Annotated in this window: 41 protein-coding genes and 1 pseudogene (2 of these 42 running past the window's edge); 25 read left to right on the top strand and 17 right to left on the bottom strand. The window is 63.0% G+C overall.

Going from position 1 to position 57,671, the window contains the following annotated elements:
* Positions 1 to 1,380: the final stretch of an alpha-L-rhamnosidase gene (locus L21SP4_RS06670; protein WP_144413784.1), read on the top strand. Its footprint begins 1,650 nt before the window's first position; the window shows 1,380 of its 3,030 coding nt (coding positions 1,651–3,030); its start codon lies beyond the left edge, outside the window; its stop codon occupies positions 1,378 to 1,380.
* A gap of 31 nt (positions 1,381 to 1,411) precedes the next feature.
* On the opposite strand, the gene trpB is transcribed toward L21SP4_RS06670, so the two are convergent.
* Entirely contained in the window at positions 1,412 to 2,497 is a 1,086-nt protein-coding gene (gene trpB / locus L21SP4_RS06665) for a tryptophan synthase subunit beta (protein ID WP_082116592.1), read from the bottom strand.
* On the opposite strand from trpB, the gene L21SP4_RS12385 reads away from it, so the two are divergent.
* Together L21SP4_RS12385 and gmk are read left to right on the top strand one after the other, a co-directional pair.
* Positions 2,427 to 2,666, top strand: a complete 240-nt coding sequence (locus L21SP4_RS12385) for a DUF1732 domain-containing protein (RefSeq protein ID WP_074041405.1) — start codon at positions 2,427 to 2,429, stop codon at positions 2,664 to 2,666. The two genes, trpB and L21SP4_RS12385, sit on opposite strands and share 71 nt — an antisense overlap.
* Before the next feature lie 4 nt (positions 2,667 to 2,670).
* The gene (gene gmk / locus L21SP4_RS06660) at positions 2,671 to 3,321 is read left to right on the top strand and encodes a guanylate kinase (RefSeq protein WP_052881925.1); all 651 of its coding nucleotides are present in this window, start codon (positions 2,671 to 2,673) and stop codon (positions 3,319 to 3,321) included.
* Between the two features lie 300 nt (positions 3,322 to 3,621).
* Here gmk and L21SP4_RS06655 read toward each other — a convergent pair whose 3' ends face one another.
* Both L21SP4_RS06655 and L21SP4_RS06650 read right to left on the bottom strand, forming a co-directional pair.
* Entirely contained in the window at positions 3,622 to 4,671 is a 1,050-nt protein-coding gene (locus tag L21SP4_RS06655) for a LacI family DNA-binding transcriptional regulator (RefSeq protein WP_074041404.1), read from the bottom strand.
* Between the two features lie 306 nt (positions 4,672 to 4,977).
* On the bottom strand, positions 4,978 to 6,210 hold the full coding sequence (locus L21SP4_RS06650; protein WP_052881923.1) for an IS4 family transposase: 1,233 nt from the start codon (positions 6,208 to 6,210) through the stop codon (positions 4,978 to 4,980).
* A gap of 206 nt (positions 6,211 to 6,416) precedes the next feature.
* Here L21SP4_RS06650 and L21SP4_RS06645 point away from each other — a divergent pair, with 206 nt between their 5' ends.
* The 6 genes from L21SP4_RS06645 (at position 6,417) to L21SP4_RS06620 (ending at position 13,552) form a co-directional block, all read left to right on the top strand.
* Positions 6,417 to 7,376 carry a zinc-dependent alcohol dehydrogenase gene (locus tag L21SP4_RS06645; RefSeq protein WP_160300730.1) on the top strand — a complete coding sequence of 320 codons (960 nt, stop codon included), beginning with the start codon at positions 6,417 to 6,419 and terminating at the stop codon, positions 7,374 to 7,376.
* The gene (locus tag L21SP4_RS06640; RefSeq protein WP_052881921.1) at positions 7,376 to 8,380 is read left to right on the top strand and encodes a zinc-dependent alcohol dehydrogenase; all 1,005 of its coding nucleotides are present in this window, start codon (positions 7,376 to 7,378) and stop codon (positions 8,378 to 8,380) included. Before L21SP4_RS06645 ends, L21SP4_RS06640 begins: the two co-directional genes overlap by 1 nt.
* 5 nt (positions 8,381 to 8,385) lie before the next feature.
* Positions 8,386 to 10,716 (top strand): glycoside hydrolase family 65 protein, encoded by a 2,331-nt coding sequence (locus L21SP4_RS06635; RefSeq protein ID WP_052881920.1) that lies wholly within the window; start codon positions 8,386 to 8,388, stop codon positions 10,714 to 10,716.
* Positions 10,713 to 12,200: a sulfatase family protein gene (locus L21SP4_RS06630; RefSeq protein WP_052881919.1), complete on the top strand. Its 1,488-nt coding sequence runs from the start codon at positions 10,713 to 10,715 to the stop codon at positions 12,198 to 12,200. The genes L21SP4_RS06635 and L21SP4_RS06630 overlap by 4 nt, the downstream gene beginning before the upstream one ends.
* Positions 12,201 to 12,229: 29 nt before the next feature.
* Positions 12,230 to 12,727 (top strand): hypothetical protein, encoded by a 498-nt coding sequence (locus tag L21SP4_RS06625; protein ID WP_052881918.1) that lies wholly within the window; start codon positions 12,230 to 12,232, stop codon positions 12,725 to 12,727.
* An 87-nt stretch (positions 12,728 to 12,814) separates the two neighbouring features.
* Positions 12,815 to 13,552, top strand: a complete 738-nt coding sequence (locus L21SP4_RS06620; RefSeq protein WP_144413783.1) for a hypothetical protein — start codon at positions 12,815 to 12,817, stop codon at positions 13,550 to 13,552.
* A 197-nt stretch (positions 13,553 to 13,749) separates the two neighbouring features.
* Here the strand turns inward: L21SP4_RS06620 and tnpC (L21SP4_RS06615) are convergent, their stop codons facing one another.
* The 6 genes and pseudogenes from tnpC (L21SP4_RS06615) to L21SP4_RS06585 all read right to left on the bottom strand — a co-directional run bounded on the left by tnpC (L21SP4_RS06615) (position 13,750) and on the right by L21SP4_RS06585 (position 20,462).
* Positions 13,750 to 15,192: an IS66 family transposase gene (gene tnpC, locus L21SP4_RS06615; protein ID WP_417999896.1), complete on the bottom strand. Its 1,443-nt coding sequence runs from the start codon at positions 15,190 to 15,192 to the stop codon at positions 13,750 to 13,752.
* A 65-nt stretch (positions 15,193 to 15,257) separates the two neighbouring features.
* Positions 15,258 to 16,169, bottom strand: coding sequence for a Druantia anti-phage system protein DruA (locus L21SP4_RS06610; protein ID WP_201774601.1), 912 nt, complete (start codon positions 16,167 to 16,169; stop codon positions 15,258 to 15,260).
* A 409-nt stretch (positions 16,170 to 16,578) separates the two neighbouring features.
* The gene (locus L21SP4_RS06600) at positions 16,579 to 18,219 is read right to left on the bottom strand and encodes a GumC family protein (RefSeq protein WP_052881914.1); all 1,641 of its coding nucleotides are present in this window, start codon (positions 18,217 to 18,219) and stop codon (positions 16,579 to 16,581) included.
* A 58-nt stretch (positions 18,220 to 18,277) separates the two neighbouring features.
* On the bottom strand, positions 18,278 to 19,387 hold the full coding sequence (locus L21SP4_RS06595) for an SLBB domain-containing protein (RefSeq protein WP_052881913.1): 1,110 nt from the start codon (positions 19,385 to 19,387) through the stop codon (positions 18,278 to 18,280).
* Positions 19,388 to 19,394: 7 nt separating this feature from the next.
* Positions 19,395 to 20,045: pseudogene (locus L21SP4_RS06590) on the bottom strand (HD-GYP domain-containing protein); the annotation flags it as partial.
* Positions 20,046 to 20,063: 18 nt separating this feature from the next.
* On the bottom strand, positions 20,064 to 20,462 hold the full coding sequence (locus tag L21SP4_RS06585) for a hypothetical protein (RefSeq protein ID WP_144413782.1): 399 nt from the start codon (positions 20,460 to 20,462) through the stop codon (positions 20,064 to 20,066).
* 176 nt (positions 20,463 to 20,638) lie between these two features.
* Between L21SP4_RS06585 and L21SP4_RS06580 the strand changes: the two genes are divergently transcribed.
* Positions 20,639 to 21,697 carry an IS30 family transposase gene (locus tag L21SP4_RS06580; RefSeq protein WP_052880849.1) on the top strand — a complete coding sequence of 353 codons (1,059 nt, stop codon included), beginning with the start codon at positions 20,639 to 20,641 and terminating at the stop codon, positions 21,695 to 21,697.
* A 286-nt stretch (positions 21,698 to 21,983) separates the two neighbouring features.
* On the opposite strand, the gene L21SP4_RS06575 is transcribed toward L21SP4_RS06580, so the two are convergent.
* Entirely contained in the window at positions 21,984 to 24,392 is a 2,409-nt protein-coding gene (locus tag L21SP4_RS06575) for a hypothetical protein (RefSeq protein ID WP_052881910.1), read from the bottom strand.
* Between the two features lie 230 nt (positions 24,393 to 24,622).
* Between L21SP4_RS06575 and L21SP4_RS06570 the strand changes: the two genes are divergently transcribed.
* Complete coding sequence (locus L21SP4_RS06570; RefSeq protein ID WP_052881909.1) at positions 24,623 to 25,303, top strand: hypothetical protein; 681 nt, start codon at positions 24,623 to 24,625, stop codon at positions 25,301 to 25,303.
* A gap of 231 nt (positions 25,304 to 25,534) precedes the next feature.
* On the opposite strand, the gene tnpC (L21SP4_RS06565) is transcribed toward L21SP4_RS06570, so the two are convergent.
* Positions 25,535 to 26,977: an IS66 family transposase gene (gene tnpC, locus L21SP4_RS06565; protein ID WP_417999895.1), complete on the bottom strand. Its 1,443-nt coding sequence runs from the start codon at positions 26,975 to 26,977 to the stop codon at positions 25,535 to 25,537.
* 65 nt (positions 26,978 to 27,042) lie between these two features.
* Positions 27,043 to 27,954 carry a Druantia anti-phage system protein DruA gene (locus tag L21SP4_RS06560; protein ID WP_201774601.1) on the bottom strand — a complete coding sequence of 304 codons (912 nt, stop codon included), beginning with the start codon at positions 27,952 to 27,954 and terminating at the stop codon, positions 27,043 to 27,045.
* A gap of 140 nt (positions 27,955 to 28,094) precedes the next feature.
* On the opposite strand from L21SP4_RS06560, the gene L21SP4_RS06555 reads away from it, so the two are divergent.
* The 7 genes from L21SP4_RS06555 (at position 28,095) to L21SP4_RS06525 (ending at position 38,512) form a co-directional block, all read left to right on the top strand.
* A complete protein-coding gene (locus L21SP4_RS06555) occupies positions 28,095 to 28,292 on the top strand; it encodes a hypothetical protein (RefSeq protein WP_052881907.1) in 198 nt (65 codons plus the stop codon).
* A gap of 2 nt (positions 28,293 to 28,294) precedes the next feature.
* Positions 28,295 to 29,542, top strand: coding sequence for a sulfatase family protein (locus L21SP4_RS06550; RefSeq protein ID WP_052881906.1), 1,248 nt, complete (start codon positions 28,295 to 28,297; stop codon positions 29,540 to 29,542).
* Positions 29,543 to 29,565: 23 nt separating this feature from the next.
* Positions 29,566 to 31,431: a sulfatase gene (locus L21SP4_RS06545; protein ID WP_160300728.1), complete on the top strand. Its 1,866-nt coding sequence runs from the start codon at positions 29,566 to 29,568 to the stop codon at positions 31,429 to 31,431.
* On the top strand, positions 31,428 to 33,179 hold the full coding sequence (locus L21SP4_RS06540; protein WP_144413781.1) for a right-handed parallel beta-helix repeat-containing protein: 1,752 nt from the start codon (positions 31,428 to 31,430) through the stop codon (positions 33,177 to 33,179). The genes L21SP4_RS06545 and L21SP4_RS06540 overlap by 4 nt, the downstream gene beginning before the upstream one ends.
* A 62-nt stretch (positions 33,180 to 33,241) precedes the next feature.
* On the top strand, positions 33,242 to 34,696 hold the full coding sequence (locus L21SP4_RS06535; protein ID WP_052881903.1) for an MFS transporter: 1,455 nt from the start codon (positions 33,242 to 33,244) through the stop codon (positions 34,694 to 34,696).
* A 48-nt stretch (positions 34,697 to 34,744) separates the two neighbouring features.
* Complete coding sequence (locus tag L21SP4_RS06530) at positions 34,745 to 35,587, top strand: prepilin-type N-terminal cleavage/methylation domain-containing protein (protein WP_052881902.1); 843 nt, start codon at positions 34,745 to 34,747, stop codon at positions 35,585 to 35,587.
* A gap of 54 nt (positions 35,588 to 35,641) precedes the next feature.
* On the top strand, positions 35,642 to 38,512 hold the full coding sequence (locus tag L21SP4_RS06525; protein ID WP_052881901.1) for an FAD-dependent oxidoreductase: 2,871 nt from the start codon (positions 35,642 to 35,644) through the stop codon (positions 38,510 to 38,512).
* 218 nt (positions 38,513 to 38,730) lie between these two features.
* Here L21SP4_RS06525 and L21SP4_RS06520 read toward each other — a convergent pair whose 3' ends face one another.
* On the bottom strand, positions 38,731 to 39,891 hold the full coding sequence (locus tag L21SP4_RS06520; protein ID WP_052881900.1) for a PEP-CTERM sorting domain-containing protein: 1,161 nt from the start codon (positions 39,889 to 39,891) through the stop codon (positions 38,731 to 38,733).
* Positions 39,892 to 40,142: 251 nt separating this feature from the next.
* On the opposite strand from L21SP4_RS06520, the gene L21SP4_RS06515 reads away from it, so the two are divergent.
* Both L21SP4_RS06515 and L21SP4_RS06510 read left to right on the top strand, forming a co-directional pair.
* A complete protein-coding gene (locus tag L21SP4_RS06515; protein WP_052881899.1) occupies positions 40,143 to 41,525 on the top strand; it encodes a sugar porter family MFS transporter in 1,383 nt (460 codons plus the stop codon).
* A 39-nt stretch (positions 41,526 to 41,564) separates the two neighbouring features.
* Positions 41,565 to 43,043, top strand: a complete 1,479-nt coding sequence (locus tag L21SP4_RS06510; protein ID WP_096335066.1) for a sulfatase family protein — start codon at positions 41,565 to 41,567, stop codon at positions 43,041 to 43,043.
* A 183-nt stretch (positions 43,044 to 43,226) separates the two neighbouring features.
* Here the strand turns inward: L21SP4_RS06510 and L21SP4_RS06505 are convergent, their stop codons facing one another.
* From L21SP4_RS06505 to L21SP4_RS13100, 3 genes are all read right to left on the bottom strand, one after another.
* Positions 43,227 to 45,371, bottom strand: coding sequence for a hypothetical protein (locus tag L21SP4_RS06505; protein WP_052881898.1), 2,145 nt, complete (start codon positions 45,369 to 45,371; stop codon positions 43,227 to 43,229).
* Positions 45,372 to 45,579: 208 nt separating this feature from the next.
* Positions 45,580 to 46,494 carry a metallophosphoesterase family protein gene (locus L21SP4_RS06500; protein WP_052881897.1) on the bottom strand — a complete coding sequence of 305 codons (915 nt, stop codon included), beginning with the start codon at positions 46,492 to 46,494 and terminating at the stop codon, positions 45,580 to 45,582.
* Positions 46,495 to 46,544: 50 nt separating this feature from the next.
* Complete coding sequence (locus L21SP4_RS13100; protein WP_160300724.1) at positions 46,545 to 46,682, bottom strand: hypothetical protein; 138 nt, start codon at positions 46,680 to 46,682, stop codon at positions 46,545 to 46,547.
* 268 nt (positions 46,683 to 46,950) lie between these two features.
* On the opposite strand from L21SP4_RS13100, the gene L21SP4_RS06495 reads away from it, so the two are divergent.
* A complete protein-coding gene (locus L21SP4_RS06495; RefSeq protein WP_144413780.1) occupies positions 46,951 to 49,431 on the top strand; it encodes a hypothetical protein in 2,481 nt (826 codons plus the stop codon).
* Positions 49,432 to 49,650: 219 nt separating this feature from the next.
* Entirely contained in the window at positions 49,651 to 50,055 is a 405-nt protein-coding gene (locus L21SP4_RS06490; RefSeq protein ID WP_201774600.1) for a GxxExxY protein, read from the top strand.
* Between the two features lie 138 nt (positions 50,056 to 50,193).
* On the opposite strand, the gene L21SP4_RS06485 is transcribed toward L21SP4_RS06490, so the two are convergent.
* Complete coding sequence (locus tag L21SP4_RS06485; RefSeq protein WP_052881894.1) at positions 50,194 to 52,494, bottom strand: FAD-dependent oxidoreductase; 2,301 nt, start codon at positions 52,492 to 52,494, stop codon at positions 50,194 to 50,196.
* Between the two features lie 195 nt (positions 52,495 to 52,689).
* Between L21SP4_RS06485 and hflK the strand changes: the two genes are divergently transcribed.
* From hflK to L21SP4_RS06470, 3 genes are all read left to right on the top strand, one after another.
* Positions 52,690 to 53,700, top strand: coding sequence for an FtsH protease activity modulator HflK (hflK, locus tag L21SP4_RS06480; RefSeq protein ID WP_082116587.1), 1,011 nt, complete (start codon positions 52,690 to 52,692; stop codon positions 53,698 to 53,700).
* On the top strand, positions 53,700 to 54,683 hold the full coding sequence (gene hflC / locus L21SP4_RS06475) for a protease modulator HflC (RefSeq protein ID WP_052881893.1): 984 nt from the start codon (positions 53,700 to 53,702) through the stop codon (positions 54,681 to 54,683). Before hflK ends, hflC begins: the two co-directional genes overlap by 1 nt.
* A 206-nt stretch (positions 54,684 to 54,889) precedes the next feature.
* Positions 54,890 to 57,671, top strand: the 5' portion of a protein-coding gene (locus tag L21SP4_RS06470) for a DUF3857 domain-containing protein (protein ID WP_082116586.1). Its footprint extends 389 nt past the window's final position; 2,782 of the gene's 3,171 nt are visible here — the first part of the coding sequence; its start codon is at positions 54,890 to 54,892; its stop codon lies off the right edge, out of view.

The following is a 57,671-nucleotide window of genomic DNA, read 5'->3' as shown; positions in this document are numbered from 1 at the left end:
AGGGGCGAGGGCGATGAGCTGTACGAGCCCCGCTTCACCTACCACGGATTCCAGTGTATCGAACTGAGCGGATTTCCCGGCGAGCCCGCGGAAGACAGCCTGACTGCGGTAGTGGTGCACACCGATCTCGAATCCGCGGGTTCGTTCGAGTGCTCCTCGGACCTGCTGAACCGCATTCAGAAGGCCACCCGCGCCTCGTTTCTGAATAATTATCACGGATTCCCGACCGACTGCCCCACGCGCGAGAAGGCGGGGTGGACGGCGGACGCCTACCTCGCCGCTGAGACGGGGCTGATGAATTTCGATGCAGCCGCCGTCTATTCCAAGTGGATTGACGATCTTCTCGACTGCCGGCATGAGGACGGCAGGATCCCGGACATCGTGCCCACCGACACCTGGGGGTATAACGGGTTCTTCGACTGGGACTGCGTGATCATCTGCATGCCCTGGCAGCTCTACCTGTACACGGGTGACGAAGAAATCCTGCGGCGGACCTTTGAGGCGATGAGGTCCTGCCACGACTGTTATTACTCGAAAGCCGCGGACGGGATCCTCGATGCCGGACGCGGCGACTGGTGTCCGGAAACGAGCATCACCGCGAAGGCCGTCACCGTAACCGCGCTGCTGGCCGACAGTGCGAGGATTATCGCGAGAGCGGCGGCACGTCTGCAGATGGAGCGGGAAGCTGCGCGGTACGCCGCGCGCGCCCGGGAGATCGCCGCCTCATTCCGGCGTGAGTTCCTGCACGAGGACGGCACCGTGGCGAACGGCACCCAGACGGCCCAGGCATGCGCCCTCTACCACGAACTGGTCCCGGAGGAAAACCGCGCAGCCGTGGTCGAAAAGCTCGTCGACGCCGTCGAGGCGGCGGACGGACACCCGGACACGGGCATTTTCGGCGCCCGGTACCTGCTTCGGGTGCTCAGCGCCCACGGCCGCCACGAACTGGCCTGCCGCCTCGTCCTTCAGAAGACCTACCCGGGGTACGGCTGGTGGATGGAGCAGGGCTATACGACGCTGCCCGAATCATGGTCGGTGGACCGCTCCGCGAATCACATCATGTTCGGCGACGTAAGCGCCTGGTTCTATGCCCACATCGCCGGCATACGGCCGCTGGAGGAGGCCCCGGGGTTTGCCCGTTTTCGGCTGGAGCCGAAGGCGTGCGAGGCGCTGACCCGCGCGAAGGCGGCGTACCTATGCCCGTACGGGGAAATCGTAAGCGACTGGTCCCGCCGCGGGGACGAGGTCGAATACCGCTTTGTGATCCCGCCCGGGACCTCCGCAGAACTGGTGCTGGAAACCGAAGGGGGTCGGGTGTCGGAGACGCTGACTCCCGGCACGCACCGCAGAACCGCGCCGATGCTCCGGGGCCGGTCCTGAGCCGGGCGAGACCGGATCCCGGAACCGCGGGTTACCCGTCCCCGGCACCGTACTGTTCGAGTACGTAGTCGAGATCCTTGTCCCCGCGTCCGCTGAGGTTCACCAGGATCGCGTCGTGGCGCCTTTCGCGCGCCAGTTCGATAGCGTAGGACACGGCATGCGCGCTCTCCAGCGCCGGAATAATCCCCTCAAGGCGGCACAGCCGGTGGAAGGCGTCCATCGCCTGCCGGTCGTCCGCGGTGACGTACCGGACGCGGCCCTCGTCCTTGAGAAAACTGTGCTCCGGGCCGACGCCGGGATAATCCAGTCCGCTCGCGCAGGAGTAGACCGGTGCGGGATTGCCTTCTTCATCCTGCAGCAGGTAGCACTTGAAGCCGTGAATGATCCCTTCGCGCCCGTAACTCATGGTGGCGGCGTGGTTGCCCGTTCCGTCGCCGCGCCCGAGGGGCTCGACCCCGTAAAGCCTCGCCGCGGTGTCGAGGAATCCCGAGAAGATGCCCATCGCATTGCTTCCCCCGCCCACACACGCGCATACGGCGTGCGGATCGGTCCCGGTCATCTCGCGGAACTGCTCGCGGGCCTCGACCCCCACGACGTGCTGAAAGTCGCGCACCATGAGGGGGAAGGGGTGCGGCCCCACCACCGACCCGATGCAGTAGATCGAGTTGCGGTAGTCCGCGAGATACGCCTGAAAGGCGGAATCCACCGCCTCCTTGAGCGTCCTGAGCCCGAAGGTCACCGGCACGACGCTCGCGCCGAGCAGCTTCATCCGGCTGACATTCGGGGCCTCCTTCACGATGTCGACCTCGCCCATGTGGATCTCGCACTCGAGACCGAAGCAGGCCGCCGCGGTCGCCAGCGCCACGCCGTGCTGGCCGGCGCCGGTCTCGGCGATCAGCTTTTTCTTGCCCATGTGTCGCGCGAGCAGCGCCTCGCCCATGCAGTGGTTGAGCTTGTGGGCTCCGGTGTGATTGAGGTCCTCCCGCTTGAGGTAGATCTGAGCGCCGCCCGCGTACTCCGAGAGCCGCGCGGCGTGGTAGACCGGCGTGGACCGGGTCGATATCAGCGAAGAGCGCACCCGGCTGCGAAGCCACGTGCGACAGTTCCGCCGGAGCATGACCGGGAACGAACCCGCGGGCAGGACGCTGGATTTTCTCGCGCAGGAAATGCTGCGCGAAATCAACACGATCGGGGCCAAGGCGGGCGATCTCGAGATCGCCCGCGCGGGAGTCGCCGTCAAAACCGAGCTCGAGCGCATTCGCGAACAGAGCCAGAACGTGGAGTAGCCGCATGCATCCGCCCGACGTATCGTTCCCCGAACCCGTCCCGCCCCGACGTCCGCTCCTGGTGGTGGTCTCCGCCCCCTCGGGATCCGGCAAGAGCACGCTCGCCCAAAAACTGCTCGACCACTTCCCCGGCCTCGTTTTCTCCATCTCCTGCACCACCCGCAAGCCGCGTCCGGGTGAGGTCGACGGCCGCGATTACCACTTCCTGTCCGAGGAGGAGTTCGAACGCCGCGTCAGGGAGGACGCCTTTATCGAACACGCGGTCGTCCACGGCCGTCGTTACGGGACGCTGCGCGAGTCCGTGCGCGAGACCATGGGACAGGGCTCGGACGCGCTGCTGGATATCGACCCGCAGGGCGCGGAACAGGTGCGCGCGATCGTGCAGAAGGCCTCGCCCGACGATCCGGTCCGCCGCGGGTTCGTGGATATCTTTATCGTCCCGCCCTCCCGCGAAGAACTTCGCCGCAGGCTGGAGGCGAGGGGAACGGAAACGCCCGAGGATATCGCGCGGCGCCTCTCCGTCGCCGCCGCGGAGATGCGGTACCGCCCAACCTACCGGTATACGGTCGTCAACGACCGCCTGGACGAGGCCTTCGATCGCCTGAAGGCGATCGTCCTCGCGGAACATTGCCGGAATATGTCCCCGCAGGGATAGGGATGGGTAGAGGGAGGGAGAGGGAAAGAAGAGTTGTTGGGTTGTTGGGGGAGAGGGGGGAAGATGCCTTTTGCGTGCGCCGATGGAAAAAACCTTTTCTGGAGGGCCCCCGCTTTGTCGGGGCCGTAAATACGGACGCGACAGAGCGCGTCCCTCCACGGGGAAAATGAACGGACGCGACAGAGCGCGTCCCTCCACGGGGAAAATGAACGGACGCGACAGAGCGCGTCCCTCCACGGGGAAAATGAACGGACGCGACAGAGCGCGTCCGTCCAACGCGGAAAACGCGTTCTTTTGGGATCAGGCGTTCCCGACTGTTTCGCCGGGGATTCTGCGTCCGGTAAACTGAAGCTGTCCCACGGCGCGGGCAGGTTCGTTGATCCGACGGATCAGCATGCCGACGCCCGCCGCCGCGATATCCTCGATCGGCCAGTCGATCGTACGCATCGGCTTCATGCCCTCGGGAACCGGAAGGGCGTCGAACCCGCAGATCGAGATGTCGTCCGGGACGTTTATCCCGGTGGAGGACAGGTGATGGATCATTTCATAGCCCAGGTCGTCATGAGCGCAGATCCATGCGGTCACCCCTTCCTCAATGGCGCGATCCACCCGGTTCCAGGCCGGGCCGTCGGCATGGTCCCAGATATTTACGGACCAGTCGGGGCGGTATTCCATATTGAAGAGCGCCAGCGCCTCGACATAGGCCGCGAACCGGGAGAGGGCGTAAGAGGCCGTAGACTTCCGGCAGTAGTACCCGATTTTCCGGTGTCCCCGTTCCCTCAGATCGAGGATATGATGACGCACCGCGGTTCGGTCGTCCTGTCCCACCACGTCCATCTCAATGCCGGGGTCGTGGTAGTTCAGGCGCACGCAGGTCTTCCTTCCGGAGATCGCGTCCACCGTTTCGGCGGGGAGGAAGCCGGTCAGCACCAGTCCTGACAGATTTCTGTTCCGCAGAGAAGAGGGGACGTCGTCGATGGAGCGAATATCCGCCGCCTCGCTTTCGGAAATATACTCGACGTGCAGTAGCACGTTGCGTTCATTGGACGCATCCGTCGCTCCGTGAAGGATCCGCATCGGCACGACGGAACTGGAGGATGTGCTCTCATCGGGCGTGCACAGCAGCAGGCCGGCCACCAGGGATTTCTGGCGGCCCGTGCCCTTGCGTGTCGGCGTCTTCGCCGTAGCCGGGAGGCGGTACCCCATCTCGCGCGCCGTGTCGATGATCCGCGCCGCCGTGCTTGACTTCGGCCCTGTAACATTTCGCAGCACCCGGCTCACCGTCGCCCGCGACAACCCCACGCGCTCGGCGATCTCCTGCTGTGTAACCTTCTCTCTTTTTCTGTTCATGAACGCGTATTTAGCACAGTGGAAGCGATTTGCACCACAAAAAATTACAGCCTTGTTCGGGTTGGAACGCCGTACGCAATCGAATCGGAGGTTCGTACGCGATCACGGGTTATCTTTGTCGCTGAAACGCCGGAAAACATAATGCAATTTCAGTAGCATCCCATAAGGCCCCATATCGGGGCACAGGACTTACGTAACCCCTTGCCCTGCAAGGGTCGCACTTTTTCTCCGAGCTATGTTTCATTTGATAATTTTCGCGATCAAGGATGCCCCTGTTTTTAAATGCGCCCGATGCTGTCCCACATCTCAGAGAGGGGACAACCCTAATCCGGGCAAATAGGCTTGTTGTGGGGCCCATTGCATCCGGAAGCTGCCCTGTGCTGTCCCATAGGATTTCAAATAAGCGAGCAGATGAAGCCGTTGCCACAGAACCGCGCGCAGGCAGGTAAACAACCGCGTAAAGCTGTGCGCCCAATCGCTGCAGGTATGCAGAAAGCGGAGCAACACGTACATCAGCAGCGCCGTCCAGAGCTGCCACTCAATCGCCTTGCGGTTGTGCCCGAGGAAGTCGCCCAGGTGCAGCGTCTGCTTGATCTGTTTGAAGAAGGTTTCGATGTTCCATCGCGCCTTGTACAGATCACAGATGCTCGAGGCCGCCCACTCGAAGTTGTTCGTAAAGAAGGTCATTATCCGATCCTCGCCGTTGATCTCGATGCGGGCCACGATCCGGCGCATGCGCTTCGGATAGTCCTTTCGCTTACCGGGATTCTGAACGAGCACGAGATCGTCACGCAGGATGCGCCCCGCGGGCTTCTTCACCAGCCGCTTCACGCAGCGCAAGTTCATGCTTTCTTTCACGCGGCTCACCCAGAAGATACCCCGCTCGGCCAGTCTGAACAGATGCGTATAGTCGATGTAGGCCATGTCAAACACGGCGATTTCACCCGCCTTGAGGCCTGCGCACAACTCGTGCGCCTTGGTGCTGTCGTGCCCCCTGGCCGAGTCGACAATCGCGAAGGCCGGCAGGAAGCTCTCCAGGTTCAGCCGCAGGTGCAGCTTCGCGGCCGCCTTGCGCCGCCGGTGCTTCGCCCAGTCCATGCAGTTGGCGAACAGCTTGATCGTCGTGGAGTCCAGGGCATACACCGTTCGTTTGAAGCGCCTCGGCAGTCGGCGGAACTTCACGCCACCGAACCCCGGTCGCAACGTCTCGAAGTACTCGAGCACCGACCAGAAAAGCTCCTCGGCCATTTTCGGATCGCGGGTCTTGTTCGCGTGCGAGAGCCCGTTGCGGCTCGGTGGCTTGGCGCCACGGATGCTGGCCATCGGCGCCCGATGGGCGCGCAGCACGTCCACCACGTCGTTCAGCCCGATCGCATGGGTGAACTGCGCATAGAGCATGCTCACCAGATGGCTCCAGGGCGTGATGCCCCTCGACTTGATCCCGTGCTTGCGCGCAAGTTTCGGCACAAGGTGCGGCGGAATGAGTTCACAGACCTGGCGAAAAATGGCACGCTTACTCCCGGCTCGACTGGCTGGCATCACGCAATCTCCTTTGGGTTAGACTCTGAAGAAGATTGTAGCCAGTCAGTCAGCCATTACAATTTTCGTCCTTCGCGAATGGGATGCTAGTGATGCAATTATTTTATCCATTCTCTTGATCGCACCGCGCCTTTACGGAATAATGCCCTTACCTGACCGTTAAAAGATACGGAAAAGAGCTGAACACTATGACGGAAGAACGAACCATGACGGCCGCTGTTCTTCGTGAGCCGGGACGACTCTCGATAGAACGGGTCCCTGTTCCGGAGCCGGCGGAGAACGAGGTCCTGATCCGGGTGCGGATCAACACGCTGTGCAGTGCGACGGACAGCGAGGTGATCGCCGGCATCCGGAAAGAGGGGATGAACAGCATCCTCGGCCACGAGATGGCGGGGACGGTTGAGCGCACGGGTTCGCGCGTCACGCGGTTCGCGCCGGGTGACCGGGTGACGATCGATGCCTGGGGGTCGTATGCGGGATACGTCTGCGTGCCGGAGGATCGTGTGCTTCCGGTGCCGGAGGCACTGACCTGGGAAGAGGCCTCGCTGGGCGAACTGACCTACAAGGTGACGCACATGGCGCTCGGGCGCATCGTTCCCGGCGACACAGCCGTCGTTCTCGGGCAGGGACCGGCCGGTCTCCTCTATACCCAGTTCTGCCGGCTCTCCGGCGCGTCACGGGTCGTCGTGACGGACCCCAGCCCGATGAAGCGGAAGCTCGCCCTGGAGCTGGGGGCCGACGAGGCCCTGGATCCCGCCTGCGAGGATCTGCCCGGGCAGGTGATGGCGGCGACGGGCGGGCGTGGCGGGGATGTGGTGATCGAGGCTTCGGGCCGGGCCGCGGCCGCGGAGCTGGCCCCGCGGGTGACGCGGCCTTACGGGGCCACGATCATCCAGTTCGGCGTGGTGGCCGAGCCGGTCCGGTACGTATTCATGCGGATGCACGACAAGGGGCACACCCTGCTCTCGTACGGGAGCTTCAAGGACCGCACGGACCGTTTTTCGTTCGAACGCGCCCTGCAGCTGCTGGCCGAACGCCGCATCCGCGTCGACCGGTTCATCACTCACACCTATCCGCTTTCGGAGATCAACGAGGCGTTTGAGACCTACGCCCGGGATATCAATCACGTAATCAAGGTCAGAATTACCAGCGAGGAGGAAGGATAATGCAAATTCCCGAAACGATGAAGGCCGCGATGGTTACCGCCCCGGGTCAGCTGGAGGTGCGCAAGGTTCCGGTGCCCGAGTTCTGGAGCGAAAAGTGCATTCTTCTCAAAAATGAGGCCACCTCTATATGCAATCTCACGGATAAGCATCTGATGGACGGCGCCGAGGTCCATAACGGCCCGCCGGGCACGAACACCTCGACCGACCCCTACATCCTCGGTCACGAGATCTGCGGTTCGGTGGTGCGCAAGGGAAGCGAGGTCGACGACGTGGATATCGGCGACCGGCTTTCCGTGCGCGGATGGTTCGCCTCCGGGGGGTTCGCCGACTACGTGGTCATCGACCGCGACTACCTGAAAATCCCGCCGGCGATGTCCGTGGAAGACGGTGCGCTGCTCGAGATGGCCGCCGCCGTGTGGCTGATGGTCGAGCAGGTGGTCCGTCTCGGCGATACCGTGTGTCTGCTCGGTCACGGCGGTGCCGGAAATTATTTCCGCAGGATGATCCGCGCCGCCGGCGCGGCCCGGCTGTTCGTGGTCGAACCGATCGCCGACCGGCGGCAGTACGCCCTGGAGCAGGGCGCGGACGCCGTGATCGACCCGTACGGCGAAGATCCCGTGGCGCGCATCGAAAGCCTGACGGACGGCGAGGGCGTGGATGTCTGCATCGATGCCTGCGGGGAGCCGGACACGATCAATCTCATGAGCCGCCTCCCCCGCCGGCTCGGCAGGGTGGGGATGTTCGGCGTACCCACCGAACCGGTCCCGGACGGCAACTTTTTCTGGATCCATGAGAAGGCGCTGGCGGTCTATTCGGCGGGCCACCATTACGACTACACCGAATGGGCGCACATCAAGTCGCTCGCCCTCGTGGAAAACGGCATAATCGACTTCGACGATCTGATTACCCACCGCATCAGGCTCGACGACGTACCCGATATGATCGAGCGCATCCGCGCCCGGAAGGAACACATCCGCAAGGTGCTTGTGGAATTCGGAACCTGAAGGCCATGAGTGAGTGGACCGTTAACGCAGGGGGGTATGATCCCGACGCCGCAGCCTTCCGCGCCTCGCTTTTCACGCTCAGCAACACCCGCATGGGACTGCGGGGCGCAGAGGACGAGGGAGCTGCGGAGGCGAATCCCGGGCTGTATATCGCCGGACTCTTCGACCGGTCCGAGGCCCTGGCCCCGGAGATCGTCACCTTTCCCGACCCCCTGACGCTTCGGCTCGCCTGCGGGGATACCCGATTCGGACCGCACACCTGCACCGTGCACGATTACCGGCGGGAGCTGGATATGCGGGGCGGACTGCTGCGGCGCAGCTGCATCCTCAAGTCGCCCGACGGGGTGCGGGTCGCGCTCGAAAGCCGGCGTTTCCTCAGCTTCGACGATCCCCGCGCCGCCGCGGCCGAACTGACGTTCACCTTTGAGAACTATTCGGGGCCGGTGCGCGTGGAGACCGTTTTTGACGCGTATCTTCCCAGCCGCGAAGGCGGATACCGGTACGACGAACAGATCCGGCACTTCAACCTCGTCGGCTTCAACGATCCGTACGAGGAGGACTTTCACGCCCGCCTCGCGCTTCGCGACCGCGGGACGCATGTTGAGTTCGCGACCTTCCTCGGCGCTGAAACCCCGGTCCTCCGACGCGAACGAAAGATTTTCTGTGAAAAGGTGGCGGAGTCGGTCGAGCTGGACGTCACCGCCGGCCGGCCGGCCACGGTCGTCAAATACGCGGTGGTCGACGACGCCCGGCGGAAGGATCCGGAGCTGCTGGCTGAAGATGCGGATCTCGTCCTGGCGCGTATGAAGCACGCCGGATTCGACGGAGAACTCGCGCGGTCCGCATCCGCCCTCGGCCAAAAGTGGGCGTCGGCGGATGTGACGATCGAGGGCGATGAGGACGCGCAGCGATTGATCCGCTATAATATCTTCCAGCTTCTCGGGCTCGGGGCCGAAGACCGGGACGACTTTTCGATCGGGGCCAAGGGGCTTTCGACCGAGCACTACGGGGGCCATTATTTCTGGGACACCGAGATCTTTCTGCTGCCGTTCTATCTCAATACCGCCCCCGCCGTCGCCCGCAATATCCTCTCATTCCGGGCGCGCACGCTCGATGCGGCGTGCCGCCGGGCGCGGGAACAGGGGTTCGAGGGGTGCCTCTGGCCATGGCAGTCCGATGAACTCGGGAATGAGGGCATCCGCCAGATCGTAACCGACGACGGACGCGCCCTGCGTCGCGATATCCTGGATCAGCGCCATATCGTCTCGGACGTCGCCTGGGCCTGCTTCCGCTATGCGGAGCAGACGGGAGACGAGGCCTTTCTGCGCACGCGGCTCATGCCGCTGATTGTCGAGTCGCTGCGTTTCTGGAAGAGCTTCCTGTCCCGGCGGCAGGGACCCGACGCGGGAGCGTATCACATCCGGAACGTGATGGGACCCGATGAGTATCACACCGGGGTGGACGACAACTTTCACACGAACTTTCTCACGAAGAGGGTCTTCGAACGCTTCTTCTCGTGGTGGGACGGCGCGCCGCCGAAACATCGCGACGAGGTTCGGGACGCGTCCGGACTCGGGGATGACGAACTGGATACGTTTCGCGACATCGCATCCGGACTCCATGTCCCCCGCGCGAAGGACGGCGTGATCGAGCAGTTTGCGGGCTATTTCAACCTCGAAGACCTCCCGCTGAAGGAGTACAGCGAAGCGGGTCTGCCCCGCTACCCCGACCCCTCGGTCGGCCGGGGGCTTCCGGACGCCGAGCGACAGGATGCGCTTCAGGCGCATGCCACCCGGACCCGGCTCATCAAGCAGGCCGACGCGATCCTGCCGATGCTCCTCGAGCCGGATGCCTTCGACGGGGACACGGTTCGCGCGACGTTTGACTATTACGACCTCCGCACGCTCCAGTTTTCTTCGCTCTCCCCCGGGGTATGCGCCGCGGTCGCCGTCCGCGCCGGCCGGCTCAAACGCGCGAAGGCCCTGTTCCGGCTGGGTGCCGCCATGGACCTGGAGGACATCAAGGAAGAGACCGCCGGAGGACTCCACACCGCCTGTCACGGCGGGGCGTACAGCGGGGTGGTACAGGGTTTTGCAGGCGCGCGTGTCACCCCGGACGGTCTGCAGATTGATCCGCGCCTGCCGGAGGGATGGAAAGCCGTCGCATTCACGCTGCGCGTGCGCGGCGCGGAAATCGTCGTGCGCTGCGCGCCGGAAGAGGTCCGCGTGCGGGTCCGCCGCTCACCCGGTCTGCGGCTGAGTTCGGGCGGCGTCACGGAGTGGATCGAGGGAGACGGCGAATACCGTTTTGAGCGGAAACCGGAGAATACATCATGAGCCGACCTGAAAAACCCAACATACTGCTGCTGTTCCCGGACCAGCTTCGCGCCGATTACCTGGGCTGCTACGGGGCGGATTTCGCGCGGACCCCGAATATCGACCGCCTCTGTTCGGAAAGCGTGAAGTATTCGCACTGTTTTTCACCCTCCCCGCTGTGCGTCCCCGCGCGGGCCTCGATGCTGACCGGCCGGAACGCGATCCGGACGGGCGTCTTTCACAACGATCACTGGCTCCGGCCGGACCACGCCCGGTGCGGCATGCCCACATGGCCGGAACGGCTCGCCCGCAACGGCTACTGGACCGAGGCGATCGGAAAGATGCATTTTTATCCCTGGGATATCAGCGAGGGCTTTCTGCACCGGAGTATCGCGGAGGACAAGCGGCATTACCTCGTCAGGGACGACTACTGGCACTACCTCAGGGCGCACGGTCTCGAGAAGTACCACGCGAAGGAGAATCCGGGGTATTTCGAGCATAAAGGCGCGGCCCCCAGCCGTATTCCGTTCGAACACCAGGTGGATATCTGGTGCGCGGACCGCGCGGTCGAGTTCCTGGAATCGTACGACTCAGACCAGCCGTTCGCCTGCATGGTGGGCTTCCCCGGACCGCACTGCCCCTACGATCCCCCGCAGGATATCGCCGAACAGTTCGACCCCGAAGACATGCCGGACAGCATCCCCGAAAACGAGATCACGGATCAGTTCCGCGACGCCTTCCTGGCCGGCATGCGGCTCGACTGGAACGGCGTAGACTACCGCGAGTTCAGCGAACCCCAGCGTAAACGGATCAAGGCCTACTACAGCGCCCTGATCCATCAGATCGATATCGGCGTCGGGCGCATCCTTGATGCCCTGGAGCGGACCGGCCGGATCGAGAATACCGTGGTCATTTTCGCCGCCGATCACGGCGAGTATGCCGGGGATTACGGCTTTGTCGGCAAAAGCCACTTCATGCGTCCGAGCATTCATGTGCCGCTGTTTATCCGTATGCCGGACTTCGCGGAACCCCGTACGGTGGATTCCGTCGTCTCGCTTACCGACCTGTGCAGCACCATCCTCCGTATCAGCGAAACGCCTTTCAGCGAGAGCGACGACTCCAAAGTGCTGCCCGGACTTCCGGGGTATGACGGAACGGAGCGCGACTACCTCTTCGCCGCGTCTTCGCTCGGCTACATGGTCGTCAGAGAACCGTGGAAGTATACGCGCTATTACAGCGGCACGAAGGCCCTTCACAACCTTGAAGACGATCCGGACGACCGCACGAACCGGCTTGACGATCCGGCATGCCGCGGGGTGATCGAGGAGCTTTCGGAGATCATGAACCGGGAGATCGATGCCTCGATCATGGACGCCAATGACGAGAAAATCGTGGAGCGCGGAGGCCTGTGCGGCGAAGGGGCCTTTGGCGAGCGCGGCTGGCAGCGTACGTATCCCGCCGACCCGAAAGATTTCGTGCCCCACCACCTCGTCGAGATCGAATGATGTGGAATGCTGAAAGGCCCGGCAGGAAAATGCGTCGGATAGCGGGTTTTCTCCTGCTTTCGCTGGTCTTCGCGGCTGCTGCGGAGGATATGCGCTTTACCACGGCACTCGGGTATTCCGCGGTGGACACCCCGTCCTACTCGCTGCAAATCCGGCACGACCGATCCGTGCCGTCCACCTCGGTCGAATTCTCGCCGGACGGATGGGACGCGGAGTGGATCCTTAAGGAGTTCTCGCTGGTGGATGCGGGAATCCGGTATTCGTTCAACTTCGACAGGGACCCCCCGGATGCGTATCCGATCGCCACCGGACCGGTATTCAACGAGTTCCACCTGGTGAACATCGTTCTTCGGGCCGAGGACGGGAGCGCCTGGCCGGGGCTCGCGGAACTCGGATTCTACGGCCATGCGGACCGTCTCTATGTCAAGGTGCGGTTCGTGACGTATGCCTCGGACGGAACGGGATACGTCGTGCATAACGACGACGGGATCGCATCGGACAATTTCGTCTACGAGGCGCGGGAGTGATTCGGAAACTTCAGCGGAACCTCGCCCGTCGCCTCCGTGCGGCTCGCGCTGGCCTGTTCACAGGATTTTCGTGCACTGGACGACACCGTGAGCGATCGCGTGATCATCCCGTCGGCACACATGGGATTCCTCTCCACCTCTCCGGAAACGGGTCACTTCTCGACCGGGGCCTCCGCCACGAATGTACTCAGCCTCACCTATGCGCCGGATGAGACGTGGGGCGTCAACGAGACGCATGAATTCGGGTTTATGGCGGCGCCCGGCGATGACGAGCGGCAGGTCGGTGCGGTGTTCGAAACGCATAACCGCAATGCGGGACTCACAGTCGACGCTTCCGGACGGCCGGCGGGGTTTTCGCCGATGCGCGGCGTCTGGGAGGTCTCCGTGCCCTATTATGCCGGAGTGGAAAAAGGCGTCATCCGGAGTACGGATATATCCGTCAGCAATGCGTTTCCGGGAGCGGCGGACCTTGTGGTGGATCATCGGAGCGCATGGGGAGGTTTTGCCGCCTCCTATCTGCGCGACGAGGCCGGAAGCCCGGACTTCGCGGAAATGCAGCATTATATCAATTACCCCGAAAATGCCGGCGTGGGCGAAAGCGGAGGAGGGCGTCAGTACTACCGGCATACGGTCCCGGAGGACGAAGTCCTCCGGTATACGTTTCAGACCCTGTACAGGGGAGGAAACACGAATGCCGCCGGTTTTCATTATGACTGGATCCAGCGCGACACCCTGAGCCACCGCCCGAACCTTCAGGCCATTTCCCATTACACGATAAACCGCCAGGGTGACTACTCAGGTACCCCTCTCCCAGAGGACGGTTGACGATAACGGGCGACGAGAGCGGTGGACGATAGGCGCTTCCAACTCGTGAGCCGTTCTCGTCGCCCGTTCTCGTTAGCCGATTCCAGATGGGCTATACGGGATCGAGACGATGGCGGCAAGTCGGGATGGCTCCGCCTGGATTTGCGAGGGGGCGAGTGCGAGTAGGATCGGCGAGGTCCGTTCATCCGCGGCAGAGGCTACGAGGTATTGAGCGCCGGAACGAAGGGGTTTCCGCTGAACAGGCGGGTCAGCGCATCCATAGCGCCGACGGCATTCTTGCGGGCGGTTGAGATGTAGCTTCGAATGCGGCAGAAGGCTTGGGCGCCATCCTTGGTTCGGAACATGCCCGAGATTTTCTGCTGCACCTTCATCATGCGCAGATCGCGCTCAGCCTGATTGTTGTCGAAGGGCACGTTGAAGTCGTACATGAACGCAAGCGCTTCATCGCGGTGCTCGTCGAGCCGTTCGAGCAGGTTACGGGCTTTGGTCTTCTTGCGGCGGCCCCGTCGTTTCTTCGCGTTGCGCGGCAACGGCGGCAGCGGATTCTGCGCGTAGCCTTCGTCGAGGACTTGCTGGTAGCGGGCTTCAAAGGCTTGGATCTGCTCTGCCGCAAGATGGCCTGCCTGTGCGTTGCACGCAGACAGGTCGGTGCTCTGCTTCGCATGATCGACGGCCTCTTTGATGTCGAGCAGGCAGTCGATCATGTGGTCGGCCCAGTCCTGCTGGTGCTGCTCATGCGCAAAGATCAGTTCGCGCAAGTGATGGGCGTTGCAGAGGCCATGGAGGCAGTCGTAGCCGAAGTACGGTTTCCAGAAGTCGTGAACGGCGCGTCCGAGGAAGTCGGGCAAGATGCCGATGTCATCGATCGCTTCGCGGCCGCGTTTGCGATGGATGTCATAATAGGTTGCCTGTGCGGTCGAGGCCGAATGCAGCCACCACAGCTTGCCGTCTACCCGTGAGCCGGTCTCGTCGAAGTGTGCCACGGCGGCCTGCTCGATCAACTCCTTGATCTTCTCGACGGGGTCGGCGGCCAACGTGTGGGATTGGGTGATGATATTGCAGAGCGTGCCTTCGCTCATCGGGCAGCCGAAGAAGTCATTCAGCAGTTCGCAGGTTCGGTCATAGGGCAGGAACTGATAGTTCTTCAGGTACACGGCCGCAGCCTTGATCCCCTCGCCGTATTGCACGGGAGCGTTGACCCCTTCGGGGAACGCGGCTTTGTTCAGATGGCCGCAAGCGCAGGTTTTGGTTTCAGCCTGGTGCTCGGTGACGATCAGCCGCAGGGGTGGCAGGTCATGGACTTGACGCTTTTCGATGCCCTCGACGGATTGATCGGCTAGAGAGCGGCCGCAGTGTTCGCATTCCTTCACACGGTGCACTTCGGTGTGCTCGGGCTTGTCGGCCATCGCGAGCGTATGGCCGGTATGGCCGGGCTGGCCGCCGGACTTGCGCTTGCCCTTCTTGCGCAGGCTTTTGGGCGCAGGTTTCTTGAAGCCGTCGCTGGAGGGCGGTTTGCTGCTGTTGCGCGAGTTCTTGGCAAGCTGCTCTTCCAGGTGGCGGACGCGTTGATCGCTTTGGTCAAGACGGCTTGTCAGGTCTTGAACTTGACGCTCCAGTGAATGGATTCGTGCGTCCATCATCAACAGCACCCGCACGACGGTGTCCTTGCCGGCGTCGTAGATCGCTTCGGCCTCTTGGCGTGTCATCACCTGCCCGCCCTCCCTTCGGTTCGGGAGCAGGCGGGTGCGCACAACTCCCGCCGGAAGTCCGGGATGAGCGGATACAGATACACGTCCTTGACCGGCGCCTGGATGCGGCGGTCTCGATCGTTGCGGGTCCGCCCCTGCGTTGCGCCCAGGCGCATCCAGTTCGCGGCCCGGTAGCAGGTGCCTTTGAATCGGGAACGGTCCACGAACGTTTCCAAGGCATGCACGGGATGAGCGTACTTGCCCTGCCAGTCATCCCGGATGCGCCGGGCAATGAGGCCGAGGACGTGGCTGGCCAGATGCGGGACTTCGACCCAGGGCAGGATCAGGAAACGCGTATTGTTGGTCAATGCCTGAAGATTGCGTTCACGGCAGGCCCGATCCCAGCCGAGGAAACGATCCCGATCCGCGCATTTCCATGCCGCCGAACCGAACAGCGCACAGGCCACGAGCCGACCGTGCCGGTCGCGGATCAGATAGCGCAGGTTCTCGCCCACCGTGTTGCGATGGCCCAAGTAGTGGTATCGGCCCAGCAGCCCTTTGAACAACTGCGAGTTATCCGAACGTGGGGCGACAAGGTCTGCCGACAGGGGCCGCAATGCGCTCAGGTCAGAGCGAATCGGTTCGGCGGCAGGTTCTACGGCAGGCACGCACCGGTTGCGGAAATGATTGGAAGACGGGCGTTGACGCGCCGGCAACTCGATGCATCCGCGTCGCTCCAGCTTCAACAGCAGGGAGCGCGCCGCCATGTCCTTGATACGGCCCTGCGCGTTGCGCCAGTTCCAGCAGCGGCACAGTTCTTCGCTCAGGCGGGTACGCCCCCAGTCCCGATGCTCTGCCATCAAATCCCGGATCAAGGCGATCTCGCCGTCCGTGATTCTCCGCCCCTGAATGACCATAGCCTGTGCCATGGTCAGCAGCGTAGAAGACCACGCGATCCGAGTCCAGCAGAAAATCGGGTTTTTTCTGTTGCGCTCGGGGGGGGTAGACTACGATTGTTTCAGTGGTAGCGCCATGGTGGGGCTACCTGAGTAGTTACAACACGGATTGAACTGACGGATGAGCCGAAGGCGTTCTATCGGATCGATCCGTTTTGAGACAGCTGTGAAACGGGACCGTTAAAGAAATCAGCACCGAAGAGGAGAGTCGAACGATGAGGTACAAGGGAAAGATTGTCGCAACCGCGGCGGCCGTATTTTTTTCCGGCGCGTTTTTGTCGGTCACGGCCGGAGGAGCGAACCCCGGGGAGGTGGAGATAAGTTTAACCGGATCCCCGATCTTCAATCCCGGACCGGAATACGGTCCCTCCGCCCGGAATTATCAGGGCATTCCGGGAATCGAGCGCGCGCCCGGCGGCCGGCTGTAGTATTCGAGGTTCGTGCGGATCGTGCGGAATGCCTCCGCTCCCGGTGATTTCGGATCGAGCTGGGTGATCATCTCGATGCCGTGCGGGCTCCGCACGTTCGAGTGGGTCGCCATGATGTAATCCGCGGCGTTGCGCGCCATGCCCATGGCCGCACGGCCGGTCCGGGCCAGCCGCGATGCCGGCTGCGCGGACTCCCCGGTGTCCTCGCCCGGCTCCGGTTCGCGCTCAATGTGCGGCACGACGCCCATGACCGGGATCTTGAACAGCTGCTCGACGTGTTCCAGCGTCGCGATGCTCGTGTCCAGGTTTTCCGCCACGAATGCCATGGCTACGCCCAGAACGAGTCCCAGCAGGAGCCCTGCGATCGAGGTGCGGAACCGCCCCGCATGGATCTCGTCCGCGGTCATGGCCGGGCTCACCACGTAAGCGATTTCGGCGCGTTCGAGCTCGGAGATCTTCGCCTCTTCGAGCTTCTGGCTGAGGAAGGTGTAGAGCGTCTCGGAGACGTCCGTGCGCCGGACGTACTTGCGCGACTCGCGCTCCAGCTCCGGGATCTCCTGGAGCTGGGCCTTAAACGTCTCGATCTGGTCGTCGATACGCGCTTTCTTCGCCTCCAGCCCGGCGCGCTGGTTCTCGAGATCCTCCATCCGGGTCATGACGATATGGCGCCGCTCTTCACCGGCCTCCTTCTTCGCGTTCTGCAGGAGGACCTCGAAAAGTTGCATGCGGGGGTGGTTCGTCGTGTAGTTGCCCGTGCCCATGATCTCCGTGCGCCCCATCTGCAGCTCAAAGATGCGGTCCTTGACGCCGGTGAGGTGGAGGCTGTCGGATACGAGTCCCTGGAAGGCGGAGAAATCCCCGCCGGAGCGGGGGTCCCCTTTCAGGTAGCGGTCTACGGCCCTGTTCCATTTCGTGATACGACCCTCGAGCCGGCTCAGTTCGCCTTCGATGGCGATTTGCTCGGACTGCAGATCGGCGATCTGGGACACGAGATTTTCGCCCTCGGCCTCGAGATCAATGACCCCGTATTTTTCACGGAACTCCTTGAGCGCGCGCTCGTCGGTGTAGAGCTGGGTCATGATCTGATTGCGCCACTCCTCGATCTGCTCTTTAACCTGGCGCGCATTGCGGGTGATGTTCTCCTGATGGTACTGGATGAAGGTGGTCGAGACGGCGTTCGCGATCTCCATCGCCTTCTGACCGGAGGTCGAATGGACTCTTATGCTGATCAGGTCGGTGTTGCCCAGCCGTTCAACCTCGATCATCTCCTGGAGATCCGCCGCCCGCTGGTCCACATCGGGATCCTCCGGATACATGGATCGGGCCACGCGCTGCAGGACCCGGTAGCTGGTGATCTCCTTGAGGTAGTTCTCGATCGTGTCCACCGGCCGGGCCTGCTGCAGTCGCGACATGAAATCGGCCAGCGTGCGCTGGCGCTGGATCTTGATGCGCGACTCCGCCTGGAAGATGTTTTCCTGGTTGAAGGCGATCAGGACGGTAAAGACGATGCTCGCGAGAAACACCACCAGGATCACCCTGCGCCGGCGGTAGAGGATCTGCAGATAGTCTTTCAGACTCAGTTCTTCAAATGCCATAGGTCTGTCCCGGTTACCCCGGGCTCCCCCCTCGGTTTGTCAGGCCCATGCCTGCGATTCAGTCGTCGTCCTGGATCTGATCCTCGAGAAAATAGATGTCACGCACGGTCGAAACCGGAAGCAGGATCACGCGCAGCGCCTGCTCGTAGAGCGTGAGAAAGGATTTCGGCACGTAGATCGTGTCGCCGGGTTCGAGCAGCAGGTTCTCTTCGGGCTCGCCGCGGGTGTAGAAGCGGTGGAGGTTCGACTTGATGACCTCGGGATGGTACTGGTCGCCGCGGACCGTGATCACGCGGCTGACGGTGCCCTGCGCATCCCTGCCCCCGGCATCGGCGATCAGCTCGCTGAGCATCATGCCCTCGTCAAGCGGGTAGACGCCCGGTCGCGCGATATGGCCCAGAATGATCACATGGCTGCGACGCGACATCTCGGGGATGTAGACCGTCTCGCCGCCGGTGAGAAAGATGTTTTCCTCGATGTGACCGTCCAGCACGCGCTGGAGATCCATCACCTCCGTCTCCCCGTCCGCGTAGGTCACGCGGATGTTGCGGATATCCGCATCGTCCGTGTAGCCCCCGACCTCGCTGATAAACGAGGAGAGCAGCGTTTCCCCCTCGATCTCGTAGGTGCCCGGTCCCGTGTCGCGGTTGGGGTTCATCTGGACTTCGCCGAGGATGGATACCTTGGCGCCTACGTGCTTCTTTACATGGACCTTTACGACGGGGTCGTTCAGGAGTCGGTCGAGCTCGCTCTGGATCTCCTGCTGGAGTTCTTCAGGCGTCCTGTCCAAAAAGTTCATCTCGCCGATGCTCGGCATGACGACCCGGCCGTCGGTCGGGATGGTGTCCTCAAGAGGATATCCGTCCTGCTGCTGCAGCATGTCGCGCAGCCATACCTCGACCTCGATCTCGTCGTCGACCTGCAGCCTGACCGTACGCGGTTCGCGGGAGGCGACCGCCTCCAGGCGCTCGCGGATCTGTTCCTGCTCGCGGTGTCGCATCTCGTTGAGTCGGCGTACAATCCGCTTCTTCTGCGCCTCGAGAAGCTCGCGCTCCTGGGTCACCTCCTGCGAGGATTCCTCCGCCGGCGGGCGGGCCACGCAGCCCGATCCGGCCAGAAGCGCAACGACTCCGGTCAGGGCTGCTGTAATCGCGAGGATCTTCTTCATCGGGATATCATCCTCCCCTCGTGACGGTACGGACAATCGACAGCGCGGGATGTTCGCGCAGGTCGAGCATCTGGCGCCGTTCGGGATGGTTGCCGTGCCGGTCGAGAACGATCTCGACAAGGGGACGCAGCGGCGCGCCGCGATTCTGTGAGACGACGCGGGCGAGCGCGCCGCTGTTGAGTTCGACGATCGCGCCCACCTGGTAGAATCCGCCCGCGAGCAGGAGGGCCTTCAGCACGTCCGGCGCAAAGCGGTCGCGATTGCGCTTGAGCATCACCATCACCGGAGCAAAGGGTTCGCCGCTCGATTCGAAGTGCTCCCACTGTTCGCGGTAGACCCGCTCGAATTCGCATGCGAGGCCCAGGAGCTGTCCTTCGGAGCTGATCTGACTGCCGCGGAGGTGATTCGGCGTACCCGACCCGTCCGCACGCTCCTTGCATTCGGTGAGCGCGCGCAGCATCCGGTCCGGCGCGCCCAGCCTCCGGGCGATGTGGGCCGTCTTCTCCAGCGCATTACGCTCGTCGCTTCCCTCCACGTCCTGAAGCGATACGCCCTGTCCCGCCCCGATGTCATGAATCAGGGCGGCGGCCCCGAGGCCGATCTGATCGCGCCGCGGGAGCTTGAGCGCGCGTGCCAGATGCAGGACGACGATGATGCTGTTGAGAACATGCCGTTCTCAGGAGGCGTCCCCGTGTTCGGGCATGCGGAGTACCTCGGCCCAGAAGGCGCCGAGTTCGGTCTCCATCGCGGCGTCGAGGCGCTCAATGACCCCGGCGATATCACGCCATCCCAGGTTGAGTCCCTCGTCGGAGCGGAGCTGACCGAGCAGCTCGGCGGCATCGCGGCGGGCCTTGAACAGCGCGCTCCCATCGATCGCTTCGGCCGTGATGCCCATCTCTTCGATCGCACTCTCGATGCCGATCTTTCCGGAAGAGGAGGAGGCGTGCTCCTGCACGTCTTCACCGCGCGGAGGTTCCTGCGCGGCTTCCGGCTCAGGCTGTTCTTTTTTTTCCGCGGGGCCGGACTCCTGTCCCGCCGCACGGCGACGTAATTCGCTGAATCTTAGCGGACACATACAGCCTCCTGGCCGCGTTTATAGCAGGCGCGTAACCGCTTGGCAAAAACTATATTCCGCGTGGGAGGGAGTGAGAAGTGTAATGTGAAATGCCGCAGGTATAGGAGAGAGCGTTCCATGCCGTGGTTCGCTATCCTTTGTGGTCTTACAACAGGACAACAGAGGAAGGAGACGGCATGGAACAGAATCAGAATAGCAGGAAGGGCAAGCACTTGACGAGGGTGGAGCGCATGGTGATTGAGCGGATGTCCCGTGGGGGGATCCCCCCACGGGACATCGCGGCCGCCTTGGAGCGTCACCCGCGTACGATCCAGCGTGAGCTCAAGCGCGGGACGGTGACCCACCGGGACTCGGAGTGGCGGGAATACCGGACCTACAGCAGCGATCGCGGCCAGGACCTCCATGATTACCACGCCACCGCAAGGGGGCCCGGTCTGAGGCTGGGCCGCAACTATGCGCTGGCCGAATTCATCCGTTGCCGCATTGTGGAACATAAGGAATCGCCCGATGTAGTCGCCTTTCGGATGCGTCAGGCCGGTCTGGAGGAGGTGGTGTGCACCAAGACGATCTATAACTACATCGATAAAGGCGTCATTTTCGGGCTCAGCAACGAGTCACTGTGGGAGAAGCGTAAGCGAGCCAAGCGGCGCAAACGCGGCGCTCGGCGGTTGGCGAAGCGGATTTCCAAAGGCAAAAGCATCGACCAGCGTCCCGAAGGAGCCGAGACGCGCGAGGAGTTCGGACACTGGGAGATGGACCTGGTGACCGGCCCCACGCGCGGGTCCAATGCCGCCCTATTGACCCTGGTGGAACGCAGACATCGGATCACGATCATTCGCAAGCTGCCTGATAAGAGCCAAGCCAGCGTGCTCAAAGTTCTCAGAGGGCTCGAGCGTGAACATGGCTCCCGCTGCTTCCGTCAGATCTTCAAGACCATCACGGTCGACAACGGCAGCGAGTTCCTGGACTTCGAAGCCTTAGAAGCCTCTTCCTTCTCGAAGCAACAGCGAACCCAGATCTTCTACGCCCACCCATACTCATCCTGGGAACGCGGATCGAACGAGAACGGCAACAGGATGATCAGACGGTTCGTGGCCAAGGGCCGGGATATCGCGCGCTTTACCAAGCAGAAAATCCGCGACATCGAGCTATGGATCAATAACTACCCGCGCCGGATCCTCGACTTCATGACCCCTCACGAACTCTTCACGAACGAACTCAAAACGATCTCATAAATGAAACAAGACCACTACATGCGGCATTTGGTTTACAACCTACCCGCGTGGGAGGGAGAAAGAATGGGATTCACCATGAAGGGCATGAAGAGCATGAAGGTTGATTGGGTGGGGAGAGAATGGGATTCACCATGAAGGACATGAAGGGCATGAGGATTATTACGCTTCATGCCCTTCCCGCCTTCATGGTTGTCCTCCGCTCTTTCTTTCTCCCGCGCAAAGGACAGATAAACGAATCGGGAGGACTGCCCCCTGTTCCGAGTGTTGAAAAACGGGGAGGGCCCGTCTATTTCTTCCGCACGGACACCGCCCGATCTTCGCGCTCCAGGAATAATCCGTCGGAGGCGCTGATCGTGACGACGCGGGCAGGTTTCCCGCTGTTGTGTACGGGATCCTGGGTGCCCCGGATGCGGCGGAACGCCGCGTCCGGGAACAGTTTGCGCAGGTCGACGACGGCCTCCGAAAAGACGGAGCCGTTGAGCAGGACCAGCCCGTGCTCGAATTCGCGAACCAGGACATCGGCACAACCCTCGCGCAGTCGCAGATCGGAAATCTCGTAGTTTCCCGGTTCCTCCGTCACGCCGAATTCGATTTGAGCGGGACCGCTCCCCCCGGCGATCAGTGTCAGGACCACCTTCCGTTCGCGCGGAAAGACCAGAACCTCCTGCATGTAACCGCCGCCGCTCTGTCCGCCGCCCAGGAGCTGGCCGACGTTGGTGTTGAGTTCCTCCGCCGCACGGTCGCTCTGCTTCCCGCCGTCCCGGTCCGTGATAAAACGCAGACGCATGTTTTTAGGAATATTCCGGTGGGCGCGTCCGAAGCGGTCGTAGACCGGCGATCCGCGGAGTTTGAAGGAGAGGGTGTACTCCCGGTTACGTTCCAGTTCAACCCCGGGGAGCGGAAGGGCCACGGTGGCCCGGAAACTGTCCTTCAGCTGACGCCAGAGTCCGCGTTCGCGGACCCGGAAGCTGAATCCGTCCCCGGTCCGGGTGCGCTCCGGTTCAGAAAGACGCCACGGCGGCCTTTCCATGCGGACGGCGGGCATCGGCGACTGCCGCGTGAACGCGTAGACCGGCTTGCTCAGGTGAGTGGTTACGCGGACGGGATCGCCCTCGGGAAGCCCCAGCCAGCCGAACTCGCCGCGGCCGGCGTGGTATTCATCGTAGATCTTCGGCAGCATGCCCCCGTACCGCGCCCGCTCCTCCTCGAGCCCCGGATACTTCACCTCCTCCGTGTTCCCGCCGTGCGCCGGGCGAAGCACCATCTTGCCGACGTATCCCGATCCCATGCAGGCGGTGGCCATGTCGAGCCGGAAGTGCGCCAGCGTGGCTGGGCGTTCGAGGTCGGCGGCCTCGCCTCCGTGGTGGACCTCATCGGCGTATTTATTGTGTACGAAAGAGAGGTTCGGGTCGCGTCCCCGATCCTCCCAGAGCAGCCAGCGGTCGAGATTGCTGGAGTACATGTACTCGTAGGGGGGGAAGAAAAGCGTGAAGCTGTGTTCGTACTCGCCTCCGTTCAGTACCTCGAAAAGCCGCTGGTCCTCGTTGAAATTCGAATCCGAGACCATGCGGAAGTCGCGCCCGAGTCCCTTGAAATGTCCCGGCTTGCCCTTGCGAAGGAGCGTGGCGAACTCACTTATGCCCACCGGCCAGGCGAGCACGCCGTCGAACTGGAAGTTGTCGATCTCCCCGTCGTTGTCGCAGTCCACGCGGTTCGACACGCGGTGCGAGGGCGTATGCGTCCCGCACGAGACGTCGAAGACGTATCCGTCGATGTTCGGATAGTGCCTGCGGCGCATTGCGGCGTAATGCCGGGCCATGGTTTCGGCGGCGTTCAGGCCGGTGCGCGGATCGACCGGGCAGAATGGGGTGAGGTTGGGCATGAACGGTTTCACCACCACCGCCTGCTTCATCGATTCGCGCAGATGCGGGGGGAAGCTCCGGACGACCCCCGCGTTTTCGACGATGACCGGCACCGCGCCCGGTGCGACCACCGCCCCGGCGTCAAAGGCATGACGGTTTTCGCGGGCGTCCCAGCGACGGATCGTGACGGTGCGCGCCGCGGGGTCGATCGCCACGAGGCTTCCCATATCCGCATTGAGCCAGTCGGGTTTTTCGTCCGTCCCCCGGGTGTAGATGACCACGTCCTTGAGCAGGGCGTTCGTGATCTCCGGGTGCGCCTTCGCCACCTTTTTACTCAGGCGGTGGGTCAGCGGGAGGAAGGGAGTCATGTCCCCGACCCCCACCGTAATCGTTTCGGCGTCAGCGGGGATCGAATCCCGCGTCTCCGCCCCGGTCTCATAGACCCAGTGGCCCGGAAAATCCATGAGGGGATGGATGTCGTACTCGAAGATCTCCATCAGCGGGGAGGTGTCACGGACCTCCGGGTCGAGCCACCCGTAGTCCTCGATCCGCTGACGCGGCAGCATCTCCCATGTGCCCCAGATCCCCGTCGGTTCGTTATTGATCTGCACCAGCACCACCGCGTCGGGGTGTTCGCGCTTGAACCGGACCGACGAGAATTTCCGCTTGTCGACGTGCAGGTCGGAGACCATCAGCTGAATGTGGTCGTAGTGTGAAAGCAGCTTCGGGAAATTTTCCCTGAAAAGCATCGGCCGGGGATAGCCATCCGGTCCGGCCTGCGACGCAGCGGCCGCCGTCGTCAACAGCGCGAGCAACCAGGTTTTCAGACCCACGAGTCACCTCCCGCCCGCATCCGGGCCTCTTGGTCAGGTACAGAAAGTTGCATATACATATTTCCTTTGTGATACCGCATTGTATTTGGTGCAAAAGTATCTGATAAGTCTTTTGATCCGTAAACCCCTAAATTGCGTGTAAAATTATTTTCTTGATTGCGGTCCTGCATGCCCGTTAAGATTCATCGTTATTATCATGATCTCCGCAAGTGCGGGAGAGGAGCCGAGAAATGGATCGTCGCGATTTCATGCAGCGTCACATCGGGGGGGCGGGGGCCGTCCTGAGTCTCGGCATGCTTCGGGCCCGTCAGGTGCGCGCCGCGGAGCTGGGGGTCAGGCCGGACTCGTTCCCGCTGAGTCCGGGGGCGAAGACTCCGCCGGAGGAGCTGCGGATGCTCGCGGGGTACATTGAGGCCTTTTCACCGCCGGAGGGCCGCATGGATGATGCGGGGGGATGGACGGCGGTCTATGATATGCTCCGTTTTTCAGCCACGCCGGGGTACAGGAAACAGCGCGCCCGCTCGCCGATGTCAAACGTGATCTTCGGCCAGGTGGCCGTCACCCGCGCGCACGGCTCGACCGACTGCGACGTCCGGATGATCTTTGAGCCCGCCGGCGTGCCGGAGGAGGTCCGGGCCCGCATCGCGTGCCGGGAGGACCGGCCGGCCTCCGTTCGCTCGTACGAGCTGGACTGGACGTGCAGCCACACGAAGCCGAAGGCGGGCTACACCCGGCGCGAGCGCGGGACGGCGTCGCCCGGGGTGTTGAAGGTTGAATCGGATGGCCATACGGACCGGTTCGAGCACCGGCACCCGTTGACGTGTCCCTGGACGCTCTTCGATGCCGTTCGGCGCTTCCCGGCCGATCCGGGGCGCGAGGTGCCGATGGACATGATGATGGATCTTTCGTGACTACTCAGGTACCCCTCTCCCAGAGGACGGTTGACGATAACGGGCGACGAGAGCGGTGGACGATAGGCGCTTCCAACTCGTGAGCCGTTCTCGTCGCCCGTTATCGTTAGCCGATTCCAGATGGGCTATACGGGATCGAGACGATGGCGGCAAGTCGGGATGGCTCCGCCTGGATTTGCGAGGGGGCGAGTGCGAGTAGGATCGGCGAGGTCCGTTCATCCGCGGCAGAGGCTACGAGGTATTGAGCGCCGGAACGAAGGGGTTTCCGCTGAACAGGCAGGTCAGCGCATCCATAGCGCCGACGGCATTCTTGCGGGCGGTTGAGATGTAGCTTCGAATGCGGCAGAAGGCTTGGGCGCCATCCTCGGTTCGGAACATGCCCGAGATTTTCTGCTGCACCTTCATCATGCGCAGATCGCGCTCAGCCTGATTGTTGTCGAAGGGCACGTTGAAGTCGTACATGAACGCAAGCGCTTCATCGCGGTGCTCGTCGAGCCGTTCGAGCAGGTTACGGGCTTTGGTCTTCTTGCGGCGGCCCCGTCGTTTCTTCGCGTTGCGCGGCAACGGCGGCAGCGGATTCTGCGCGTAGCCTTCGTCGAGGACTTGCTGGTAGCGGGCTTCAAAGGCTTGGATCTGCTCTGCCGCAAGATGGCCTGCCTGTGCGTTGCACGCAGACAGGTCGGTGCTCTGCTTCGCATGATCGACGGCCTCTTTGATGTCGAGCAGGCAGTCGATCATGTGGTCGGCCCAGTCCTGCTGGTGCTGCTCATGCGCAAAGATCAGTTCCCGCAGGTGATGGGCGTTGCAGAGGCCATGGAGGCAGTCGTAGCCGAAGTACGGTTTCCAGAAGTCGTGAACGGCGCGTCCGAGGAAGTCGGGCAAGATGCCGATGTCATCGATCGCTTCGCGGCCGCGTTTGCGATGGATGTCATAATAGGTTGCCTGTGCGGTCGAGGCCGAATGCAGCCACCACAGCTTGCCGTCTACCCGTGAGCCGGTCTCGTCGAAGTGTGCCACGGCGGCCTGCTCGATCAACTCCTTGATCTTCTCGACGGGGTCGGCGGCCAACGTGTGGGATTGGGTGATGATATTGCAGAGCGTGCCTTCGCTCATCGGGCAGCCGAAGAAGTCATTCAGCAGTTCGCAGGTTCGGTCATAGGGCAGGAACTGATAGTTCTTCAGGTATACGGCCGCGGCCTTGATCCCCTCGCCGTATTGCACCGGAGCGTTGACCCCCTCGGGGAACGCGGCTTTGTTCAGATGGCCGCACGCGCAGGTTTTGGTTTCGGCCTGGTGCTCGGTGACGATCAGCCGCAGGGGTGGCAGGTCATGGACTTGGCGCTTTTCGATGCCCTCGACGGATTGATCGGCTAGAGAGCGGCCGCAGTGTTCGCATTCCTTCACACGGTGCACTTCGGTGTGCTCGGGCTTGTCGGCCATCGCGAGCGTATGGCCGGTATGGCCGGGCTGGCCGCCGGACTTGCGCTTGCCCTTCTTGCGCAGGCTTTTGGGCGCAGGTTTCTTGAAGCCGTCGCTGGAGGGCGGTTTGCTGCTGTTGCGCGAGTTCTTGGCAAGCTGCTCTTCCAGGTGGCGGACGCGTTGATCGCTTTGGTCAAGACGGCTTGTCAGGTCTTGAACTTGACGCTCCAGTGAATGGATTCGTGCGTCCATCATCAACAGCACCCGCACGACGGTGTCCTTGCCGGCGTCGTAGATCGCTTCGGCCTCTTGGCGTGTCATCACCTGCCCGCCCTCCCTTCGGTTCGGGAGCAGGCGGGTGCGCACAACTCCCGCCGGAAGTCCGGGATGAGCGGATACAGATACACGTCCTTGACCGGCGCCTGGATGCGGCGGTCTCGATCGTTGCGGGTCCGCCCCTGCGTTGCGCCCAGGCGCATCCAGTTCGCGGCCCGGTAGCAGGTGCCTTTGAATCGGGAACGGTCCACGAACGTTTCCAAGGCATGCACGGGATGAGCGTACTTGCCCTGCCAGTCATCCCGGATGCGCCGGGCAATGAGGCCGAGGACGTGGCTGGCCAGATGCGGGACTTCGACCCAGGGCAGGATCAGGAAACGCGTATTGTTGGTCAATGCCTGGAGATTGCGTTCACGGCAGGCCCGATCCCAGCCGAGGAAACGATCCCGATCCGCGCATTTCCATGCCGCCGAACCGAACAGCGCACAGGCCACGAGCCGACCGTGCCGGTCGCGGATCAGATAGCGCAGGTTCTCGCCCACCGTGTTGCGATGGCCCAAGTAGTGGTATCGGCCCAGCAGCCCTTTGAACAACTGCGAGTTATCCGAACGTGGGGCGACAAGGTCTGCCGACAGGGGCCGCAATGCGCTCAGGTCAGAGCGAATCGGTTCGGCGGCAGGTTCTACGGCAGGCACGCACCGGTTGCGGAAATGATTGGAAGACGGGCGTTGACGCGCCGGCAACTCGATGCATCCGCGTCGCTCCAGCTTCAACAGCAGGGAGCGCGCCGCCATGTCCTTGATACGGCCCTGCGCGTTGCGCCAGTTCCAGCAGCGGCACAGTTCTTCGCTCAGGCGGGTACGCCCCCAGTCCCGATGCTCTGCCATCAAATCCCGGATCAAGGCGATCTCGCCGTCCGTGATTCTCCGCCCCTGAATGACCATAGCCTGTGCCATGGTCAGCAGCGTAGAAGACCACGCGATCCGAGTCCAGAAGAAAATCGGGTTTTTTCTGTTGCGCTCGGGGGGGGTAGTCTACGATTGTTCCAGTGGTAGCGCCATGGTGGGGCTACCTGAGTAGTTACGATCTTTCAAACATGCGCCGCGATCAGGTGCTGCGGTTTGCGCGCGGTGTCGCGGTCGAGACCTCCGGCGGGCCGGTCGAGCTGCGCGTGTACGAGCAGCTCGGCCGCGGGATCGAACCTCTGCACTATGCGGTGGACGCGGACCGCCGCACGCTCTTTGTCACCCACGGGCAGCTCGGATGGGCCCTGAACAGGATCGAGGAGGCCTGACCATGGCGGGTAAGATGAGCCGGAGACCGAATATCGTTTTCGTCCACGTCGACCAGCTCAAGCAGTCCGCGATCGGGGCCTGCGGCTGCGAGCGGGTCCGGACCCCCGGCATGGACCGCATCATGAACGACGCGGTCTCCTTCGACCGGTATTACGCCACCGTCCCGGTGTGCGTCCCCTCTCGCACAAGCTGGTATACGGGGCTCGAACCGGATCAGAGCGGGATCACCGAGAACCCGCGCTGGATCGACCGCGAGGAGGTCCATCCCACGGATCTCGGGACGTGGCTGCGCGATCGGGGCGGATACGACTCGTATTACATGGGTAAATGGCACATTGCTATCAAGCCGCAGGAGTGCGGGTTTGAACAGCTGCACGGCTCGAATCCGGTCGGCGAGTACGGCGACACGGCGCTCGCGCGGGCGGCGGAGGATTTTCTCCTGAACCACCGCGGCGAACGCCCGTTCTTTCTCAGCGTCGGCCTGCTCAATCCCCACGACATCTGCTACTGGTCGTTCAGGTACAGCCCGGGCAAGTTCGGGATCGCGGACCGGATAAGGGATCGCCTCCCCCCGCTGCCGCCGAACTTCGATCCCGAACGCGCGGCCACGGACTGGACGGAGCTGGAATGGCGGTTCTACGCCCATGCGTACTTCCGGTTCGTGGAGATGATCGACGGGGACCTCGGACGGATCTACCGCGCCTTTCAGCGCTCGCCGGAGCGCGACCGCACCATTTTCATCTTCTCCTCGGACCACGGCCAGGCCAGCGGCGAACACGGACACCTCACCAAGGGCACCCCCTATGAGCACAGTCTCCGCATCCCGCTGGCGGTGGTCGATCCGTCCGCCGCGCCGCGCCGCGACCGGACACACCTGGTGAGCGGACTGGATATGGCGCCGACGATCTGCGATTACGCGGGGGTCGAACGCATGCCGCGCAACCACGACATGAGCTTCCGGCCGCTGGTGGAAGGCGGTGCGGGCGACTGGCGCGAGTGGCTGGTGGCGTCCACGCCGCGCATGAAACACCGCGTCATCTACCGGGGCGATTTCAAGCTGATCCATGAGCGTCGGGGCGAAACGGACCGCCTGTTCAACCTGAAGGACGACCCGTGGGAGATGCGCGACCTGGCCGACGACCCCGCTCACGCCTCCGTCCTCCGCGAGCTTCGCGCCCTGCGCGAGGAGTATGACGAATCGCGCGAGGTCTGCCGCATGGCGCAGGAGGACTTCGAACGCTGGGAATGAAAAGCAGCCGGAGACAGGATTACATGCGCAATTATTTCAGGATGCTGATCGCCGTGTTCCTCATCCCGCTCTCGTGGGGGATCCGGGGGGTGCGGGCGCAGGAGGATGCACCCAACGTCCTCTTTTTTCTTGTGGATGATATGGGCTGGACGGACAGCTCGGTCTACGGATCGACGTTCTATCCGACCCCGGCCATGGAGCGGCTGGCGGAATCGAGCGTCCGGTTCGTCAACGCCTACTCGGCCAGTCCGCTCTGTTCGCCCAGCCGGGCATCGATCATGAGCGGGCAGTACCCGGCCCGGCACGGCATGACGACGGCCTGGGGCCATACCCCGCAGCGCGAAGACGATCCCGACTACCAGCGCGAACATGTGCCGGTGGGCTCGGAATACCTGCTCCCGTACAGCCGCCGCGTTCTCGAACTCGATCAGTACACCCTGGCCGAGGCGTTCCGCGACGCGGGGTACAGGACGGGGTTCGTCGGTAAGTGGCACATGGGCCTCGCGCCGGAGTACTGGCCCGAAGAACAGGGGTTTGAGTCGACGTTTCACGGCGCGCCCGATCCGGGCCCGCCGAGCTACTTCTCGCCCTACCGCTTCCGGGCGGGGAATGTCACGGACGGCCCGGAGGGCGAATACCTGACCGACCGCGCCACCGATGAGGCGCTCGGGTTTCTGAGGAGCCGGGACGACCGCCCGTTCTTCCTCTGTCTCTGGCACTGGGGGGTTCACGGCCCGTTTCAGGCCAAAGAGGATCTGATCGAGTACTACCGGAATCACCCGGACCCGCGCGGCGTCCAGAAGAGTCCGACCTACGCGGCTATGATCCACAGCGTCGATGAGAGCCTCGGGGATATCCTCGACTACCTGGAGGAGGCCGGCCTCGACGAGAATACCATCATCGTCTTCACCTCCGATAACGGCGGGGTCGAATGGAAAGGGGTTAAGGCCGACGGCGGGGTCCCCGCCACGAGCAATGCGCCGCTGAAGAAGGGAAAGGGGACGATTTTCGAGGGAGGATCGCGCGTGCCGGCGATGATCCGCTGGCCGGGGGTCGCCGACCGGGAACGCGTGAGCGAGGCGGTCATCACGGGGGTCGATTACTATCCCACCCTGCTTGAGATGTGCGGTATCGCGAAGCATCCCGACCAGACGATCGACGGCGTGAGCCTGGTCCCGACCCTGAAGGCGGGCACGCCGCCGGATCGCGAGGCGATCTACTGCTTCTTCCCGCATAATTTCGGCGAGCGCTCGCCGGCCGGGTGCTGGGTTCGGATGGGCGACTGGAAACTGATCGAGAATTTCTACGTCTCCGATCTGCATCCGGACCGATACCAGCTTTATAACCTGGAGGCCGACCTCGGCGAGACGGAAAATCTGGCGGAACAGTATCCCGAGCGGACACGGCAAATGGCCCGTATGCTGAAGGACCATTACAGGACCCTCTGTGATCGTCCCCCGATCCCGAATCCCGATTACGATCCCTCGCTGCTGCCCGTCGCCGGATGGAACGGAGCGGACCGGCACAGCGGATGGCCGGAGACGGACGCCGGCACCCTGATCGTCACCGGACGCGGGATCTCCACGCGCGGGCTGCCGCGCGAGACCGGAAGCCTGGCGCTGCGATGGACGGCGCGCAGCTCGCGCGAAGGGCAGGGGCGCTTCTTCTGGTCCGATCGCAGCGACTGGCAGTTTCGAAGGGAACGGAGTACGGAATTCCGGCTTCAGGGCGACGGGCGCCGGCATGACTATATCATGGATTTTGAGGTCGGGGACGAACTGATCGGGGTGCGTATCGATGTGCCCCGCGGTGAGGACCCCGTAGTAATGGAAGAGATCGAGCTGCTCGACGGAAAGGGCCGTGTGCTCAGGCGGTGGGATTTCGAATGAGTTGTAAACCGCATGAGCGTACACGCGGATGGAGGGCGCCCGTCGCGGTGAGGGCGGCGATCCCCGGGTGTGTCATCCTTCTTGCAGCCGCGCTCTGCCCGACCCGGGGAACGGCGGCGGGAAGCGCGGTCGAGATCACTCGCGAGGCCGAAGCGCTCGCCGAACACATCCTGAAGGTCCGCGGAGCGCCGCTTCGGAATATCGAGGGACTCGAACGGATCGATGCGCGCGATTTCGGGGCGGTGCCCGATGACGGGCGCGAGGACGGCGAGGCGATCCGCCGCGCGATGCAGGCCATAAACCGTAAAGGCGGCGGCGTGGAACTCGTGTTCGAGCCCGGCCGCTATATGGTGGATCCGGGTGCCGGCTTGAGTAACGCTGCGGTGGCGGGCCTCATGCTGAGGTCGGTTGAAGATGTGGTGATCGACGGACGCGGCGCGGAGATGGTGATCCGGCGGCCCGAGTGCGGGTTCTTCCGGGTCCGGGACTCGAAACGGGTCATCGTCCGCGATTTCACCATCGATTACGATCCCCTCCCGTTCACCCAGGGAACGGTCACGGACCTCGATCGTCGTGCCGGCTGGATCGACGTGCGGGTCGACCCCGGATTTCCCGCTCCGGCCGATCCCTTTTTCGAGTCCTTCAACTCATGGGGCATGATCAAGGATCCGGCGCATCCCGGAAAACTCAAGGACGGCGTGCCCAACTTCATGATGCGGGATTCATGTGAGGATCGCGGCGACGGCGTCTTCCGGATCCGCCTGAAAGAGCGGTCCGGATCCCGGGGATGGGAGACCATTGAAACCGGAGATCGCTACGCGCAGGTCGGCCGCGCCTCGGGCGGGTGCCGGTTCGACGACAGCGAACGGATCACCTTCGAACGCATTACCTACTACGCCTGCCCGGGATCGCTGTTCGTCGGCACGACCACCTCACGTCTCAATGTGCTCGACTGCCGCAGCCGTCTGCGCGACGGACGCATCCTGACGAGCGGAGCGGACGGGGTGCACTGCCAGGCCGCGCGGGTCGGCCCGTGGATCGAGGGATGCGAGTTCGAGGGGCTTTCCGATGACTGCCTCAATGTCTACAGTACCCCGCTGTATGTGCTCGACCGGCTCGACGACCGGAGGCTCCGGATGACGCGTCCGGAGCGGATCCGGGCGGGCGACCGGCTCGCTTTCTTCCGCCCGCAGACCGGACGGGTCCTCCACGGCGGGCGCGTGGAGTCGGTGCGGGACGGGATCGTGACGTTTTCCGCGGCGGTCCCGGATCTCGAACTCGCGCCGGAGGGAACCCCGTTTGACCGGCACGACTGGAAGATCTACGATCACGCCTACAACCGCGATGCGACCGGGAACTATTTCGTGTACCGGGACAATTACATGCACGACGGGCGGAGATACGGGGGCTTTATCAAGGCCTCGTACGGGCTGATCGAAGATAACCGTTTCGAGCGATTGTCGAATCACGCGCTGTGTATCGAGAATACCCCCGACTGGCCCGAGGGATTCTGGGCCCGGTATCTGGTCGTGCGCGGGAATCGGATCATCGACTGCGCATTTCTGGAACGGGAGCCGATGGTTTCCGTCGACTGGCTGACACTCGGTGCCCGTTCATCGGGGATCCCGATGCAGACCGACCTGTTCTTCATAAACAATGAGATGCGCGGCCGGTTCAATCCGCCCGCGCGATTCCGCTGTACGAAAAGACTGTACCTGGAGGGTAACCGCCCGGAGTGCGAACGCTGATAATCTATTAGAGCAACAAATTACGTATGCGGAGCAGGCCGCTGAACAGAAGGAAATCCGTAATGGCACAATCCCGAACCGGACAGAAAAGTCAGCTGGACATCTTCAAGTACGCCGTGGGTGACGGCGCGTTCTCGATCACGATGAACGGCATGAGCAACTTCGCCATGATCTACCTCACCCAGATCCTGGGACTCAATCCGGCGTGGGCCTCGCTGGCCATCAGCGTCGCCATTTTCTGGGATGCGATCACCGATCCGATCATGGGTCACATCTCGGATAATACGCGAACCCGCTGGGGGCGGCGCCATCCGTACGTGCTGATCGGGGGATTTCTGAGCGCGGCACTCTTCGTCTCCTTCTGGACCCTGCCGCAGCTTCTGAGTTCGCCGGTGCTGATCTTCATCGTCGCCCTGGTGCTCAACCTGATGATCCGCACGGCCCTGACCGTATACATGGTGCCGTATACCGCGCTGGGCTTCGAGATCTGCCCCGAATACGAATCCCGCGCACGCCTGCAGGGGGCGCGGTTCTTCATCAATCAGACCTGCAACTTCCTCTTCGGCGCCATGGCCTGGTCGCTGTTCTTCCAGGAGGAAATGAACGAGGCGGGTGAGATGATCGACGGTGCCCTGATCCCCGGAAATTACCTGCTCATGGCCATTTCACTCGGTGTGGCGATCATGACGCTGGTGTCGATCTGCTGCTGGGGTACCCGCAACTACGCGGTGGACAACCGGAAGGAACCGGTCGAAGGCAACTCGATCCGCGATTTCTGGGTCGACTTCTCCTCCATCCTGCGGGATCGGCTCGCCCTGGCCGTGTTCGGCTTCTTTATGCTCGCCACGCTCTCGTTCATGCTCATGGCCCAGACCCAGATGTTCACCTACGTCTTCTTTATGAAATTCAGCGCCTTTGAGAAGACCTTTGTGCACGGGGGCGGGATGCTCGCCTTCGCCTTCGCCTCGCTGAACGTGTCCAGGCTGGTCCGCCGGTTCGATAAGAAGCCGGCCGGATTTATCGGGATCGGGATGGCCGTATTCGGGGGGCTGAGCCTGCTGGCCGTGTTTATCGGCGGCCTGATGGAGCCGGGGCAGATCCCCTTTACCCTGTTCGGAAAATCGTTTTCCGTCGCCACCCTCGTGTTCGGCCTCCTGCAGATGTGCTGGTGGGGCGGTTGCGGCTTCCTCGTACCGCTGGCCAGTTCGATGATCGCCGACGTCGCGGCGATCAACGAGCAGAATACCGGCAAGCTGAAGAATGCGGGCTACGCGTCGGTGTTCACGTTCTGCGCGAAGGCGGCGGGCTCGATCGGGATGTTTATCTGCGGCTCACTGGTCGGCCTGGCCGGGATCGTCTCGGGCGCCACGGACCAGACCCCCGAGGCCGTACGTAACATCGCCATCCTGACCTTCATCAGCGGTCCGGTCGTCATCTGCATCGCGGGAGTGTTCCTGTACAAATACCCCGTCACCCGCGTCCAGATGGAGGCGTTTGAAAAACGCGAAGACGCATGAGGGTGAGAAGAGGACATGGTGCGCGGGCCTTGAAATGAGGGAGGGCGCATGAAACACAAAAGCGATTATAAGGGATTCACGCTGATCGAGCTGCTGGTGGTCCTGGCGATTATTGCCCTGCTTGCGGGTCTGATGTTCGGGGCCTTTACGAAGATGCGTGCCATGGCCGACGCGACCGGTTGTATGGGCAACATGAAAACGCTCGGGACGGCGGTTCAGCAGTATACGGCGGATCACGACGGCCGCATGCCGCTCATCAGGATCCAGGGCGGGTTCTGGCATTGCACTGCACAGAGCTGGTGTTCCCCGGCGCTGGATCCGGAAGGACCCCACGGGAGCCGCGACGTCGGGATCGGTCCGTATATCAATTATGATATCGGGGACCATTACGGCGAGCGCTACGATCCCAACGACCCGTCGACCCGGCTCCCCGATGTCCTGCGCTGTCCGGCCGATCGCCGGTACTTCGAGGATCCGGACGCGACGCATCCCTACCTGGAGCCGTCGTACGGATGCAATGTCGAACTCGGAAACCTCATGCTCGGCCCCACCTACCGTCCGCAGCTGCGCTTTGCTCAGATCCGCTTCCCGTCGAAGTTCATCGTCCTGGCCGAGAGCGGTCACGCCGCCGAGGAAGTCGAAAAGTACGGATCAGGGCAGATGGCCTGGATCCTCTCCGGCCGGGTGCCCTCCCAGAGCGTCTGGGGAGGGCGTCACGAGGGTCGGGGCCACATCCTGTGGGCCGACGGACACGTCAGCCTGACGGATGTCCGCCTCGTAAATAATTTTTCGGCGGATCCTTTCAAGATGTTCTTCTGGCTTCCCGAGGAACAGTTCAACGATGATTATCGGGAACAATGCGAGGAATTAAGGCGCGAGCTGTCCAACTGATCCTGTGAATGCAATGCCCGGGTCCCCTGACCGGCTCAAACAGTGAGGTGTTTCATGACGAATCGACGAGATTTTGTAAAGACCGGTGTGCTGACGGTCAGTCTGCTTAACCGGGACCTGGCGTTTTCTTTCGTCCCCGACGATTTTTATGATTCGGGCGCGTACGACAACGCGATCCCGTTCCGTAAACCGGCCCGTACGATCCGCGAGGTCGTGCCCGGATTCCTCTGGGCCGATGCCGCCGATTTCGGAAGCTACGGCGGATGGGCGCTGGACACCCAGCACTCCGGGTTTATGGGTTCGTCCTACCTGATCGCCCACGGCGCGGGAACGCCGGTCGAGGATGCCGGCCTGACGATTCCCGATGTCCGGCCGGGCCGCTATCGCCTCTGGGTTCGGAGCCGCAACTGGATCCCGGAACACTCGCCCGGCCGGTTCGCGGTCCGGATTAACGGGCAGGATTCCGGGATCGAATACGGCGCCCAGGGTGAGAAGGGCTGGAGCTGGCAGGACGGCGGGCTGCACGAGCTTCAGGGCGGCACGGTCGAAATGACGCTGCGCGACCTCACAGGATATTACGGGCGCTGCTCCTCAATCATACTGACGCGGGATACGGATTACCGGCCGCCCGCCGACCTCGAGGCGTTCCGGCGGGAACGCGCACGGCTCAGTGGCGAATCCGACCAGCTGCAACGCAGACCCGAGTACGACGTCGTGGTCGTCGGGGCCGGCACGGCGGGCTGCTGCGCGGCGATCGCTGCGGCACGCCTGGGCATGAAGACCGCACTGATCTCCGATCGCCCCGTGCTCGGCGGAAACGCCAGCGTGGAAATCGGCGTGCCGGTCCAGGGCGCCGCCTCCCAGCATCGATTCGCCCGCGAGAGCGGGATTATTGAGGAGGCCGGACGGATCGGCCTGGTGAATGAATGGGGCTCGATTATGAGCCGCCCGTTCGCCACCCTCATCGAGAAAGAGAAAAACCTGGAGGTGTATGAGGATACGCGCGTCGAGGCGGTGGAAAAGAGCGGGACGAAACGTATCCGCGCGGCCCTGGCGCGCCATACCCTCACCGGCGGCCGATCCCGCATCCCCGGAAAGATGTTCATCGATACCTCCGGCGACGGATGGCTCGGCTATTACGCTGGGGCCGATCACCGGGTCGGACGGGAGCCGCGATCGATGTACAATGAGAGCTACGCGCCGGAAAGGGCGGACAACATCACGATGAGCGGCTGCCTGCGCGGCCCCCGCGAGGAGTATAAACGCTGCCTGTTTTACCGGACGGTCCGGGAGTCCTCCCCGCAGAAGTTCGAGACGCCGCCGTGGATCTACAGGCTCCCGCCCGACTGGATCAACCGTCGCGGCGACGATCAGCGCCTCGAGCGGGTGGCATGGCACGGTACCTGGTGGCTGGAGCACCACGGGGAGGTGGACGATCTGTGGGATCCCGAATACGCGCGCGACGCCCTGCTCCGTATCAATTTCACCTTCTGGGACTACATGAAGAACAAGTGGTCCGAACGGTCCCGACTCTCGAAGCACCGGCTCGACTACGTCCCGTTCATGGTCGGCAAACGCGAGACGCGGCGACTTCTGGGCGATTACGTGCTGAATCAGAACGACTGCGAGTCGGCGCGTCCGTTCGAGGACGCGATCGGCCACACGGGATGGCCGCTCGATGTCCATGCTGCGGAGGGTCTCTTCTCCACAACCGGGCCGTACGACTGCGCGGTGAAGATTCCGATCGCGCAGATCCCGTACCGCACGCTCTATTCGCGTAACATCGAAAACCTGCTGATGGCCGGACGCGCGATGAGCGTCTCACATATCGCGCTGGGCACCGTGCGCGTCGAGGGCCAGACCTCGATCACGGGGCAGGCGGCCGGTACGGCCGCGGCGCTGGCGCTGCATCGTCGGACCACCCCCCGGGGCGTGTACCGCAGGCATATGGACGAACTGCAGCAGCTCCTGCTGAAGCACGATCAGTACATCCCCGGCGTGCGCAACCGCGACCCGGAGGATCTGGCACTCCGCGCGGAGGTCCGCGCCTCCAGTCAGTTCGTGGACGCGTCCAACCCGTTCCGGCGCGAGATGGAGAGCAGCGAAAGGGGGCGCTGGTTCGAGCTGAATATGGCCCGCGGCGTGTTCTTCCCCTGGGAGGCGGGCCGGCGCCTGGAACGCATCAGCCTTCCGCTCGAAGCGAAGCGCGATGCGGAGATTACCCTGCATCTCCGCGCCGCAGGATCCGGGAATGACCTGTCGTCCGCAACGGATGTCGCCACCGTGACCCGACGCATCTCCGCCGGGATGAAAGGGTGGGTGGATTTCCCGATCGACCGGGAGATCCCGACGGCCCATGCCTGGATGTACCTGGAAACCGCGGAAGGTGTAAGCTGGAGACACTCAAGCCTGAATACGGAGGGGGTCTTCCGGTTTTACGGTCGACCGGGCGTCTGGCAAAAGGTGCAGGGCGATGCAATGACGTTCGCGCTGGACCCCGACCCGGTCTTCACGGAGCGGAGGGTGTACGCGCCCGTGAACGTGATCAACGGGACGGCCCGGCCGACGGAGGAGGCGCCCAACATGTGGATCTCCGACGCCGGTGAACCGCTCCCGCAGTGGATCGAACTCACGCTGGAACGCCGGGCGAAGGTCTCTTCGGTGCACTGCGTCTTTGATACGGATCTCAGCGTAACCATGGGCAAGCAGCGCGATGCGCATCCGGATGTCTGCGTGCGCGATTATACGATCGAGTGCCGGACGAACGGGAAGTGGAAAAACGTTGCGCGGATCCGGGGAAATTATCAGCGGTTCCGCCGACATGAGTTCCCCGCATGCGTGGCGGATAAGGTGCGCCTCACGGTCGAGAGTACCCACGGCGCGCCGCAGGCCCGTGTGATGGAAATACGCGTCTACGGGGCATAGGGAGCGGTCGCGCTGAGATATCGCGACCCCCTCTCCCGTTTATTCTCGCAGAGGCGCAGCGAGCGCAAAGGGAATAAAGAGGAATGTGGAACAGGGGAGAAAGGCTCTTTACCTGCACGCTCCGCGCGCTTTGCGAGAAACTTCTTCCGGAAGCCTATAAAAAAGCGGTCCGGAATAACCCACTTCCGGACCGCACTCATTCACCGTTTTGCGCCGAATCAGCGTATGCGGCGTCGGATGAAAAGTAACGCCGCGCCGGTCGCCCCGATCAGGCCCATGGTGGCCGGCTCGGGGATCAGGTATCCGTTATTGTCGAGCGAGTAGTCGCCGGATTCCCCATCGATCCGGATCACGCTCAACTGGCCGCCATCCAGTCCGCTCTCATCTGTTCCGAAGCGAATCTCGTCCTTGCCTAACTCGAATCCGACGAGGTTGAGCACGGAAGTATTCGTCGACCAACCGTGGCCGGATGAATCACTGAACCACAGACTCTCGGCTTCCTCGTCGCTGAAATCTATGGTCAGCGTGAATCCGCTGCCTCCGTCCAGGAGTAAAAGGCTGGCGGTATTTGTATTGCTGAAGCCGTTCAAATCGAAACTCGGCGAGTAGCTTGATGCGGCGGTTCGGAGCATGGTTTCGACCTGATGATCAGCCCCCAGGCGAAGATCGCCACCCTGGAAAAGTACATCAGAGAGGGATGAATCGCCAACGACGCCGTTGGTGTTGGCAAAGACTGACCAGCCACCTCCAGCCACGAACCGCGAATCAGAGCCGCCGTCTGCGTCCGTGACCGCGCCCCGGAAAAACGCGGGCGAACTGCTGCTGTTTTTGCTATTGGCGTGTGCCGCATTGTAGAGGTCAACGCCTCCATCGTAGTAAACCGTCACACTATCCAGCGGCATAAGGATACTGCTCCCGGCGTCGTTGAGAATCAGCTTGCCGCCGAACCTGACCGTACCGCCGCTGTTATTGTCACCGGCTCTGAAATACGTGACCCCGGTACCGCTGTTTGTCAGCGAGATATTATTGTTGAGCGTCTGGGTCTGCCCGCTGTCCGCGTTGAGGTTCAGCGTGACGTTGGGCTTGTCATTTGAGCTGGCGACCGTGATGGTCCCGCTTCCGTTGAAGGTATACGCCCCGCTTACGATAAGAAAGTCGTTATAGGAATCCCCGATCGTATAATCGGAATCCACGTCGACCGTAAAACTCGAGGCCGTGGAGTCGAATGTCAGTTCGTCCCCCGGCCCGGGTACCGCCCCTCCGGCCCAGTTGCCTCCGGTGCCGAAGTCATTCGATTCATCACCCTGCCAGTTGATATTCGTTGCCTGCGCGGCCGCCGCGAAGGCGCAGACCGTCAGCATCGTCAGTATTTTTCGCATAACTGTACCCTCCCATTGTAATTAACGTGCCCCGGCGCACCACGCGCCAACCCTTTGTACAGAGACACTAACACCCCTCAATCATGCGTCAATGATAAAATTATAATAAAATTGCACACGGTGAAAATTGGTTATTAATGACGAAGCTGCTGGTACTATAATAGTATGTGCCGTTACGAAGCTCATCCCGTTAATCTCTTTGCATCGGAACGGGGAGTTGTTAGCGTAACGGAAAATCGAAGGGAGACTCGATGAATGTATTTGTCTTCCTTCTTTCCTGCGTAGCGGCGCTGGGTGGTTTTCTGTTCGGGTTCGACAGCGGTGTGATCAACGGAACGGTGGGGGCGCTGCAGGAGGCATTTGGCACCTCGGAGGTCGGGTCGGGGTTCAACGTAGCCTCGATGCTGCTCGGCTGCGCGGCGGGCGCCTTCTTCGCCGGTCGGATCGCCGACTGGCTGGGACGCCGCTGGGCGCTGATCGTCGCGGCGGTCTGTTTCGGTGTCAGTGCATGGGGTTCCGGTATCGCGGGCGGATCGGTCGAGTTTGTCATCTACCGCCTGATCGGCGGGATCGCGGTCGGCGGCGCAAGCATCATCAGCCCGGCGTACATCAGCGAGATCGCTCCGGCGGCCGTCCGCGGGCGGCTGGCCTCGCTCCAGCAGATGGCGATCGTGCTGGGACTCTTTGTGGCGTTTCTGAGCAATTTCCTGCTGGCCGGCGTCAGCGGCGGGGCCTCGGACCCGCTGTGGGGATTTCAGACCTGGCAGTGGATGTTCTGGATGGAACTGATCCCGGTGGTTCTTTTCTTCCTGGGACTGATCTGCATCCCGGAGTCGCCCCGATTCCTGGTTGCGCGCGGAAAATATGAAAAGGCCGAATCGGTTCTCGCGCGTGTTGATCATCCCGACGACGCGCCGGCGAAGGTCGAGCAGATCCGGGGTACGCTGAACGCGGCTCACCGGCCCAGCCTGCGGGACGTGCGGGACACGGCCCGGAAACGCATCTACCCGATCGTCTGGGTCGGGATCCTGCTGGCCGCCTTTCAGCAGCTGGTCGGAATCAATGTGATCTTCTACTACGGTGAAGTACTCTGGGAGGCGGCCGGATTTACGGAGGAGAACGCGCTGCTGATCAACGTGATCAGCGGGGCGATCAACATCGGAAGCACGATCGTCGCCATCCTCCTTGTCGATCGGGTCGGCCGGAAGCCGCTGCTCGTCTGGGGGTCGGCCGGTATGGCGGTCTTTCTCGGGCTCATGGCGCTGATCTTCGCGGGATCGGAGGTCGATGCGTCCGGCAATCTCGCGCTCACGGATATGGCCGGCGTGTTTGCGCTGCTGGCCGCCAACGGGTACATCATCTGTTTTGCCGTCACCTGGGGGCCGGTGATGTGGGTGCTGCTCGGCGAGATGTTCCCGAACCAGATGCGCGGCGCGGCGCTTTCGCTTGCCGGGCTCTCGCAGTGGGCGACGAATTTTGTGGTCACGATAACCTTCCCGATGCTGCTCAGCGGAATCGGTCTCGGCGGCGCCTACGCCTGTTACGCCTTCTTCGCGCTGCTCTCGGTGTTCTTCGCCTGGAAATTGATCGCGGAAACACGGGGCAAGACGCTCGAGGAGATGACCGGCGGGTAAATCTTTTGCCGACGGCGCGCTCGTCGGAGGAGAGACGCAATGAACGGCATGCGACGACGTAACTTCCTGACCGCCGCGGGCGCGGCCGGTGGCGCGGGGGTGCTCGGCGGCTGCAGGATGATGACACCGGGCCTGAAACCCCCGAATGTGGTGTTCGTATTCGCGGATCAGTGGCGGGCTTCGGCGACGGGATATGCGGGGAATCCGGATGTGAAGACGCCGCATCTCGACCGGCTGGCGTCGGAGAGCTTCCGTTTTAAAAACGCGGTATCGGTCTGCCCGGTCTGCAGCCCGGCGCGGGCGTCGATCATGACCGGACAGTATCCGCTGACGCACGGCGTTTTCGTGAACGATGTCCATCTGCAGCAGGACGGCCCGTCGATTGCCGAGGTGTTCAACGAGGCCGGGTACGCCACCGGCTTTATCGGCAAGTGGCATCTCGACGGACACGGGCGCAGCAGCTATATCCCGCCGGAGCGTCGGCAGGGGTTCGGGTTCTGGCAGGTGCTGGAGTGTACGCACCGCTACAACGATTCGCTGTATTACGATAACAACAACCCTGAAGCGAAGCGGTGGCGGGGCTACGACGCCATCGACCAGACCCGCCACGCGGTGGATTACATCCGCAGTCACGGGGACGCCCCGTTCGTGCTGTTCCTCTCCTGGGGTCCTCCGCATGCGCCGTACCTGACCGCACCTGAGGCGTATCGGGCGATGTATGATCCCGGAAAGCTGACGATCCCGCCGAATGTGCCGGAGCATGCGGAGGACTTTATTCCGCCGGCGAAGTGGGACGAGCACGCCGCGATGGAGCCGCGCGACCGCGTCAGGCGGATCATGGCCGGGTATTATGCCCACTGCAGCGCACTGGATGCCTGTATCGGCCGTCTGCAGCAGGCGATCCGCGATGCGGGCCTCGAGGAGGATACGATTTTTGTATTTACCGCCGATCACGGGGATATGCTCGGATCGCACGGACTCTGGAAGAAGCAGTGGCCGTATGACGAGTCGGTCTGTGTCCCGTTCCTGCTGAAGTATCCGGGGGTCGGAAAGGGCGGGCGGGAACTGGAGGCGCCGTTCAACACACCCGACATTATGCCGACGCTCTGCGAGCTGTGCGGCGTGCCGGTGCCCTCGAGTGTCGAGGGAGACAGCTTTGTTCCGGTTCTCAAGGGGGCGCCTGCGTCGGACGATGCCGCGCTGATCGTGAACATCCATCCCTTCGGGCAGTGGTCCGCCCGGCGCGGCGGGAGGGAGTGGCGCGGCGTCCGTACGGCCCGGCATACCTATGTGAAAGATCTGAACGGGCCGTGGCTTCTGTTCGATAACGAGTCCGATCCGTACCAGCGGAACAATCTGGTCGACCGTCCGGAAACGGCGCAGTTGCAGCGCCGCCTGGAGCGCCTCCTTCAACGCAGGCTCAGGGAGACGGCGGATGATTTCGCCGACGGCATGACGTTTGTGCGGCGTCAGGGCTATCCGGTGGATGAGACCGGAACCGTGCAGTACGAGGAATAGCGACCTTCAATCGCCCGAGCTCCAGCTCGGCATTTTTCTCTCCTGGGAACGCCGAGCTCCAGCTCGGCATTTCTCCCCCTGGGAACGCCGAGCTCCAGCTCGGCATTTTTCTCTCCTGGGAACGCCGAGCTCCAGCTCGGCATTTTTCTCTCCTGGGAACGCCGAGCTCCAGCTCGGCATTAATTATCTATTTCCAACGGTATCCACGGGACCGGTAAAGCCGGGGCCGCCGCCGGCGACGTAACCGTCGCTGCGTCCGCTCCGGTCTCTGCTGACCCAGAAGGCATAGAGCGAACCCTTCGTCAGCTCAAAATGGAATCGAACCGGTTGTCCGGCCAGTGCGGAGAGATCGGAACCTCCCCTCCAGGTCAGCGGTTCCAGGGTGCTGTCTCCGGTAAAGGGACGGCTGTTGGACAGCGTGAACGGTTCAATGGGCTCGCCGTTCAGGTCGCGTATCTCGGCCCGCACCGCGCCCTGCGGAGCGGCGGCGTTGACGAACAGGTATTGGCCGGAAAAGGTGACGGGCCGGGTGGTGAGATATCCCTGTTTCTCCGCATCCATTGAGGCGAATCCGTCGCGGCGCAGAAAAGCGACCCCGGTCGCGCCGTTGGCGTACATCCCGCTGAGCATCGAGCGTTCGTTGGTATTTTCCGGGTCGCCCGCGAATCCCAGATAGTAAAACCACAGCCGGTCGTCCTGAACCACGCAGAGGTTGCCGAGCGACTGCACGTATCCGCGATCCCAGGTCCCCTCCCGGCGCGAGGCGGCAATGGCCATGTTCCGGTCCGGGCGGTGCCAGTGGAATCCGTCCCGGCTGTAGGCGAAATTCAGTTCCGTGATCTTCGGGGTGCCCTGTTCGGCGGCCTGCCGGTTCGGGGGTCCGCGGTGCAGCTCATAGAATCCGAGCATGATGCTTTCATACGCCACGGCATCCAGGTTGTAGAGCTGCGGCGTATTTTTAAGTTCCGGGTCGGGCGGATCCCGCCGGTCCGCCGCGGTCCAGATGACCGGTTGCCCCTCCTCCCAGCCTATACCCCGCAGGTTGAAGTCGTCCCACTGCACGCCGTGCAGGAAGTCATCCGTTTCCCAGTAGTGCCGGGATCGTCCCCGGAAACCGGAGCGGATGCTGAAGATCCATTTGTGGCGGAATGGATTATAAAACATCGTGCTTCGATCGCCCATGTTCCCGGTCCGGGTTCCCCCCCGCCAGTGGATGCCGTCCGGTGAAATATAACAGGTGCCCGGACGGGGACCGGTGCTGATGAACAGTTTATATCGGGCCGCCGGATCAGCGGTCCACGCATCGCGCACGACCGTCCAGGAGTCGACGTGGAGTCCTTCCGGCAGGGCCTGATTGGTGCCGGCGCGGATATCGAGTTCGGGCCGCTCCCAGTGGAGCCCGTCCCGGCTGACCGCGTAACAGATGGTCCCGATCCAGCCCGCTTCGTACCAGAGTTCAAAGAGCTGTTTGTCCGGATTCCACCATAACCCTCCGCTCTTGGGTCCGGCCAGCGGCTGCGGGCGGGAGGCGAGTTCGGGGAGCCGCGCGGCCAGGGCGGGGGGTTCCGTTCCCCTTTCCAGCGGGGTTTCCGGTTTCAGTACGGGATTACCTTCATATTTTTCGGGATAGTGGAAAGTCCGGGCCAAGTCCGTCTCCGCGATCAGGAAGTCGTCGACAAAAAGCTGGCGCCCGACATCAATCCGGATCACTTCAGGCGGGTGATCCAGATAGGGCACGGGCATCGGTTCGGTGGATACCGGATGCATATGCACCGGGGGCCAGGTCTCCGGAAGCCGGATCCCGTTATAGAGCTTTTTGCCGCGGTTGGATCTCCAGTCCGGTCCGGGCCGGCGGACCGCCTCTGAGAAGCCGAGGACTATGGTCCATACCCGGAACTCGAAGGTCTCGCCCTCGCGGACATACCGGCTGTAGACCCGCGCCGCGTCATCCGGATTCGTGCCGAACAGCTGGAAAGGGGGGGTGTCTTCAGGGGTGAAACCACGGCCCTCCACGGCCTCGTGCTGTGTGGATCGGGCCAGGATCAGAAGGGTTCCGGAGCGGGTTACGGTGAAACGGTTGTAGCCGATGAGATTCCGGATGAATCTCTTGCCCTCCAGTCGGGGCGGGCACTCCTTCAGGGTATACGGCCGGTTGGAGAAGAGTTTTACGCCGGGCGTAAACGTCGCCTGAAAGTGATCTGGCGTATCATGCCGGACCTCAATGGCGGCGGGAGCGGAGGCGGACATCGCGGAACGGGCGGCCGGCACGACCCGGAGCAGCCCGATCAATACCGATGCGAATACCAGCGTCCCGATCCCGTGTTTCACTTTCTGTTTCCCGCACTTTCTGATGTCGGCACGCCCGGATTCATCCCCGAAGGGTTCGATGATCCAGCCGGTCTCCGTAGAGGTCTTCCAGACGTACGGACAGCTTATCCCGGGTCGCGTCGAGGATGGTTACGGTCGCTCGTTCAAGTTCAGGCCCCCCGCCCACGACCTGAAGGATCGGTTCCGCCGCGGTCGGGTCGTCGAAACGCTAGTCATGGGTATGCCCGCTGACCAGCAGATCGAAGCCGGCCTTCTCGAGGGTCGGCATCCAGAGTGAAGCGGCATGACGCGACGACGGCCATTTCCGGTCGGTGTCCCGCAGACGGAGCGGGATATGACAGAGCAGGATCTTGAACGGGGCGTCCCGGACCTCCGGGGTATCCGCGACATCCGCCAGCCAGTCGGCCTGCCGTTCGCGCTCCCGGTCGAAGGCCCCCAGACCCTGCATCCCGGCGAAACTGGAATCGGCGCGGTCTTCCCCCGTGTTCATACCGACCAGGGCCAGCGGGCCGTCACGGGACACAAAATTATACGGCAGTCCGGGAACGGGACCGGCGGATAATGTCGATAGAACATCCCCCGCACGAACACCGCGGAACTCATGGTTCCCCACCACAAACAGAAGCGGGCGCTCCGATGCCCATCCGCCGCCGTGTGCGGTTCCGGGCCTGCGGCCCGGCCCGAGCAGGATTTCAGCCACGTCCTTATAGGAGTGGAAATCCGTGGTGGTGTCGCCGTTCCATATCAGGAGGTCCGGCGAGAGTTCGCGAACCCGCCCGGCCAGTGCCTTCAAGGTGCGACCCTGTTCGTGCGTGTCGTTCACGACAACGGCCCGGACCGAAGGGCGGTCGGGGTCGGGAATGCGCAGGGTTCGAACATCCGTCCACCCGCTGACGCCCCGGCGACGGTCGGGAAACCGGTCCGGATAGAAAAGCTCCTGTGCCCCGAAACGGTAGTAGATCGTTGATCCCGGACGCAGCGGCCGGTCGAACTCGACCGGGATCTGCAGGCAGCGTTCATCCCACTGAATCAATCCGCCCCACGTCGCGACGGCCCGGCGGTCCAGGGCGTCCGGCTCGGTCCCCCATTCCACCTCGCCGGTGCAAAGCCGGTCTACGCGCATATTCACGGAAAATCCGTGCTCCGATACATGCTGGACCACGGGCGGACTCGCTAAAAGCGGACCCGAAGGGGCCGCGCATCGTTCTCCCCGGCCTCCGCCGAAGCGGAATGGGCCAGGGTCGAGGGCAGGATCGTTCCCGCGGCGGTCCATTTGAAAAAGGTTCGTCTGTCCAGGGATCTCGTGTTCATGGGCTCATCTCCGGGTTCGGGGCGGTCTTCCACAGGGCCATCCTCGCGCGTGGTTCCAGTTTTAGCTGGAGATCCAGCCTTCGAATTGCTTTATATTGCACGGTATTATATAAAGGTGGTATTCAGCCGCATACGTCAATATCTTTTAAGGGAGATCCATTCGCGATCTTTTTTTAAGATGTTCAGAAGTGGCTGTTTGTATGGATATTGCGAATCGCTGTTAAGGATTCAATACGCGTATTATTCAGATAAAGGGGAAGGGTTTTTCATGAATACGATATGCAGCGGGACGTGGCCCCGCAGTTTTCGCGGGCTTCGGCCTTCCGGATGGCGTGTGCTCGCCGGTGCCGGCGCATGGTTGTTGATCGCCGGATGTGCGCAGGACGTTCCGGACGACGGCGAGCTCCGCAGCGGATATCCGCACCAGGTTCTGTTCCGGCAGGAGACTCCCGCGATGCTGGAGGCCTGTGAGGAGCGGATCGATATGGTTGTCTCGGATCACCACGTCTGGATGCGCGAGTACGCGGTCGAGTCGTTCGCGCAGCGCTACCCGGACAAACCCGTCCTCATCCATGTCGGCGGCGATTTCATCAGCGCCAACGCCTACCTCCCGCGGCAGTGGATGTCGGATCGCGGCCTGATGCGGGGGACGGTCCGGCGGAAGTGGATCGAACGGCGCGCCGGGTACGGGGAGGTGCTGCGCGAGGATTTCGTGCCGATGCCGGACTTCCCCGGCTTCTGGCTCTACGAGGCGGGTATCGACACCACAAAACCCGTGCCGCCCGGTCCGCGCGTGACCCTCTCCGTGCCCGACACGGAACGCTTCCGACCGCGCCGCGCCACCCCGAACTTCATGGCGGCGTCGCTCGAGCGGCTGACCGGGTCGCCAAATGTTCCGCGCACGGTGGTGCTGTGCCCGCGCGATCATTCGGGCGAACTGGACTGGAGCCGCGCGGAGCTGGGCGAGGTGACCGCGACCGATGCGGCGGCGGGCACGATTGCGGTGCGGCGCTACCGCGCGGAAAAGGCCGCCTTCCCCCCCATGGATGCGGGGACCTACGTGGCGGCGGCCGTGGGTATCTGGGACCGGATCGACACGTGGGGGCGCAGAAACCTCCCGGAGGATCACCCCTTACACTACCCTGTGATCCCCTTCATGCAGCCCAATTTTTCGCCCTATGCTCCGGTCGATCCCGATACGGGACTCAACGCGGCCCAGTGGTTCGCGTGCCATTTCATCGAACGCAAGGCGAAGTATTTTCCGCACAGTGACGGCTATGCGCTGGACGTCTGCAGCAGTACGTTCTTCTCTACGCCGAAGATTATCGAGCGCGCGGACTTCAATAACGACGGTCGCGTCGATCGCGGGTACCTGGACGGCGCGAGCTGGTGGGGACTGGGTATGCATGACTTCGTTTATTACCTGCGCGAGGGCGTGCCCGGGGTTTATGCCGGGATGGGCGATGCGCTGGAATTGACCTGGGACTCCACGGACACCGACGACCAGCGCTTCTTCCATCTGCTCAACGGCGGGGAGTTCGAACACACCATGATCCACGGCATGGGCTGGAGCATTGGGCAGCACCGCTACAGCTCGAATCTCGACCGCCTGCTGCTGTGGGGACGGCTCGCGCAGAAACCGAATATCACCTTCGTGAGCAATAAGCATCCCGACGACGCGTGGCACGGGGGCGGTGACCAGCGGCTCGAAGAGGAGCAGCGGCGGCGGCCGAGCTACGCGCTGTCGTACTGGCGGCTGGATCTGGCCTCCGCATGTATGGTGACCGGCCTCGCGCACAAGGACGCCATCCGCGCTCCTTCCGCGGCGGAGCTGCTGGATTATCCCGGACGTGCGGCGGAAGAGGATCGTTACGGCGCGAACCTGGCCCTGGACTACGACGAGTTTCACCGGGGCGTGGAGGACGTGCGCCGCTGGCTGGGTGCGCCGCTGACCCCGCCCCGGCGGTACCGCGGACATCTCGGTCCGGTGCTCTACGCATTCGACGCCGAAAGCGCGTTTCCGCGCATTGAGGCGGAGGACAGGCGCTGGGCGGCGCGCGAGCCCGAGCGGTCCGGGATGCGTACCCTGCGCTTCGAAGTCGAGCAAACGGGCCCGTTTACCGGAGACGAGGAGCGCTTTCACCTCTTTGCGCGGCTGCCGATCGATAACGTGCGGTTCGAGCCGATGGCCGAGTACGCGCTGCGGTTCAGGCTGCGCGGATCGAGTCCGTATGGAGCGATCGCGGATCGGTACCGTCCGATCCCCCGCGCGGTAATCCTGCGGCTGAAGTCCGGCGGGATGCTCGCGCCAACTTCAATCAAACCGGATGGGTACCATAAAACGGGATTCGGCCAGGAGATCCTTGCGTTTCCTGAGGAGCGCCGGGTCGACGTCACGCTGCAGGCCCCCGCTGCGGGTGCGGGCGAGCTGCAGATCGATCTCTCGGAGTCGCCCGGCACGGTGGAACTTGCGGGGATCGAGTTGCGGAAGGGCTGCGCGGATGTGCTCTACCGCGTATTCGAAAACGGCGTGGTCGTGCTTAACGGCTCGCGCGAAGAGGCGGTGGAGGTCGATCTCGCCTCCGTACTGCCGGGACTGAAGCTGCGTCGTCTCGACGGAATGCAGGATCCGGCGCACAACAGCGGCGAGCCGGTACGCGGCACGCTGCGTATCCCGCCCGAAGACGCGTTTTTCCTCGAACGCGCCATGCCCGCCGGGGCGTGGCGCGCGAAGGCGCGGGGACTATAAGAGACGTTTCGCGCGAAGGCGCTAAGACGCAAAGCAGGAGCCGGAGGGGGCGGGCGCAAGAGGCGCCCGCCCCCTCCGGCCTGTAGCTTTATACCAGAATCCCTGTCTCTTCCCTGCGCCTCTGCGTCCTGACGCGAGGCTTTTTCATCCTCTTCTAATGGATTCCACATAGATTCCGCATTCCCCGGCGTATCATGGTCGCTTCCGGCAGGTATGATCGTGGATTCTGATAACGAAATCGGGAAGATCATCGTGGATGCGGCGGTTCGGATCCACACCCGCCTCGGCCCGGGACTCCTGGAAACGGTTTACGAGTCCGTGCTGGCGTATGAGTTGCGCAAAAGAGGGCTTTCGGTCGATCGTCAGGTTCCCGTTCCGGTTCGCTACGAATCCATGTTGTTCGACGAGGTGTTTCGGGCCGATATGATTGTCGCGGGGAAGGTCATCGTCGAGCTGAAGGCGGTGGAGCGGGTGAAGAAGGTACACATGAAGCAGGTGCTCACCTATCTGCGCCTGTCGGGGCTGAAGCTGGGGTTCCTGCTCAATTTCAACGCCGACCTGATGAAATACGGCATTACCCGTCTCGTGAACGGATTGGGTGAAGATCGCGGGATGCCCCAGTAGATCGCGGGCCTCGGGCTTCCATATAGTCCCCGCATTTTACAGGGCGGGCGCTTCCTGCGTCCGCCCCTGACCCTTCTTTGCGTCTTAGCGCCTTCGCGCGAAACCTCTTTTTCTCTTCGCTTTGCGCGGAAAATACGGTCAGCCGTACGCGCGGAAATCGAACACCTCCGCGCGGGGGCAGCCCCAGGTGGCGTACACGACCAGCCGCAGGCTTTGCGCCGTGACCGGCTCGATGGTGTGAACGCGGAACCGCCCGATGTTACCGCGTTCGCGGACGACGGTGACGGGTTTCCCTTTCACGTCCGCGACGATGTCGTAATCACGGATCAGTTCGGGGTACATGCCCGATTCCATGACGGGGTACTCTCCCCGGATTGACTGGCGGTGGGTGTTGAGTTCGGGATTGAAGACCAGTTCGATCCGGCCCAGCCGACGCGCCTCCTTTAAGTCGAGTTCGAGCCATGCCGGATCGGACACATCAAACGGCCGGGAGGCCCAGAGGTGCGGAAGACCGTGCGGGCGCAGGTGTCCGTCGATCACGTTCCCGGCCGCATAGAGGCGCGGCTCGGGCTCCGCCCGGAAACACGGGGTGAACGGCCGGCAGACGAATTCCGTGTCGTAGCCGCCCCCGTCTTCAATTTCGGGGAATTGCAGGCCGAGCAGGCCGGTCAGGCGTGTCCGGTCGTAGCGGAGCATCACCGCCGGGTTGGCCTCGAAGACGAAAAAGAGCTTGAGCCCGTCGCCGGGCGGGGCGTCGACGTCGAACGTCACCCACTGGTCCCCTTCCTTCAGGTCCGTGGACGACGACGCGACCTCCCGGTGCAGTCGGTAGTTCTGGGGGCGGTCGGCGCTGAAGACGCGGAGGCGGACCCGTGAGGGTCTCCAGGCGTGCAGCCGGAACGCAATCCGGTCGATGCGCGGCTGGTCCACGGGGAGCAGAAGACCGGCGGCCTGATCGAGCGGGAGCCAGTGCGAGCCCTCTTCGATCCGGCACGGCTGTTCGGATGAGGCACGCACCCGCGCCCGGCGCGAGCAGTCGTCGTCCTCCAGAAGGCGGTAGCCGATGATCGACTGGTCCCCGCGGGCCAGCCGCCGCTGCAGTTCCGCCATGTGTTCGCGGCGGACGCCGTCGGGATCGGTTCCGGTTTCCAGCGCGAGCGAGGCGGCCGTCCCCGCCGCCTGGCCCATGACCGCCGTGGTGGCGATCACGCGGAGCACGCCCAGTCCCTCGTGCGAGACGCTGATGTCGCGTCCGGCGAAGAGGAGGTTGGGCACGTTGCGCGAGTACAGGCAGCGCAGGGGGATATCCGTGATCCCGGGAAGGTAATCGTGGGTGCACGCCGGGGCGGGATCGCGGTATCCCTTCGGCGGATGGATGTCCACCGGCCAGCCCGCGAACCCGATCGCGTCCTCGAACCGGCGCTGTTCGAGGAAATCGTTCGCGTTCGCCACATAGGGTCCCGTGAGGCGGCGTGATTCGCGCTTGCCCGGGAGGTGCCCGATCCAGTCCATCTCCAGCCTGGATACGTTATCGAAGCGACCGCTGTTCTTGATGTAATCCCAGAGCCCGTAAATAAGCCGCCGGGTATGCCGGCATACCTCGTCGTCATCGCGCACCGAGTCCTCTCCCGCATACTCCGCCCACCAGAGTCCGTAGAACGTGCCGTCCGGCATACGGTAGAACGAGCGCTGCAGGGCGTAATCCGGATCGAGAATCGTCCGCAGTTCGCGCACGTCCAGCGCCCAGTCCGGGGCCCGGAACGGCACCGGATGGCCGCGGTCGACGGTCGAGAACAGCAGCGTCGCGCCCATGGTCCCGGAATCCGCCTCCTCCGGCGCCCAGGTCTCGCCGAACTCGCTTTTCGCCTCACGCCCCGTGCGGAAATCGGCGCCGGCGAGATAGCCGACGACTCCGTCCCCGGAGCAGTCGATGAACATCGAGCCGGTGAACCGGTACGCCTTTTCCGAGCGGAGCTGCACGGCCTTGAGCGCCCGGATACGTCCGGTGTCATCGACATCCGCGCCGCACACGGAGGTATTGAGAAAGCACTGCAGGTTAGGTTCCGCGGCGACCATGTCGAAGTAGAGTTCGTCGTAATAGAGCCAGCGCCAGCGGCCCCCGTCCTGCGTGCGGCGGGCGAGCCGGAGGCTCATTTCCTCCATGATTCCCGTCTCGCGCGCATAGCGGTTCCAGCAGCCGTGATCGGCGCCGGAGGGCGTGACGCGCACCTCGCTCGATGCGCTGCCGCCGAATACGGGGCGGTCGGTGATCAGGGCGGTGTTCCGTCCCGCGCGCGCCGCGGCAATCGCGGCGCAGAGCCCGGCGGGGCCCGCGCCCGTCACGACCACGTCAGCCTCGACGGTGCAGTGGAGCAGTCCCCGGCCGGGCCGGCGTCCCGAAATCGTCTCAAAATCAACCCGGACTTCCGCGGGTTTCATCGTAGCCTCCTTACCTCTGTGCCGGGATATTCCCGGCTTCGCAATCAGCGACGGGCGATCCTAGCACCCGGATGCCCCGGGAGCCATGATTTTCCATTTTTTGCACACCGTGTTCCGATCCCGGGGCCGGAGGTTTTGCATTATGCGGTTCTTCCCGCTATCATGCCCCCCACTTGTACCGTAAGGAGTACCATTATGAACGGCTATGAAATGAATCCGGACCGCGAAATCGACCTCACGGATCTGTGGAAGCAGTATCGGTCCTACCTCCTCCCGGTGGTGATCCTGGTGCTGATTGTCGCTGCGGCGCTGACCTCCGTCTACACGGTCGACACCGAAGGCAAGGCGGTCGTCAAGCGATGGGGCAGGGTCGTCTCCATCAAGGATCCCGGCCTGCATCTGAAACTTCCGTTCGGGATCGATACGGCGATCTTCGTGCCCACGGAGCGTGTGCTCAAGGAAGAGTTCGGGTTTCGCACCGTTGAAGCCGGCCAGCAGACCCGCTACCGCCAGGGCTCCGTGGAAAAAGAGGAGTCGCTGATGCTCGCCGGCGATCTCAGCGTGGTCGACGTGGAGTGGGTCGTCCAGTATATGATCCACGATCCCGACGCCTTTCTGCATCATGTCCGCAATCAGCGCGAAAGTATCCGTGATGTCTCCGAGGCCGTGATGCGCCGCGTGGTCGGCAACCGCCTCGGGGCCGACGTCCTCACCGTGGGCCGGGTCGAGATCGCGGGTAAGGTCCGCGAGGAGATGCAGCAGATCCTGGATAAGTATGAACTCGGCGTCCATATAAGGACGGTGGAGATGCAGGATGTGACGCCGCCCGAACCGGTGAAACCCGCATTCAATGAGGTCAACGAGGCACGCCAGCAGAGAGAGCAGCTGGTTAACGAAGCGGAGAAGAAGCGCAACCGGGAGATTCCCCGGGCCCGGGGTGAGGCGGAGAAGATCGTCTCCGAGGCGCAGGGGTTTGCAGCCGAACGCGTCAACCGGGCAAAGGGCGATACCGCCCGGTTTCTGGCCGTGCTCAAGGAATACCGGCAGGCCCCCTCCGTTACGCGCCGACGCCTTTTCGTCGAGATGATGGAGGAGGTGCTTCCCGAGGCCGGGGGCATCTACGTGACCCGGGATCAGGGCCCCTCGCCCCTTCCGATCCTGCCGCTGCGCGATGCGCTGGACCGTCAAGCCAAGGAGAAGAAGTGATGAGCCTTACCGAAAAGAAAAACGGGGGCGTGCTTGCGGCCGCAATCGTCGTGATCGCGCTGATGGCCCTGGTAACGTTGTTTTCCGCGGCCTACACGCTCGATGAGACGGAGCAGGCGGTGATCCTGCAGTTCGGGGCCCCGGTCGGAGAACCGGTCACCAGCCCGGGTCTCCACTTCAAGACGCCGTTCATCCAGGAGGTCCGCCGTTTCGAAAAGCGCGTTCTTTCCTGGGACGGCGATCCGAACCAGATCCCGACGCGGGGGCGTGAATTTATCTCCGTGGACACCACGGCGCGCTGGAAAATCGTGGCCCCGCTCAAGTTCCTCAAGAGCGTGCGCAATGAGACCGGCGCGCAGTCGCGCCTCGACGATATTGTCGATTCCGTGGTGCGCGACCGCATGTCGAGTACGGAACTCACCGATATCATCCGTTCGCGCGACTGGGATGTGGAGGAGGAGAAGATCGAGGAACTCACTGTTCCTGTAGAGAAGAAAAAGGAAGAGCTGAAGAAAAAGGTCCGCGTCGGACGCGAAAAGCTGACACAGGACATCCTCGAAGAGGCCGGCAAGGTGATGCCCAGCTACGGTATCGAGCTGCGCGATTTCCGCATCAAGCGCATCAATTACATCAGTTCGGTCCAGAAACAGGTGTTTGACCGGATGATCTCGGAACGGCAGCGCATCGCCGAGGAATTCCGCGCCGAAGGTGAGGGCAAGAGCCAGCAGATCCAGGGGCAGACCCGCCGAGAGGTGCAGGAGATTATCTCCGAGGCCGAGCGCGAGGCCCAGGTCGTCCGCGGGGAGGCCGAAGCGGAGGCCACCCGAATCTATAACGAGGCCTACAGCGAGGATCCGGAGTTCTACGATTTCTTCCGGACCCTCCAGAGCTATCGTAAAACCGTGACCGGCCGGACCGTACTCTTCCTCGACGCCGACTCGGAATACCTGCACTTCCTGAACGAGGCCGGCGAACCGGAATAACGCGCGATACGCTTCTCCGGAGGGCCCCGCGTCGTCGGAGCCGGGGCCGGGGAGGGGAGAGAAGTTGTTGGGTTGTTGGGGGAAAGGCGGGGAAGCCGCCTCCTGCGTGCCGCCGATGGCGAGAACCTCTTCCGGGGGGCGCGTCCCTCTATGGGGTGCGGCTCATCATCATGAATAAACGTCGGGTCGGGGAGGAATAGATATCCATGAGACGACGCACCGGAATAATGCTGAGTTTTCTGCTGGTCGCGCTTCAGGGGCTGGCCCTCGAGTTCCCCTCCCCGGATAAGCTGTGTGCGTCGGCCCGCGGCGTCGATCGTGACCGGTACCCGAACGCGGATGCGGTGATGCTCAGCGACATGGCCTTTGCGCGATACGCCGCCTCCGGCGTCTACACGACCCGGGTCGACATGGCCTGGAAGATCCTGTCCGAACAGGGTAAACGCGACCACCGCACTCAGTCGCTCGGCTTCGACCGCGCGTACAGCCGCGCCCGCTTCGAGCGCGTTGAGGTGATCAGGGCCGACGGCAGGGTGCGGGAGGTCGACCTGGAGGCGAACACCCGCGAGATGGCCTCGCCCGGCCAGATGCAGATGAATATCTACAACCCCAGTCTGCGCGAAGTGCGCGTGAGCATCCCGGGGCTGGAGATCGGCGATATCCTGCGCTACCGCGCGCGCTATGAGACCTTTAAGACACGGGTCCCCGGCACCTGGAGCGACCGCTTCCTCTTCGAAGGTACCGACCCCGTCCTCCATGCCGTGTTCGAAATCGACGCCCCGGCATCGCGTCCGCTCACGAATATCGCCCTGAAGGACCCCGTCGACGATACCGTCAGCCACAGCGTGGTGACCAACGGCGCGCGCATACGCTACCGGTGGACGGGACGCGACCTCCCGCGCATGTTCCCGGAACCCTCGATGCCGGATCTCTCGAGTCAGGTCCAGCGCGTGCTCGTCAGCACCATCCCGGAATGGGAGGCGCTCTCCCGCTGGTACTGGAACCTGAGCAAACCGCATCTCGATAAAATTACCCCGGAAATGAAGCGGAAGGTGGCCGAGCTGACCTCGGAGGCCGGATCGCGCGACGAGCGTCTGCGCGCGATCTTCACCTGGGTCTCGCAGAACATCCGCTACATGGGTATCACCCTGGAAAAAGAGGCGCCGGGGTATGAGCCCCATGATGTGGATCTCACCTTTGAGCGCGGCTACGGGGTCTGTCGCGACAAGGCCGCGCTCCTCGTCGCGATGCTGCGTGAGGGCGGATTCGACGCCTATCCCGTACTGATGATGGTGGGCGCGAAAAAGGACGGGGAGGTACCGCAGCCCTGGTTCAATCACGCTGTCGTCGGCGTACGCGAACCGGGCGGCACATTCCGGCTTATGGATCCGACCGATGAGAATACGCGTAACCTGCTCCCGCGCTATCTCTGCGACATGAGCTATCTTGCGGCTACGCCGGAGGGCGTGCCGCTGATGACCTCGCCGGTGTCCTCCGCCGGAGAGAACCTGACCCTGATCGAGACCGACGGTCGACTCGATTCAGACGGACGCTACCGCGCGAAAACGGTCATCACCTTCGAGGGGATCAATGACAGCGCCTACCGGGGCCACTTCGCCCGGCTGCGCCCGGAGGAGCGCGAGGATTTCTTCGAGGGCAGGCTCGAGACCCTCATTCCCGGCGCGAAGCTGCGCGATCTGACGATCGAGCCGCAGCCGGTGCGCGACACCTCCAGACCCCTGAAGGCCACCCTCGCGTATACGGCCACCGGTCTGTTCGCGGAGCAGAACGGGAAACGCCTGTTTCGCCCGCCCGAATGGGGCGGAGTCCTCGGCGTCGCGAGATCGGTGCTGGGTAACCTCGGACTCGAGAAAAGGGAATATCCCCTTAGAACGCGCTTCCCCTGCGGCACGGACGAGTCGTTCCGCATCGACCTCGCCCGCGGGATCGCCGCTCCGGATCGCCTGCCGGAGGCCGGGAAGGTCGACCGCCCGTTCTTTGCCTGGGAGCGCAAATGGTCCCTGAACGATCGCGTGCTGGAGGGCCGGACCCGCACCCTTGTCCGGGCGATCGAGCTTTCGCCGGAAGCATACGGCGAGCTGAAAGCGGAGGTCGAAGGCATCGAGCAGGCGGGACGGCAGCGGATCGTCTTTCCGCTCCCGCTCGAGAAGGACCCCGGCGCGGACGTGCTCTACTTGAAGAACAGCACGAAGTGCGATCTGGAGGATGCGCGCAACTGGACCGAAACGCACACGGTGAAGAAGAAGGTCCTGACCTATGCCGGAAAGAAGGAGCACGCGGAACTGAAGCTCCACTACAATCCGTCATGGGAAGAAGTCGAACTGAAGTATGCGCGCGTCACCTCCCCCGGCGGCCGGGTACATGAGATCCGCGAAAACGAGATCAACGTGATGGACGCCGGATGGGTCGCCGGCGCCCCGCGCTATCCCGCCGCACGCATCCTCGTGGCCAGCCTCCCGAACGTCGTGCCGGGCAGCGTGATCGAATACCGCGTCGTGCACAGGATGAAGGATCATCCGTTCTTCCACCTGCGCAGCTATATGCGGGGGTTCGACCCGATGATGAACCGCAGGGTGGAGATCGCGGCGCCGAAGGATGTCGTCCTCAAGATCCGGAAGGGGACGGACGAGGCGGTGGTCTTCAGCGAGATGCGCAACGACGGCCGTATTACGCGGAGCTGGGAATCCCGCTCGCAGCGGGGACTCAAACGGGAGTCGGACCTCCCGCCGCTTTGGGAGATCGCACCCGCGGTGTTCGCCTCCGCCGGCGCGTGGGAGGACTACGCCGCCACCCTCCGCGACGAATTCGCCGCCCGCGCCTCGCGCGCGGACCGGGCCGCGTCAATGGCCCTCCGCCTCGTAAAGGGCGCGGACTCCCCCCGCGCGAAGATCCGCGCGATCCGCGACTTCGTGGCCAGGCATATCCGTGCGGCGGGCCCCCCGTTCACGGAGACGCCACTCGAGGCCC

This window comes from Kiritimatiella glycovorans, from assembly GCF_001017655.1.
GTDB classification, from domain to species: domain Bacteria; phylum Verrucomicrobiota; class Kiritimatiellia; order Kiritimatiellales; family Kiritimatiellaceae; genus Kiritimatiella; species Kiritimatiella glycovorans.
This window is presented reverse-complemented; position numbering and strand designations above follow the sequence as displayed.

Excerpts from the sequence above, each read along its gene's own strand:
- trpB (WP_082116592.1), bottom strand. The coding sequence starts at position 2,497 with ATGCTCCGGCGGAACTGTCGCACGTGGCTTCGCAGCCGGGTGCGCTCT.
- gmk (WP_052881925.1), top strand. The coding sequence starts at position 2,671 with ATGCATCCGCCCGACGTATCGTTCCCCGAACCCGTCCCGCCCCGACGT.
- L21SP4_RS06655 (WP_074041404.1), bottom strand. The coding sequence starts at position 4,671 with ATGAACAGAAAAAGAGAGAAGGTTACACAGCAGGAGATCGCCGAGCGC.
- L21SP4_RS06650 (WP_052881923.1), bottom strand. The coding sequence starts at position 6,210 with ATGCCAGCCAGTCGAGCCGGGAGTAAGCGTGCCATTTTTCGCCAGGTC.
- L21SP4_RS06645 (WP_160300730.1), top strand. The coding sequence starts at position 6,417 with ATGACGGCCGCTGTTCTTCGTGAGCCGGGACGACTCTCGATAGAACGG.
- L21SP4_RS06640 (WP_052881921.1), top strand. The coding sequence starts at position 7,376 with ATGCAAATTCCCGAAACGATGAAGGCCGCGATGGTTACCGCCCCGGGT.
- L21SP4_RS06635 (WP_052881920.1), top strand. The coding sequence starts at position 8,386 with ATGAGTGAGTGGACCGTTAACGCAGGGGGGTATGATCCCGACGCCGCA.
- L21SP4_RS06630 (WP_052881919.1), top strand. The coding sequence starts at position 10,713 with ATGAGCCGACCTGAAAAACCCAACATACTGCTGCTGTTCCCGGACCAG.
- L21SP4_RS06625 (WP_052881918.1), top strand. The coding sequence starts at position 12,230 with ATGCGTCGGATAGCGGGTTTTCTCCTGCTTTCGCTGGTCTTCGCGGCT.
- tnpC (WP_417999896.1), bottom strand. The coding sequence starts at position 15,192 with ATGATGGACGCACGAATCCATTCACTGGAGCGTCAAGTTCAAGACCTG.
- L21SP4_RS06610 (WP_201774601.1), bottom strand. The coding sequence starts at position 16,169 with ATGGCACAGGCTATGGTCATTCAGGGGCGGAGAATCACGGACGGCGAG.
- L21SP4_RS06600 (WP_052881914.1), bottom strand. The coding sequence starts at position 18,219 with ATGGCATTTGAAGAACTGAGTCTGAAAGACTATCTGCAGATCCTCTAC.
- L21SP4_RS06595 (WP_052881913.1), bottom strand. The coding sequence starts at position 19,387 with ATGAAGAAGATCCTCGCGATTACAGCAGCCCTGACCGGAGTCGTTGCG.
- L21SP4_RS06585 (WP_144413782.1), bottom strand. The coding sequence starts at position 20,462 with ATGTGTCCGCTAAGATTCAGCGAATTACGTCGCCGTGCGGCGGGACAG.
- L21SP4_RS06580 (WP_052880849.1), top strand. The coding sequence starts at position 20,639 with ATGGAACAGAATCAGAATAGCAGGAAGGGCAAGCACTTGACGAGGGTG.
- L21SP4_RS06570 (WP_052881909.1), top strand. The coding sequence starts at position 24,623 with ATGGATCGTCGCGATTTCATGCAGCGTCACATCGGGGGGGCGGGGGCC.
- tnpC (WP_417999895.1), bottom strand. The coding sequence starts at position 26,977 with ATGATGGACGCACGAATCCATTCACTGGAGCGTCAAGTTCAAGACCTG.
- L21SP4_RS06560 (WP_201774601.1), bottom strand. The coding sequence starts at position 27,954 with ATGGCACAGGCTATGGTCATTCAGGGGCGGAGAATCACGGACGGCGAG.
- L21SP4_RS06555 (WP_052881907.1), top strand. The coding sequence starts at position 28,095 with ATGCGCCGCGATCAGGTGCTGCGGTTTGCGCGCGGTGTCGCGGTCGAG.
- L21SP4_RS06550 (WP_052881906.1), top strand. The coding sequence starts at position 28,295 with ATGGCGGGTAAGATGAGCCGGAGACCGAATATCGTTTTCGTCCACGTC.
- L21SP4_RS06545 (WP_160300728.1), top strand. The coding sequence starts at position 29,566 with ATGCGCAATTATTTCAGGATGCTGATCGCCGTGTTCCTCATCCCGCTC.
- L21SP4_RS06540 (WP_144413781.1), top strand. The coding sequence starts at position 31,428 with ATGAGTTGTAAACCGCATGAGCGTACACGCGGATGGAGGGCGCCCGTC.
- L21SP4_RS06535 (WP_052881903.1), top strand. The coding sequence starts at position 33,242 with ATGGCACAATCCCGAACCGGACAGAAAAGTCAGCTGGACATCTTCAAG.
- L21SP4_RS06530 (WP_052881902.1), top strand. The coding sequence starts at position 34,745 with ATGAAACACAAAAGCGATTATAAGGGATTCACGCTGATCGAGCTGCTG.
- L21SP4_RS06525 (WP_052881901.1), top strand. The coding sequence starts at position 35,642 with ATGACGAATCGACGAGATTTTGTAAAGACCGGTGTGCTGACGGTCAGT.
- L21SP4_RS06520 (WP_052881900.1), bottom strand. The coding sequence starts at position 39,891 with ATGCGAAAAATACTGACGATGCTGACGGTCTGCGCCTTCGCGGCGGCC.
- L21SP4_RS06515 (WP_052881899.1), top strand. The coding sequence starts at position 40,143 with ATGAATGTATTTGTCTTCCTTCTTTCCTGCGTAGCGGCGCTGGGTGGT.
- L21SP4_RS06510 (WP_096335066.1), top strand. The coding sequence starts at position 41,565 with ATGAACGGCATGCGACGACGTAACTTCCTGACCGCCGCGGGCGCGGCC.
- L21SP4_RS06500 (WP_052881897.1), bottom strand. The coding sequence starts at position 46,494 with ATGCGCGTAGACCGGCTTTGCACCGGCGAGGTGGAATGGGGGACCGAG.
- L21SP4_RS13100 (WP_160300724.1), bottom strand. The coding sequence starts at position 46,682 with ATGAACACGAGATCCCTGGACAGACGAACCTTTTTCAAATGGACCGCC.
- L21SP4_RS06495 (WP_144413780.1), top strand. The coding sequence starts at position 46,951 with ATGAATACGATATGCAGCGGGACGTGGCCCCGCAGTTTTCGCGGGCTT.
- L21SP4_RS06485 (WP_052881894.1), bottom strand. The coding sequence starts at position 52,494 with ATGAAACCCGCGGAAGTCCGGGTTGATTTTGAGACGATTTCGGGACGC.
- hflK (WP_082116587.1), top strand. The coding sequence starts at position 52,690 with ATGAACGGCTATGAAATGAATCCGGACCGCGAAATCGACCTCACGGAT.
- hflC (WP_052881893.1), top strand. The coding sequence starts at position 53,700 with ATGAGCCTTACCGAAAAGAAAAACGGGGGCGTGCTTGCGGCCGCAATC.